Raw genomic sequence first — 43,073 nt, 5'->3', positions numbered from 1 at the left:
GGAAAGCCTCGGTCTCCTCGGCGTCGGCGCCGCCGGCGAGGCCGGAGCCGTCGGCGGCCGCATCGACCGTGCCGGCGCCGCCGAAGCCCGCGGGCGCGTCGTCGACATCGACCAGGGTGAGCGCCGTGCCGCCATCGGTGTTGCCGGCCGATCCGGCGACATCCGCCTCGATCGACAGCGACACGGTCGAGCCGGTGGGCGTGACCGCCGCGACGCTGGTGAAGGTCGCCCCGTCGGCGCGGGCGAATTGCAGGCCGGCCGGGACGGCGACCCCCGGGGCGGCCGGGAAGGTCGCCGAGCCCAGCGCGGTGTCGGCCGGGAACGGCTGCAGGTCCAGCTCGAACCCGTGCCGGATCAGCCAGAGCCGATCGGCGGTCGATGCAAACAGCTGACGCACCAGCCAGGCGCGGCGCAGTTCGAGGCCCTGGCCGACCAGCGCCAGGACCTTCGCCAGCACCGTGAACGTGTTGGCCCAGACCGAGGCGACGGCGCCGTCGATCGATTGGGTGAAGTATTTCCGTGCGGCCTGGGACAGCTCGGTGAGCGAGCGAACGCTATAGCCCGCCATCGGCCCGCCTCCAGAGGATGTCGAACTTGTCCGAGTAGGATTGCGAGCCGTCCCGGCCGTAGAGGCCGACCGAGAGGGCGACGCGGCCGTTGGCCTTGTCGACGACGGCCGAGGTCGTGATCCTGGCTGCGGCGCCCTGGCGGATCAGCGGCTTCAGCGCACGCTGTACCTCCGCCTCGATCTGAGCACCGGTCGCGTCGAGCAGCGCGCTGCGCCGGAACAGCCACAACAGGGACCCGAGCGGCGCCTCGCCGGCGGCCGCGTCGATGTCGAAGCCGTCCCCGGGCCAGCCGCGGCGATCGCCCCGATGATCGAACCGGAGCGACGCCGCGTCGGCGCGGGCGTCCGTGAACAGCAAGAGCAGCACCGCGGTGCGCAGCGGGTTGGCCGAGACGAGGCCGCCGGCGGGTCCGTCGTCGCCGCCGGTGGAGACCGCGAAATCCCCGACGATGCCGTTCCACACGATGTCGAACGGCAGCAGGCTCACGCCCGCATCCGCGAGCGGGGTCAGGGTGAGCTGCATGGGCGGGATCCTGGGGCGGCGCGCGGCCGCGTCAGAGCTTGGCGAACACCACCGAGGACGGCCCCTCCGCGGTCATCACCGGTGCGTAGGTTCCGTCCGTACCGTCGCCGCCGAGGTAGACGCGTCTGCCGCCGAGGCTGGCGGTCTCGGTCGCCTGCAGGCCGAGCGTCTTCGCGGTCATCTTCTGCGGGCGATCGGCCGCATCGTGCCAGATGCCATCGTCGCCGAGGTAGCGCGTGGCGTTGCCCTTGGCGTCGTAGAGGGTGGTGTTGCCCTCCTTCAGGTCGCGCGGGCGGTAATCCTGGTGCTCGAGCCCGAGGAAGGCGACGAGCGAACGCTCGCCCGAGCCGGCGATGCCGATCCCGTGCGAACCCTTCGGCGCGTGGGAGGCCAGACCGTGCTGGCGCACGATCTGGACCTTGTCGACCTCCTCGCCGGCGTAGCCGTAGCCGGCGCCGGTCTGCATCTCGCCAGAGTCGTCGGTCTCTTTCAGCTCGGCGCGGAACAGGTTGGTGCGGCTCACTCCTCACCCTCCCCGTCGTCATCGATGCCGCCGCCCGGGTCGAACACGCCGTCAGACTTGTCGGTCGCCTCCTTGCCGCCGGCAGCCTTCGGGTCGACGAAGGTGAGGTAGGCGACCGTGCCCTCCTGCTGGCCCTGGCGGAGGTTGGCAGTCTGAAGGGCGTAGTCCCCGTCGATGTCTTCCTCTTCGTTGACGATCGCCATCAGGCGGCCGGGCTCCCAGAGCTGACCGGCCTCGTCACGCCAGGTCGCGACCTTCACGCTGATCGTCGTGCCGAAAGAAGCGCGGCGCAGGCGCTCCCAGCGCAGGCGCTTCTTCAGTTCCTTCTTCGACCAATCCCCCTCGGGGATGATCAGTAGCGGCCGGTTGCGCTTGACGCTCGGGTCCCGCTCCGTCTCCTCTTGCCGGAGATTGTCCTTGCCGACGCCCCGCGCCCGCTGTCCCCGTGCGACGTAGTGCGAATACTTGTCGCCGCACTTGATCTTGACGTCCATCTCCTCGACCGGTGACTGACCGAGGATGAGTGCGCCGGCGTGCCGCTTCGTGCCGGCCCGGGTGATGTTGATCGAGCCGTCCGGCTGCCCCGAGAGCATCAAGCCCAGCCGGCGCGCCTCGCGCTCGACCGTCTGGAAGATCGTGTCGTGCGGCTGGCGCTGGACCTTGGGGATCTTGGTCAGCTGCTGGTCGGTCTTGAAGCCGCACCGGACCTCGTCGAGTTCCTTGGCGATCTCCAGGAGGGTCTTGTTCTCGAACCGCCCGGTCTTATGCTTGACCGGATGGCAGTCGACGGCGTCGGCGGATTTCGATTTGCCGTCGACCGTGACCTGCTTGGTCTTTGCGTACTTGGCGCCGTAGCCACCGATGTGGCCGGAACAGAGCAGATCGCCGCGGCCCGGTCGCGCCCGACCGCCGACCGCGGAGGTGCGGATCTCGATCTCCTTGCCGTGACGCAGGCGCTTGGCCGCGTCGCTCCAAGAGGGGTTCGTCGCCCCGAGGCTGAACGAGATCTCGGCCGACTCCTGCGAGCGGTCGAGGGACACGTCCTGCCAGCCGATCAGCACCTGACCGTCGACCGTGAGGGTGACGATCTCCTCGACGAAGGGCATCAGCGCTTACCCGGCGAGACGGCCTCGATCGTGGCCGGCATGTGGAATGGGGTCCCGACGGCGTTGCGGTCCATCAGCTCGCCGGCGCGTTCCGGATCGCCGTAGAGCGACCAGGCGAGCGAGGCGGCCGGGAACGACGCCGCGGCGTCGACGCGGATCACAGGTTGGAGCGAGGCGGCCTCCTGGACGAGGTAGGCCGACGTCTCGCGCGCGGCGGTATCGAGGATGGCGAGGACGTCCTGACCGAGGGCGGCCGCGACCCGGTCGGCGGCGCCGTCGTAGGCGGCGCGGATCCGCACGCGCGCGGCGCTGGCGGACTGCCGATCGGCGAACCCGGTGCGGGCCTCCGCGACGAAAGCCTCGCCGAGGCAGGCCATCTCGACGGCGACGCACAGGGCCCGGGCGAGGCTGTAGCTCCGGGTCAAGGCCGGCGAAGCCGAGGATGGCGCGCACCCTTGCGTCGCCGCGGCCGCCGCGTACAGGCCGGCTGCGGCGTCCGCCGCCTCCCCGGCGCGGGCCACCGCCTGGACGGTCCCCACGAGGCTCGCGGCGATCGCCGCCACATCGACCGGACCCAGCACCCGGGGCGCGGAGATCCAGCCGATCCGGCGGCAGGCCGAGCTCGCCGCCTGCGCCTCGGCCGTCGGGATCGGCAGCGCGCGCGCGAGGTCGGCGACGACGTCGGCCAGGCGCGACGCCGCGGCGGCCGCCCCCGCAATCGCCGAGGACGGGGGCGAGGCCATGGCGTCTCCGCGGTCGGTCAGAAGGGCGGGAGGAACCCGGCGATCTCGTCGGGCACGTAGGCGCCGATCGCCTCGGATACGGCGTCGGCGAGGCCATCGAGGGCCGAGGCGGCGATCCGGTCGCCGAGATCCAGGAGGCCGAAGCTCCCGGCCCCATCGAAGCCGCCCCCCGCGCCGTCGTCGCCGGAGGCCTCGATGAACTCCAGGTCGATCTCGACGTAGCCGAGCCGGTCCTTCTTGTGCGACGGGGCGCAGCCCGTGCACCGAACCTCCTGCGGCCCGAAGAACGGCAGGACGAGGGTGAACTCGCCCTCGGTCGAGCAGGCCTCGACGAGGGCCTGGACGTCGCTATCGGCGCGGTCGTTGGCGATGTACGCCTTGATCCGGAATTCCCGGGGCAGCCGCCCCATGTCCTCCGTGTCGTGTGTCTCGGCCTTCGAGTATTCGTGGGTGACGACGCGGCGCCCGGTTTTCGGGATCGCCTCGTCGTCGACGTGGAACGGCACCCCCGCGAAGGAGGCGCCGCGCAGGGTTGCGATCCAGTCGCGCATGGCGGTTTCCTGCTACTGCGCGCCTGGTGTCGTCGCCGCCCCCGGCATGGACACGGCGCCCGGCCGCGCACCCGACGAGGTGAGCGGCATCTTGGCCGTCTGGCTCGCGACGGCCCCGGCGATCTTGGCCGTGAGCATGTCGCTGTTGAGCTCGACGATGATGCGCTGCGGTTGCAGCGTGACCGTCGCCTCGCCGGTCACCGGTGGCATTTCCGTCACCTTGGCGGTGATCTGGTCCGGCTTGACCGTGGCCTCCAGCGGCTTACCGCCGTTGGCTTGCGTCGCCGAGGCGCTGGCCGCCCTGTCCAGGGTGTTGCGCAAGGCGTCGGCCTGCCCGGAACGATCCGCGCTGGCCGGCATCGAGACCACCTCGACCGGGAGCGTCTTCCCCCCGGATCCGAAGCCCGGCAATCCTTGCGATGTCACCTCCGGACCCCGGAGCAGGTCGCCCCAGAACCCACGCGACCGCTCGACCGTGGTCGGAAAGCCCGCGGCCGCGTCCGCTCCGCCGGGCAACGTCTTGGGCGCGCCCGGCGCGTTGCTGCCATCGGGAGCACGGTCGGTCTTCGGCAGCGAGACCACCTCGACCGGTACCGTACCGCCGCCGAACTCACGAGGGCGCTCGGGCGGGAGCGGGACCGCACGCGGCGCGACGGGGCCTTGCGTCTCCGGCAGAGGATCGCCGGGCATCCGCATCGCACCCAAACCGAAATTCGGGAGCGCGACGCTGGTCTTCTTGCGCCCCCACAGGAAGTCGTGGATCAGGCCGCCCGATCCTTCGACCGTCGTGGCTGCCGGACCCGTGGCATCGGCGCCCGGCAGCATCTCGCGCTTGGGCAGCGTGGTGAAGGACCCGTAGCCCAGGCGCTTGGCCGCCTCGGCATCCGCGTGCATCTGCTCGCGATACCGCATGAGGTCGCCGATACCGCCGGTGGCACCCGAGATCCCCGCATCGAGGTAGGCGCCGCCGACGGCGCCCCCGAGGATCACGCCGCCGGTCACGAGGCCGCCGGCGGTGATGCCGGCGCCGGCGGCCCCAGCGCCCGCAGTCTTGGCTGCTTCGCCGGCCGCTCCGCCCAGAGCGCCACCCGCGCCGAGCTTCAGCGCGGCCGCGTCGAGGGCTGCCGCCGACGCAGTGAGTGCGGTCGCCGCCGGCGCCAGGCCGAAGCCGCTGGTGAGCAGCCCCAAGCTCTTGATGCCGACGAAGGCCGTGCCGAAGGCCGCGATGACGCTTGCGACCCGCACCACCCCGTTGTCCAGCTCCGCGAACGACTGCGTGAGGTGGCCGATCTTGTCGGTGATCCAGGTCAGGGCGCCGCCGTTGCCATCGTTGTCCCAGGCGCGGCCGAGTTTCGTCTCCACGTTGGTGATAGCGCCGTCCAGGCGGCGCTTGGCGCCATCGAAGCCGGCATTGCGCTCGGAGGAAACCTTGTCGGAGTATCCGTCGGCGTGATGGAGCAGCTCCTCAAGCATATGCTTGAAGGTCTCTGGGTCGCCCAGCGCGTTGGCGATGCGGGCGCCCTGCTTCGAGCCGAAGATGGCGTTGGCGAGCGCCGGGTTCTTCGGGATCGCCGTCATCAGATCGGCGACCAAGCGATCGGTGTCGACCCCCTTCATGCTCTTGTCGCGGAACCGGTTGGCCAAGCCCGCGATGCTCTTCTTAGACTTGGCATCGTCGCCGTCGAGGTTCTCTGACAGTAGGTTCATCACCGCCGGCGTGAACTTCGACGGGTCGGCGATCATCTTCTTGTCGGTGAAGATCTTGTTGAGCGCGCCCTGTGTCGCCTTGTCGAGCTGAACGCCGTAGGTCGCCGCGACAGTCTTGGTGAAAGCCGCCGTGTCGATCTTGTCCGGCATCTTTTGGTAGTTCTTGTAGTCCATGCCATTGGCGAGCATGGCTTCCTTCGCCCCGCGCGTCGGCGACATGGCGTTGGCGACGAGCGCGCGGAACGCGACGCCGGCCTCGTCGCCGCCCATGTTCGCCTTTTTCGAGATGCCGGCGAACGCGAGCAGGGTCTCCTCGGACAGGCCGGCCATGCGGGCCGGGGTCGCGCCGTACTTGTAGGTCTGGCTGATGTCCTCAGGGGTCATGCCCGAGATCTTCGCAGCTTTGACCTGGACATCTGCGGTGCGCTTGGCCGACGCCTTGGCCGCGTCGAGGGTTGAGATGTCTTTCTTGAACCCGAAGATCGCGCCTTCCATCTGCTTGACCGCGTCGGGTAGGCGCAGATCCAGCGATTGCCCGAGCGCGGCGGCCGGCTCCATCAGGCCCATGACCTGATCCTTCTTCAGGCCGCGCGCGGCGAGCTCGCGCTGGGCCTCAAGGACTTGGACGTCGTTGTAGCGGGTGCTGCCGCCCATGTGCACGGCCTGGTCGACGAGCGGCTTCTGCTCCTCATCCGTCAGGCCCATCACCGCCTTGCCGAACCGACGCTCGTTATCGAACTCCTGGTAGGTGTGCAGCGAGTGGCCGCCGAAATGCTCGGCCTTGTGTACGGCGGTGAGGCCGACGATGCCGGCGGCGCCCTTCCACGCGTCTTTGCGCGCCTGGCGGCGCTCGGCTTGAGCCAGGGTCGCCTCGTGCCGCTCCTGCGCCTGCTGGGCGCGCGCGGCGCGCGCCGGCGCACTCATCCCATCGGTCAGATAGCGGTCCTGTGCGATCTTCGCGTGCTGACGGCTGCCGGCGGCGCCCATGCCTGCCGCGAACCCGCTTTCGGCCTTGAGCAGCTGCTCCTGCCGTCGCATCGCGCCGTTCGCGCCCTCGATCGCGGCCTTCAGGCGGTTTTCCTCGGCCACGAGCTTGCCGATCGCCAGGCCCGATCCCCCCAGTTCGGCCGCGACACCCTTCAGGGCAGCAGCCTGCGCCTCGTAGGTCGAAGCGGAGGCCTTCACGGCGCGCTGCGCGCTCACGAACTGACGCTCCAGGTCGGAGACCTGCTTGCGCGCGGTCGCCATCTCCTGGGCGACCGCGCCGCCCTTCGAGAAGGAGCGCACGCCGTCGAACTGAGCCGCCGCCTTGCGGGCGTTGTCCAGCTCCTTGGCGACGCGCGCGACTTCGAGCTGCGTCCCGCGGTACGCGGCCCGCGCCTGTCCGAACGAGGATTGCACCGCCCGAAAGTTGTCGACGCTCTTCAGGCTGGACTGCGCGGCGTTCGCCTCCTTGCCGAGGCGCGCGATCTCGGAGGCGACCTTCGCGCTCTTGCCCGCTTCCTTGAACTTACGGGCGATGGTGTCGAGCACCTTGCCGGTGCGATCTTCCGCGCTGATGACCGCCTTGGCTTCGATGATCCTGGCCATGATCAGCGATGCCCTCTGCGTGCGGCCTCCCGCTTACGCTTCTCCGCCCGGGCGACCGCCCGGCCGTACCAGTGGATGATCTGCGTCGGCGTCAGCCGGCCGACGGCGTCGAGGGGCTGGTTGAGCTCGAAGACGATGTCGTCGGCGAGGTCTCCGAGGGTGCGCTGGCCGCGGCGGGCGCCCGGAAAAAACCCATGACCGCCTTGCGCACCTCGCGGGCCACCGTCCAGTTGCCCGGGCCGAGCTGCGACAGCAGCAGCGGGTCCTTCGGCGTGACCATACAGGCCTGCGCGTAGGCCCAGATCACCTCGGGCTTCTCAATGGTGAACAGCGCGCCGTCCTCGCTCTCGCCGATCGAGTAGGGCTCGCCGCCGCACGAGACGTACTCGTCGTAGGTCGGCTGGCGCAGCACGATCTCGGCGATCGGCCCGCCATGGCTGGCGATCGGCTCGGGGAGAGGGATGCGGACGGTCTTGGACACGGGCGGCACCTGTGTTTGCATGCGCTCCGGACGTGGGGGGAGTCGGATGCTGCGGTTGGGGATTGCGGCCGCGCTGATCGGCTGTGCGGGCGCGGCGAGGGCGGCGATGCCGGGCGAGCTCCAGACGGAGATGATCGCGTGCGAGAGCCGGGATCTGATGGTCCGGGCGCTGGAGCTGATCGACCAGAAGGACAACCGCGCCGCCGACGAGCTCTGGCGCCGCGGCCGTGTCGCCGGGACCTGCCGCGTCTTCGACAAGGGCGACAAGATCGTCCTGGAGACGCGCGAGATGACCTCGGGCCTGTCGAAGATCCGCAGGCTGGGCGACCCGAACGCCTACTGGATCGTCAACTTCGCGATCGACCCGAGGCGGTAGCGCTCGGATCAGGTGACCTGGTAGTTCGCCGAGGCGCACTCGATCTTCAGGCCGGAGACCTCGCCGGACTCGGTGTCGATCGACGGGTCGCCCGACCACGATGCGTCGGTGAACAGGTGCGTGTGCTTCGCGTCGGTCTCGACGAAAGTGACGTTGAGATCGAGGAGCATCATGTCCTCGTCCCAGACCAGGCCGACGCCGCGGTCGAAGGTCAGCTCCAGCGAGGGGAGCTTGGGCTTCACCATCGACGACTTCGTACCGTCCTGATTGGCCACGTTCTCGCGCGTGGCGCCGGCGGGGTTGATCGTCGCCTTGGCGCGCCCGCTGAAGGTCTGGCCGTTGATGTCGAGCGTGAACCGCCCGCCCTTGTTGCCGGACATGGCTGTGGTCTCCGGAGCGCGCTCACGGGCGCGGCGCTGTGACAGGGATGGGGATGAGTGCCGCCGGGCCCGCGGACGGCCTCAGGGCGCGTCCGCGGGCGTCGCGCGCTACTGGAGCGCGGCGTTGCCGTCGGTCAGCTCGGGGAAGATCGTGATGTTGGCCGCGAACACGGTGAACTGGTTCGAGACGTCGGTCGGCAGGTAGGCGTTGACCCGGTTCGGATCGCTCGACCGCTCGACGATGAGGTACTTGGCGAACAGCTCGACCTTCTCGACCAGGCACGCCACGTTGCAGAGCTGCGTGTAGGCGTGGATCAGCGTCGAGCGGATCTGGCTCGGGGTGACCACGCCCTGCGTCCCGTTCGGATTGATGTCCTTGAGGACGGACCGCGGGTAGGTCGAGGTGACGATCAGGCGGAGGTAGCGCTTGACGTAGGCGGCGATCGCCATCGTCTCCACGCCCAGGAACGTGATGTCGGCCGAGCCGTAGGCGTTGAACTGGTAGGTCGTCAGGATCCGGTCGATCGCCACCGTGCCGTCGGCGTTCACGTTCAGCGCCGAGAGGCCGTTGTGGTACAGGCTGTCGCGGTCGGCGAGTGCCCAGCGGTCGGACAGAGACTTCGGCGGGCGCAGGCCGGTCACCACGATCGTCTGCAGCGGCCGGGCGATCTCCACCGCCTCGGTGAGCGCGCGCCCGAGGTTCTTCGAGAACGCGGTCAGGCCACCGACACCGGCCACGATCGACCACAGCGGATGCGGGTAGTTCAGGCACGCGAGGATCGAGGTGTGGCGGTCGTTGCGCGCCGCGCCCAGGGTCGTCAGCGTCGACAGGTTGCCGTTGAGCGCGGTCAGGTAGTGCCCGTCGAGGCCGACCGTCGGGGCCCAGCGGCCCGAGCCGGAGTCGGACAGGAAGTCGCGCGCCGCGTTGAGCTGGGCGAGCGAGGCGTACGGCCCGCCGATCCAGTCGAACTGCGTGGAGGCGAACGCGGCCAGCGCAGCCGCCATGTCGACCTCGCCGGTGCCCCCGGACATAGGGGTGATCGCCACGGTCAGGCCGGGGATCTCCAGCTCGTCGCCGTCGAGACCGGTCTCGATGCGGACGCCGTTGTACTCGGTGCCGACGTGGTTGCCCGTCAGCGTCACGGTCCCGGTGGCCACGGTCGCCGCGACCGGGGCGCCCATCCGGCGGTTGAAGCGGGTGTAGCCGGCGTTGATCTTGGCCGCGAGGTTGGCGGCGACGGTCGCGGCGGTGTCGTTCAGCGCGACCGGGACCGAGTAGCGCTCGCCGGCGACGTAGCGCACGAGCGTGCCCGACTGGGTCGCGGTGCCGGTGATGGCGATCGAGCCGGTGGCGGCCACACCGCCCACGGGATCGCCGACGTTCATCACCCACAGCTCGCCGGTCGGGTTACCGGCGCGCGCCCAGGCAATCATGTCGGCGAGCATCGAGCCCTTGCCGGCCAGGTAATTCGGGTCGGCCGAGCCGATGTTCTGCGGCTTCAGTGCGGCCAGCGGCGAGCTCGCCAGCGCCCGGCCCATCAGGATCTGGCGCGACAGGCCCGAATAGGGCGGCACGCCGGCATTCACCTCGGCGTAGAACAGCGGCACCCGGATATCGCCGGGCATGTTGTTGAAGGCGACGGCCATGTCCGGGCTCGCTCCAAAGAAAAAGGCCGCCCGGAGGGACGGCCTGGATGCGGGAGGGGTGAGGGGTCGAGGCCGCGGGCGGCCTCAGGGGTCAGGCGTCCGGGTGCGCCTCGTGCGCGTCGGCGGTGGGCAGGGAGGCTTCGGCTGCGGCGGCCGGCTCGTCCGGCGCCTCGGCCACCGTGATCTCCTCGCGCGCGGCCATGCCGGCCCAGTACGGGGTCCAGCTGACCGCACGCCCCTCGGGCGGCAGGAAGCCGCCGCGCTCGGGATCGGGGATCGAGGCCTGGGCCAGGACGGGGGCGACGTGCTTGCGCATCGGGGGCCTCATTGCGGGGCGTTGGCGGCGATCGCGATGGTGCGACCGGCGGCGATGTCGGCGGCGCGGTCCGGCGCGTCCTTCGCGTCGAGGACCTGCGGGGCCAGGATCATGTTGGCGCCGGAGAAGGGCGCGGGCTCGGACGGCGCCGGGAGCGGCGAGAGACGTCTCACGAGGAGGTCGCAGGTCGAGCGCACGGAGCCGTCCGGGTCGCTGGCCGCGGCGATCGTGCGCAGGGGCTCCGGCAACAGCGCGTACGGGCCGGTCGGCACAGCGAACGGATCCGCGTCCTCGGGCGTGAACAGCTCGATGCGCAGCGTCACGAGGTGGACGGCGAACTTCTCGCCGGTCTGATCCGTGGCGAACCGCGAGCAGGCCACGGTCGGCACCCGCTTGATCACCGCCCCGCGCAGCAGCTGCGCAGACCCGGTTTCGCCGCGGGTTAGGATGTCGATCGCACGCTCCTCGAGGAGGTCGAGCTCCGCTTCCAGTTCCCGGTCGGTAGCGGCGTAGCCGATCGCCTCGAACGGATCTTGTCCCTCCACACTCACCTGCGCGACCGCGTTCATCGCGATCTCCAGGACCAGGTCGCAGGAGAGCCCGAACGGAGCGCCACCATTCTGGTGAGACCAGGCCTCGCCCTTCGTCTCCTCGGAGGTGAGGAGGATCGTTGGGACCGGCTCGCGGTGGTCGAAATTCGCGATGCGGGAGTCGTAGACGCGCCCCTGGACCATCGCGTCGATCACGGGGTCGCTGTTGAGCGCCTCGATCGCCTGAAGGCGCAGCGCCGTGCGCATCAGGCTCATCGGGGCTGATCCTGGCGACGCTCGCCCTCGGCGAGATAGATCCAAGCACGGACCGGCGCTTCCGGCAGATACGCCTGGACGGTGAAGATGGCGCCGGTCTTGAGACGCCGGATGATGTCGCCGACCTGCGGTCGCTGCGGCAGCGCCGCCTCAGGCACGTCGATCATCGGCCGCTCGGCAGCGATGCCGTGCGAGGCGCTGTCCGCCATGCGCCGGCCGTGGGCATGCAGGGTCGCGCCGGCGTCGACGAACGTCCCCGTGAACGGCAGCGCCGGCCGCGCCGAGCTCGACACCGCGCGGGCGTTGACATCTCCCCGCCCCGGCCGGCTCGGCAGATCGGGCGGCGCCTGCGGTTCGAGGATGAAGTCCTCGCTGAAGGCGGCATCGAGCTCACCCTGCCGCGCGAGCCACTCGTCCTCGAACGGCATGGGACCGGCCTCAGGCGGGCTGCTTGTCGGTCTTGGCCGGCGCGGCCTTCTCGGTTTCGGCCGGCTTGTATTCCTCGGCCATCTTGGCCGCGATCAGGGCGTCGGCCTCGTCGCCGTCGAGTTCGACCGGCGTGCCGGGCGGCACGGCCTTCACCACGTACTTGCCGCCGGCGACGGCACCGTTGGCGTCGATCTTGAACGGCTCGTGGCCCTTGCCGGGCAGGTGCAGCGTGACGTTCGCGACGATGGTCTTGGTCGCCATGGGGCGCCTCCGAATTCGAATGAGGGGTCAGGCCGGCGAATGGGCCGGCGGGCGGCACGGCGCCCGGCGAGACGGGCCGGCGGGAGCCGGCCCGTGAGCGATCAGGCGACGGTCGCGGCCAGCGAGGCGTTGATCCAGCCGAACAGCGGCAGCGGCGCGGAGGCCATGTTCTGCAGCGTGGTGGCGGGCTCCTCGACGTCCCAAACCTTGGGGAAGCGCGGCATGGCTTTAAAGCCGGCCCGACGATCACGCACGGCGCCGTAGGTCTTGATGCCCTGGAGCGCGTCGATGTTGGCCAGGATCACCGTGTTGTTCGGCATGAACTGCTGGATCACGCCGTTGTCGTCCTCGTAGAGCTCCTGGTACTGCCAGAAGTCGAACTCGGGCAGCGAGCCGAGGAACGCGACCTCCTGGCCGACCGCGCCGCCGGTGGTCTTGCCGGCGAGGTCGATGTTACCGGCGGTCTGCCGGTACGAGTTCATCACCTTCGTGACGGTCGCCGAGTTGATCAGCATGTCGCCGGCGAGCGGGTCGAGCAGCACAGTGCGCGGCTTGAAGCCGGACACCCGCTGGACCTGGGTCGACCAGGCGCGGATGTTCTGGAGCGGATCGACGCCGGTCTGGCCCCAACGCAGGGCGCCGGTCAGCGCCACGGTCAAGCTGGGATCGCGGCCCATGCTGAGCGTCTTGGACGGATACTTCGGCCCCTGACACACCACGGAGCCGGAGAGCAGAAGCTGCAGCGCCATCCAGATCTCGGTCCGGGTGATCGCGTCGTCCTGCAGCAGCATGTTGTCGAGGATTGTCAGGTCGAAGCGCTGCTCCGGGGTCAGCTCGCCGAGCAGGCGCTCGCCGACGCGGCGCTTGAGCGCCTTGAACGGCTCGACCACGTGCTTCGGGCGCACGGTGGGCGGCGTGAAGCTCTTGGTGGCGTAGCCGCGCGAGGGCAGGATCTGGCCCTCGACGGTGTCGGAGACGAACGCGGCCAGGCGCCGGGCACGCTGCACCTGGTCGAAGAACACCTCTTCGGTGTCGAACTGCTGGAAGAACTTGAAGAACGTGTCCAGGATGAACCGGCTCGGGCGGTCGAGGACGCCGAAGGCGCCGAGCAGCTGGGCGGTGGAGTTGACGTCGAGCGCCATGGTCGCGGGCTCCAAAAGAAAAGGGCCCGCGAGGGGCCCTGAGGATTGCCGGGAAGGGTGGGTGGGTTCAGCCGAGGACGCCGGCCGAGCGGACGTAGATCTTCGAGCCCGCGGCGCGCAGCGCGGCCTCCAGGGTCGCGGCGGTCCAGCTCGCGTCGAAGGTCATCTTCTCGGCGACGAACTCGCCGTCGTCGTAGCCTGAGCAGACGACGTCGGAGGCCGAGGCGTCGATCTCGAAGGCCAGAACCATCGCCGGCACTTGGCTGCCGTCGTTCGCGGTCTTGACGCTCAGGACATACTTGTCGGTCGCGGTCACCCGGCCGAGCATGGTGCCGCGCTTGAGCACGGCGCCGGAAGCGTTCGCGCCGGAAGCGACGGTGATCTGCCGATCACGCTGGCTGACGCCGCAGCGCAGCGAGGTCGGGTCGTACATGGCGTAGTCGGTCATCGCGGCGCTCCGGCTGCGGGAGGGAGGGTGAGACGGTCGGGCGGGTTCAGCGCAGGCCGAGCAGGGCCTTGGCTTCGGCCGCGCCGCGCTCGGCCGCCGACAGCTTCGACGGATCCGTGCCGCCCTCGGTGCCCAGCTCGACGCGACGCTCGCCGGCCATGTCGGCGGCGAGGTTCGGCTTCTCCGGAGCCACCGCGGCGGCCTTCGGCGCCTTGGTCAGGGCGGCGACGGCGGCCTCGGCGGGCAGATCGCTGTCGAAGGCGAAGTGCTGGGCGAGGTCTTCGCGCCCCTTCGACTCGTCGGAGCCGAGGATCGCCTTGATCCGGGTCTTGGCGGAGGCCGCGCCGGCGACCTCTCCGGCGGTACGGCCTGCGGTTTCACCTTCCGCACGGCCCTCGGCGCGAGCGGTGGCGACGGCGGCGTCGAGAGCCTCCTGCGTGATCATGGTGTCATCCTGCTGGTCGGGGGGATTGAGATCCGCCACGAAGGCGGCCACGGCATCGTCCAGGGAGCCGACGGCGTCGGCGAGCCCGTTCTTCGTCGCCTCGTCGGCGGTGAAGCACAGCGCCTCGGTGGCGCGGACCGCCTTCTCCTTGAGGCTGGGGCGGTTGCGGGAGACGGTCGCCACGAACACGTCGTAGAGCGCGTCGATCCGCGCCTGGATGCGCGCCTGCACGTCGGCGGGGAGCGCCTCGTAGCTGTTGCCGTCGACCTTGTGCTTGCCCGCGTAGATGAAGGTGACCTTCACCCCGCGCTGCTCCAGCGCGCCGGAGACGTCCGTGTGCGCGGTCACCACGCCGATCGAGCCGACGCCGCCGGTGCGTGAGACCCAGATCTTGTCCGCGACCGAGGCGACCGCGTACGCGGCAGAGTAGGCGGCCTCGTGGGCGAAGGCCCAGATCGGCTTGGCGCCTTTGGCCGCGTGCATCGCGTCGACGAGGTCGAAGCAACCGGCGACTTCGCCGCCTGGGCTGTCGCACACGAGCGCGATGCCCTTGACGGTGCCGTCTTTCATGCCGCGCTCGAAGGCGCGCCGGATGTAGACGTAGCCGGTGGCGAACCCGCCGACCGCGTAGGAGAAGTCGTGCAGCAGGACGCCCTTCACGGGGATCTGCAGCACGCCATCGACCACGACGTAGGGGCGGTAGGCGGCCTTCCACGATCCGGCCTCCGGCCAGAACCCGTCGTCGACCGACGCGCCCTCGCGCAGCATCGCCGGGCCGTGCTCGACCGCCATCACGGCGTCGAGGCAGGCCTCGAAGCGGTCCCGGCGCTCGGCAGCCACGAGCGCGGGCTCCCCGGCGAAACGGGCGAGCAACGGGTTCGGCATCAGCGCTCTTCCTTGGTGGCGTCGAGCTTCCTCGACTGCTCGTCGCGGGCGGCCCGCTGGCCGCCGGCGGGCTGTGCGCGGAGCGCGGCCTCTGGCTCGATGCCAAGGTCGCGCAGGCGCTTGCGTTCGCGGGCGATCTGCTGGACGTCCTCTTCCCAGTCGACGCCCTGCTCGGCGCCCTCGCGTTCGCGCGTGGACATCAGCGCGTCGACGCGCTCGATCGAGGCGTAGGCCTCCTTGAGCGGATCGACCCAGCCGCGTGCCGGACCGATCCACTTCGCGGCGCAGTAGGCGGCCTTCTTCGCCCGGAAATCCGGGGCGCCCTTCGGCGCCTTCACGATGCCCCGGTCGAGGGCCTCCTCCAGCCACGCGGCGTAGATCGGCTGCATGAACTGGGCGGCGAAGTGATCCTTTCGGGCTGTGAAGCCGCGCCAAACCTCCAGGAGGGCGGCGCGGGCCGACGAGTAGTTCACCTGCCCCCAGTCGTTCGAGAGCTGCTCGTAGGTCAGGCCCATCGCCGAGGCGACGTTGCGCAGCGAGGCCCGTGTGAAGTGCTCGAAGACGCTGTTGGGGTGCGTCGGGTTGGTCAGCGTGACCTTCTCGCCCGGGGCCGTAAAGTTGACCTTCACGCCGCCGAGCCGCATCGGCGCGGCCTCGTGGAAGCCGAGGCGCATCTGCTGGTAGGACGAGAGCTCCTCGCTGCTCTGCTTATCGTCCATGAGCTGCGCGAGCTGCTCGTGGTCGTAGGGGCTCTCGATGAACGCCGCCATGATGGCGTTGAGCACCGCCGCCTGCATCTCGGCTTCGTCGTAGCGGCCGAGCATCTTTAGGCGCTTCACGATCGGCGCTAGCGGCGAGGTGCCCCGCACCTGGCCGGCGCGGTCGGGCTCGAACGCGTGGACGATAATGCGGCGACCGAAGCTCGTCTGGCGCGGCACGCGCTCCCAGCGCCAGGGCTGCATGCCGATGTACAGATCGCCCGGGTGCATGACCCGAATGTGGTAGGCGATCGGCGCACCGTCGCCATCCATCTCTACGCCCTGGCGCAGGCCCGCCTGCTCCATGCCGTCGGATGGGTTCGACAGTCGGTCGGGGTCGATGATCTGCACCGCCGTGGCGAAGGGTCCGCCGCGCGGGCGCCACAGGATCGCGGCCAGCGCCTCCCCGTCCAGGACCCGGTGGCGGAAGGCGAGCGCGAGAAGGCCTCCCATTCCGCTGCGGCGACCGACGTCGCACCAGCAGTCCGGGTCGTCGACGTAGTCCTTCCAGGCCGCCTCGATGTCCGAGGCGAACTCGTCGGCTGCGTCGTAATCGACGCCGCCCTTGGCTGTGCGAAGACCGAGCGAACGGGCGTTCGGCTTGGCCGAGAGGCGCCACCCCGAGCCGACGATCGCGTCGACCTGCCGGGTGACGCCGCCCGACGCCCAACCGTCGTTGCGCGCGAGGTCGTGCACCCGCGCGATCATGGGATCGCGCTCGCCGAACAGCGCTGATGCGCCGGACGGGTTGTGGGGGCTCCACGCCTCTAAGTCGGTGTCCCGACGCGAGGCTGCCGTGAAAGAGCTCGCGAGATCGCGGCCGGTGGCACGCACGCGTGCTACGGGTTCGCCGTCCGGGCCCAGGATACGGATCGGGCTCATCCGCCGAAGACCACCCGGCGCCCGGGCGTGCGCCTCAGCGTCGCCTGTGACAGCGGCACGCCGAGCGAGGCTTCCAGTCGGCCGATGTAGGCGAGGAGCTGGGCGGGGTCTGCGGCCTTGTAGACCATCTCTCGCTCGTAGTGGCGAAGCTTCACCAGGCCGCCGCGGGTCATAAGGGTGTGATAGGCCGCACGCGCCTCGTCGAGCATCGCCTGCGTGGCCATGAGGTCATCCCGATCGGTTGAGGGCGTTGGCGAGAGCGGCGATGCCGCCGAACCGAGGTCGCACGGTCGATGAAGTCGGCCCCTGAGGGGCGCTAATCGGCACCGGCGCCGGTACCGTGGCCGGTGACTCCGCCGCCGCGATGGGCGCGGGCACGGCAGGCAACGGACATTCCCGCTCCGCCTCCAGCTTGTCCCAGCGGCGGTCGGGCATGCCGCGCAGGCCGAGCCGGTTGGCTGCGGTCTCGGCCTGGAGGTGCGTGTCCAGCGCCTCGTTCGCTTGGCCCGCGTCCTTGACCCAGCGGTAGACTACGAAACCGAAGCGTTTCACGGCCTCACGCCGCTCGGCGGTAAGCTGCTGGAAGTAAACGTCCTCAAGACCCCGCGGAAGGTGGACGAAGCCGGGCTCGACCGGGTCTATCTTCGCGAGGTTTCGGTAGAGCGCCATCTTCAGCACGGAGGAGCCGAAGTTGAAGAAACGCTTCGAATACTTGAGTGGTTTACCGGCGGCATTCCGCTCTTTCCGGACCTGCTCCAGGACTGGCGACGCGTCCCGGTTTGCACCGCGCACCATGATGACGCGCGTGGCCGGGTGCGTGCCGGCCCAGCCCCAGACATCCTCGGTCCAGGCGTTGCCGTCGATCGCGGCGAGGTCGATCCCAACCTGTCGGCCGACCGCGTTCGGCCAAGTCTGCTGCAGCAGCTCATCGAGCAGCCGACGGGTGCCAGGCTCGCTGATGTGGCCGGGCGTGACCCCATACTGGATCACCCAGCGCCGGCCACCGCGGCCGAAGGCGAGGGCCTGCCACTCGACCCGGTCGTCCTGACAGTCGATCCCGAGCGTGACGAGGAGGCCGCCCTTCGGGATCGTGCCACAGACGTAGTCCGAGGCGGCGGCCCGGTCCCGCAGGCCTTCCCAGGGAGGCGCCTCGCTCTGGGCCCGGAAAGCCTGTCCGACGGTGTCGTTCAGGAAGACCCGCTCGGCCTCGGGGTCGCCCTTGGCCCGAAACCATTCGAAGGCGATTTGAGCCCAGGATTGCAGGAAGCTGTAGGCCGACCAGACGTAGAACGAGCGGTGGATCCGCTTCATCTTCGGGTTTGCCGCGCGCCACTCGTGGCCGGCGAGCATCTGCGCCCGGTGGTGCTCCTCGATGGCGGCTCCGCAATCCGGGGCGGTGCAGATAAAGAACGCCCGATCCGGGTGCTCCTCGTCGAGGTGCGGGAGCATGTTCTCCCATTCGAGTGTCTGCATGTGCCCGCAGTGCGGGCAGGGCACGAACAGTCGCTCCTGACTGCCGGCCTCGTAGTTCTTGGTGATCCGGCAGCCCGGCATCACCAGCGGCGTCGAGATCTTGAAGATCTTGGCGAAGGTGACGCCGCGCGAGCGCGAGTCCGCCTGGACCTCGGGATCGCCGGCCGAGTTCACCTCCCACTTGGCCAGATCGTCCTGGACCTGACGCGGGATCGTCACCTGCGAGAGCGACGCAGGGGAGTTGGCGCCCGAGATCAGGATCGAGCCGAGCCCGTCAGCGCGCTCCTTGTAGAGGACTGAGTTGCCGCCCTCCCGGCTCTTCTCTGGGAAGATCGACCGGAGCGAAGTGGTCCCACGCAGCATCGGCGTGAGCTTCATCTTCGACCAGCGTTCGGCGTTGTTGTCCGTCGGGTGGACGTACATGAAATCGCAGGGATCCATGTCCATCGTGCCGCCCGTGAACACGTTGGCGAGCACGGTGCCGCCGAGCTGGGCAGACTTGGCCAGCGTGACGATCCGGCATGGATCCGCGGGCGAAAGCGCGCCCAGGATCTCGTTGAAGTACGAGAACCGATCGGGGTTGTAGCGACCGACCTCCTGGCTCTCTCGCTTGGAGAACTCGATGTTGTTGACGGCCCACGCGAGGTAATCGACCTTCGCCGGCGGCCTCAGCGCGGCGGCGATCGCGTCCCACGCCGCACGTTCGGCGTTGGCCAGCACCGTCATCGCTCAACCCGTCAGGCAGACACCTCGGCGGTCTCCGCCAAGGACTGCGCATGCTTTGCGGCGGCGCTGGCCGCCTGCTCCCGCACCTTGCGAAACTGCTCGTTCAGCGCGTGCGTGACATCGCGCGCCTCCAGTTCGAACTCGGCCGCGATCGCCGTGGCGATAGCCGGGAGCATGCCCTCGAAGATCCGCAGCATCTGACCGGAGATCTTACCCATCTCGGCGCGCATCGTGGCGCTCTCGGTGAAGCGCCCCTCGCTCGCAGCCTCTTCGGCGGCCTTGATGCGGTTGTCCCGCTCCGCTGCCTCAAGCTTGGCTTGCTTGAGCCGCCGATCGATGTCGTCCGTGGTGCCGTCGGGCGACCAACCCTCGAACGGATCGCCGCCGGGGGGGGCATCGGGGTCGGGCGGCGCCGGACGCGATCGTCGAGGGGCGTCGACGCGCGTCGCGCTGCCGTTTCCCAACGCCTGTCCGACATCACGTCGAAGATTGACCTGCTGGAGCGCGGTCTCGACCCGGATCCGGGCCGACCGGCCCTCGCCGACGAGGCCGGCGCCGCTGATCTTGCCCTCATCAATCCATTGCGTGACCCGACCAGGGGAGACGCCGGCGATCCGGGCGAACTCGCTCTTCGAAACGACCTGTTCGGGGTTCGACATGGCGCTCCCCGGCCTCGCAGGAGCCTCCGGCTTTTTAGGACGGTCCGCGCAGCGCTTTTGAGCCCGATTTTAGGAGCTAAAAAGCGATCGAGAGGCGATTTCCGAATGAAGACAGCGATTTGTCTGCCGCGTCCGGTCGATTTTAGCCCGACTTTTTAGGCTTTCCGAACGGGCTCAGACTGGCGGACCCTCGGGGTCTCCTGCCCGCAAGACCGCTCGACCCTAGGTAGGACCCGCGATAGGGGGGGTGGGTCAGCCGCCTATGATGCGCCCGAGCTCGTGTTCCAGACGTGCCGGTAGGTCCGACGCCGCCATGCTGTTGAAGGCCGCCGCCGATGCGCCCTGGACCATCTCTGTTGGAATGAAGAGACCGGAGCGGACCACCGTGAAGCGGTCCATGCCCCTGTAGCCCTTGGTGCCGTGCTGCGTCGTCGTCTTGCTACCGACCCGCTCGAACACCTGTCCGTTCCAGTTCGACTTGGTGACCCGCTTGGGCCACCAGCCCGCCTTCATGAAGGTGTGGTGCCAGATGTCCCGCTTGCCCCATGGCGCCGCACTGACACCTTGGCGCGTCTCACGAGCGCCGAAGTGCTTCAGGCGGATGTTCCCGCCGTGCGACTTGATCGTGTAGGTCAGCGTGCCTGCGCTGGCCTTGTTCTCTCGCAGCGCCTTGACGATCGTCCTGCGCTTCAGCCCCGTTTGCGGGACCAATGCTCGGACCATCTGTGTCTTGGCCTTGGCGCCCGTGTGGTTGATGGCGCGGGCGAGGGCGAGCGGCGCACCCTTGCCGGCGGCGCCGATCTGGTTACCGAGGCGGGCGAGCGCCGTGGCGTCCAGGGTGATGAACAGGCCGCCGCTCATCGCCTACCATGCGCCGGGCCATGGCCTCGACGTCCTCGATCGTGGTGCGGCCGAAGACGCCGGCGGCGGCTCGGACGCCAGAGAGATCGCCCCAGGCCGCGGCGCGCAGGCCCTGGCCGAGAGCGGCGCGGCGCTCGCCGCAGCGGCAGCCCATGTCAGCGCCGGATGATGATGGTTTCACTCATCGCGCTCACCTAGTGACGAGCAACATCACGCACTCGGACTTGCCGGCGCTGGTGCCCTTCAGGATGGTGACGAAGGGCGCCGCGCGCCGCCAGACGCTCTGCTGCGTCCTGAAGGAGATGGCTGGCGCGGCTTAAGGCCAGTGCGCTTTTGTCGATCGCGGAGACGGTGACCCGCGTCTTGGTCCCGCAGCGAGGCATGTCAGCGGCTCACGATCGGCGTGGGGCGAAACGCCTGATGCTGCATGCGGGTGTCTGCCCGCTGAGGGCGCTCGATCGACAGGTCCGTGCAGTCGTCGAGGACGAGGACGGTGACGTCCCGGACGCCGGCGTCCTTGCAAAGGCCGATCAGCTCGTCCTGCCACTTCGCGGCCGTGGCGGGCTGGAGCTTCTGCCGGGTGCGCAGCACCAGGATGTCGCCGTGCCGGACCACGAGGCGGTCGAGCTGGCGGTCGATCTCTTCGGCCAAAGGGTTCACCGGACGATGCGGGCGTGCGCGCCCTGGCGATTGACGTGGGTCACGGCGCCGTCCGTCACGAAGACGTACTCGACCTTGCCCGAATAGACCTGGTTGTTGAGCAGGTAGCTCACGTTCGAGGGCCACCAGCGCTTGCCCTTCGGCGAGGGTACGCCGTCGGCATTCAAGCTGTCGGCGATAGACTTCAGTGTCCGGCCCGCGCCGTTCTCGTCGAAGATCCGGCGCACGATCGGCGCGCGCTCGACATCGATGAGCAGGCCGCCCTTCCCATCCGACAGGTAGCCGTAGGGGATCACGCCGCCGGCGAACCCGCCGCGGCCGGCCTTCTGCATCCGACCGCCCTTGGTGCGCTCGATGATCACCGAGCGCTCCTGCTCGGCCATGGCCGAGAGGACGCCGAAGATGAGCTTGCCTGACGGCGAGCCCGTGTCGATCGCTTCGGTGACCGAGCGGATCGTGACGCCGTGGTCCGTATCGAGCTCGGCCGACGTGGTGACCGCGAGCGCGATGTTGCGGGCCAGTCGGTCGAACCGCTTGACCAAGAGGACGCTGAAGCGCCGCTCGGCGGCGAGCTGCAGGACCTGGCTGAAGCCCGGCCGCTCGGCCGGCTTCACCGTTCCGGAGACGCCGGGGTCGGCCAGGACCTGGACGAGGTCGAGGCCGACGGCCGTGGCGTAGGCGCGGATCGCCTGCTCCTGCTCGGGCAGGCTATTGCCGCGCTGGGCCTGCTCGTCGGTTGAAACCCGCAGGTATCCGACGGCGAGCGCCCGGACTTCCTCGCGTTGGGCCGTTTGGACGGCATTCCTACGGAGGGCGAGCCGGGCGCGGGCGCTACTTGTAGCCACCCGCAAACCCCTGTTTTTGCTAGTGTTTTAGAAGCGCCTCGAGGCCAATTTCTAGATCTTAAGAGGTCTAGTAATTGGCCCCGTGTTGGCTCTGCGAAACCGTCAAAGCCGGGATCAAATCCCGGTCACATCAGGCGGCGAGCGCCCGCGCCATCCCTAGCGCGAACCGCCGGTACCAGGCGCGAAACACGATCAGGCCCGCATCAGCTTCAGCCACGCATCCGCGATCGCGAACGGCAGCTGAGTGTTGGCCTCGACAAGGATCTCGGCTGAGCAGCGGTAGACGTCGAGCAGCGTCCAGAGGTCGAGGCGGTGGCGCGGCTCAGAAGGCATCGTCACCCACCAGGTCCTCGACGATCGCCTCGCGCTCGGCATCCGTGTCGGCGAGGCGATGCGCGTGCATTTCGGTGGCGCCGTCGGCTGCGGCGAGCTCGATAGCTTCAGCCATCGTGCCGCGCCAGCCCGCGCCGACGATGCGGGCGAGCCCGCCATCACCGCGGCGCACGCCGAGGATGATGGCCCCAGGCGCATCGACCTCACGAGCCTGCGTCAGCGTGTAGACGGCGACGACGTAGCGGCGACCGGACTGGCCGCGCCAGGCGGAGAGCGCGATCGCCGGCGAGTCCTTGCCGCGCAGGCGCTCCTCACGGATCGGGCGGCGCGTCATGCGGTTGCCTCGGGCCTGGTCGAGCGCGGCCGCCCAGGCGACGCGGCGGTTCGAGCTCATGGGCGACCGCCGCACACCACCTTGGTGAAGCGGCCATCGCCGAGGAGTTGGTCGCGGGCGACGCTGGCCTGACCCGTCATGAGACAGGCGAAGACGGAGGGCGTCTTGGCGGTGATGACGTCGAGCGCGGTCTCGCGCGTGCAATCGGGCTGCGCGGTGGTCGCAGCGCAGACCAGGATGAGGGCGTAGACCGTGTTCATGCGGCATGCCCCAAGCTGATGGCGGCGATCAGGACGCAGGCGGCCAGCGCGAAGTGCAGCGCGGCCAGCAGGAGGATGTCACGGAAGGCCAGCGTCGCTGACCAGTCCGGGTGATGGGCGTCCAGGCCGGCGATCGTGATCAGCAGCACGAGCGCTACCGCTATGAACGGGAGCGGCGCGAGGCTCGCGATCGGGTCGTCCATCGCTACCGCCGTGGGCCCTTGGCCGGGAAGAAGGTCTCCTGCAGGGCGACGCCCAGCAGCAGGATCAGCGCGATCTCCAGGACCTGCGCGGTCATTGGTGACAGGCAGACCGGCGGCACGAAGGGCGCGACGCGCTCCGGCAGGTCGAGGTCGAGGATGAGGCCATCCATGTCAGGGGGCCTCACCGACGGACAGCGCGCGGCCAACGTGCACCGGCCGACCGATGCAGAGCGCCGGCGCGGGATCGCGCCAGGAACGCACCTTCACCGGTTCGGCGCGGCGCAGACCGACCAGCAGGGCGATGCGCGCCAGAAGGCTCACGACCGGAAGCCCTGCAGGAAGGCGCGGCGCACCTGCACGCTATCGGCGGCGTTGCGGCACTCCTCGCCGATCACGGCGGCGATCCGCTCGTGCATCGCAGACGGGGCCTTGGCCGCGTAGGCGTCGAAGGCGTCGGCCGCGGCACGGAAGCTGGCGGCGGAGGTGCCCAGGGCCGGGGACAGCTGCTCCACGGCCTGGTCGACGAGGTCGGAGGCGCTGAGGTTCATGCGGGTCGAGCTCTCAGCCGAAGATCGAGCGGAAGAACGTGGCGTCGAACGCCAGCCGGAACTGCAGGCTGTGCGCGCGGAAGCGGATGTCGGCCGGGGCGCAGTCGCAGCGCTGGATCGCGGCACACAGGTCGAGGAGCGCAGCGCGCTGGGAGGCGGACATGGACGCTCCAAAGAAAAACCCCGCCGGAGCGGGGTTGGTGTCGAACAGCGGGTTCGATCACGGTTCCGTGATACGAATTTGAAACCCGATATGGGCAAGGTCGGGCGGCTGCGTCGGGCCGTGCAAAAGCCTCGGCGTAGCCGGCGGGTCGGGCGCCAACGCCCCTCAGCAGAGCCCGGCCCGCCGTTATTCGATCAGGCCGTTTTGGCCGTAGCCCTGAGACGTTCCCGGTGGCGCAGGACTGCGGCGGGCACCGGCGCCGGCGCCCGACGCGGCGGGCCACCGCCTTCTTGATCGGGCCAGTGCCCGGTGAGCTCGCGATAGAAGCGTCGGAGGCCGTCGCGGATCTCGTCGCGGTCTTCCATGAACGACTCGGCCGTGTGCCGATGGCTCGGCATCTTCAGCCTGTCGGCCTGGCCGCAGAGCAGCCGAAGGCGCTCGGCTATCTCGCGCTCTGTCACGGCAGCGGATCCGGCATGGCGTCGACCATATAGGGTTCGCCCGTCACGTCACACCGCCGATCTGTCAGGGGTGAAGCGGGTCGTGATCGGGCGAAAGGGGGAGGTGCGGGCCAGGGCTACAGCTTCAACCACCGCCCGAGGGCGGCTGCGGGTCTTTCGGGCGTCCTGGCTGGCCGGCTTACTGCGATGCCTTTTTCACGCGCGAGAGCGCGCCGCACCATCTCGCTCGGGCCATGCCCGGAACGACGAAGGCCCCGCACGTTTCCGCCGGGGCCTTCTAAAACTCTGCAGGGTCCGAACTACCGCAAGCCGTTCTCCCGGTCAAGCTGTTCGTTCGCTGGCCGGCCTCCAATCGCGGGGGTCGATCTTGCGGACCGGCGAGGCGCGCAGCGGAAGGGCTTTGCGTCCGGCGGCCCGGCGGTTCGTGGGCTCGATGTGACGGCGGGGGCGCAGGTTCGGCAGCGGGGCGCGGTCCTCTTCCTGCGGCTCGATCCAGGGAGCGGCGCTGGACTTCGGCGGCAGAACCTCGATGCTGGTGAGGAACTGGAGCGCGGGCACCAAGTAGGCGAGCGCCGCGTGCCAGAACGCATAGCGCAGCTGCTCTTCGACGACCTCGGCGCCCGTTCGGGTGTATTTCAGCTTGCAGAACAGGCCGGTGTCGCGGGCGTCGCCCTTCGAGGTAGCGATCTCGTCATGGCTGGCGAACCACGGCTTGCCGTCCGGGCCCTCGCCGCAGGGCGTGTTGATGGTGCGCCAGAGCGTGATCTTGCCGTTGTCCGACTTCACCGCCTCAACCTCGATGCCGCCACCAACGTCCGGTCGGCTGCCACGGATCGCGCAGGTCATGAGCCAGGCGGGGGTGGCGTGCAGCGCAGCTGAGATCAGAGCTTCAAGGTTCGCCTTCCCGCGCAGCTCGGTCTGGATCGGGTAGGCAGAGAGGTCGAGCGGGCACGCCGCCGAGCCGGCCGCGGCCAGCTGCAGGGTCTCGCCCAGAACTTGGAGGTGCGCCTCGATCGTGATCGCGTCCGGATGAGGGTCACCCATGGCCAGCGGCATGCCGGGTTCCCGCGACCAGTTGTCAATCGGTCCCCCGAATACGCCCGCACGCCACATCGCGTGCATCGCCGGCGGCATCGGCCCCCGGATCGGTTGATCGTCGCGGCGCTTGGGTAGCTCGTCCCGGATCGTCCAGCGGAGGACTTCCTCGTTTGTCATCTTGCGGCGCTTCTGCGCGCTCTGGGTGGTGCTCTGCCTCGATGCTTGCACGGTGGTCCCCAATCGTCGTGCCAACCCACACCGGTCAGCAACACCGCATTGATCCGGGTCCGGTTTTCTCAGGGTCAAGCATTATTTTTTGGCCCAATTGGGCGCGAACGATTGCCTCAGCGTTGCGAGGCTTCGCTCGCATGGCAACTGGATAGCTTTCCGCCGGCTCGACACAAACAGCAGAATACCGCCGTGGAACTTTTGGAATTGCTAAACATATCAAGTCAGCTCTGACTACGGAATGTAACCGCGATAAAATTGCGAAAGAGGAAGATGCTTATCAAGTATAGGAAGGTCGTTCGGGTGAATCCATTCTTTCCTAAAGAAAGGATATCGCCTGCCGTCGAAACATGCTCGAAGCCAATCAATCATCTGACGTACCCGCGGAACCCTGACCGTGTCGGGATGATAAGTCAGCCAAATGTCAAACTGGAAATTGACGCCGCAATCGATTGGAATGATCCCGAGCTGTAGCGAGTGAATGTACGTCGGCAGCCAACCGATGCCCATGCCGTTCGCAATGGCCAATCCATGTACGGTACTGGCATTTGAAGTGAAGGGCACGAAGGGCGCACGATCCATATCCGGGATTGCAGATTGGAAGAGAGTCGACTGACCAGTGTGCTCCGCGACTTGCAAGATTAGCCTATGATCCGCAAGTTCGCGAACGGATTGGGGACTTCCATACTTGGCGATATAATTTCGCGATGCAAATGGCATCGAGTGCAGATACCCTAGTCGGATTATCTTGAGATCGACTGCAGTTGGGCGCGTGAGCTGGATTGCAATGTCGGCCTCCATGCGCAGAACATCTGCTGAGCTTAGGCCGCAGTTCATGTCGATGCGCAACTGTGGATGTTGCTGCTGGAACTCGGCCAGCCTTGGCGTCAGCCAGACTGAACCCAGCCCCTCGGTCACAGCAATCCTGACGTCTCCGGAGACATCACTTCCAAGCGTGTCACGCGCCCTCAGAACAGAGAAAGCAGCCTCTTCCATCGCCAGCGCGCTGTCCAAGATGCGCTCACTTTCAGGTGTCGGTCGGACTCCGTCCACATGTCGCGTGAACAATGACACGCCGAGCACCGCTTCAAGCTCCTCTACGCGTCGGCGCACGGTGTTGGTTGACAGGGCAAGGCGTTCGGCAGCTGCGCGGAAACTGCCTGCGCGACGAAGCTCCAGAAACAAGCGGAGCAGTTGCCAATCCAGTTGCGCTTCAGTCCGCTCGCCCGGCAGGCGTTCCCTTACTGGAACACCGCGTTTCACCGCTGGTCGCATACAGCCCCCGCAAACAATGCAAAACATTGCGCCGCTTCAGGTAGTATTTGTACAGGCGAATTCCAGACCATGACCGCTCATCACCCTCCTACGAAGATATTCGCTAATGCTAGCCCGTCCGTCGAGGTCTATGGTCGGCACAGTTTGCATAATCTGGATGTGGCACGGACAGCGCGTCGCGTCGTGATTTTCTCGCCAAGTATGGCTGAAATTGAGAGACTTCTGGAATTGTGGAAAGCTGAAGTTGGTCCATCTTCTTCCGTGGATGCACTTCGCCGCATGATGTCCGCCAATCCTGATGTCATACGTGCGATCGCCCTGAAGAAAACGTTCGATTGGGCTAATCCGATCGCGCAAGGGTTCTTTGCTATCCTGCCGCTCTCGCTGGCGGGCCATCTCGCTCTACTCGACGGTTCTTTTGATGCCCGCGATCCAAACGAGGAACACCTTGTCGGCCAGCACGAGAAGGCGGCCGCGATCTACTTTGCCGCGATATATGCGCCAGGCCAGATGGCCGGGGGGATCGGTCTGGCCTTCGAGCAGGTCTGTGCTCCTTTGCGCCGGGACGCAGATCTGTACTCACGATTGGCCACGTTCGCCGGGCAAAACTTGATGCCCCAGCTTGGCTTCGAACCGGTCGATACGACTGCCGTCGTAAGCAACGCTACACTCTATGTATTTAGGCGGACCGTACAGGCGGTCGAGCGGCCCATCTATGATAGTTATCCGAGTCCTACATCGAAGTACGCAGTCGGTGTCGTTCGCAATTTAGAGGATTACAATAAAGTAATATCCGTTCGAAGCTCCGTTTTCGTCGGCGAGCAGATTTGCCCGTATGCAGAGGAGTTCGATGGAAACGATCTTTCAGCTACGCATCTAATTGGCTACATTGACGATGAGCCGGCCGCAACGATCCGCATCCGCCTCTTTGCGGGCTTCGCGAAGCTCGAACGTGTCGCTGTGCGGCGTGAACATCGTCGATCAGAGATCGCATTCGTCATTATTCGAGCAGCCCGGGAATTTTGCCGAATGAAGGGCTACCGGACGATCTATGGGCATGTGCAGAAGCGCTATGTAGAATTTTGGAAGCAGGTGCTCGGTGCCCGCGTGGCCGATAAGGCTCGGGAATTCACGTTCTCAGATTTTGACTATATTGAGATGATCGTTGACCTTGACGAACATCCCGACGCCATCTCGATGGCTACAGATCCATTCATTATACTGCGACCTGAGGGACGCTGGCACGAACCTGGTATCTTGGACCAATCAGCTTCTCGACCACCCTCCCGCCCCTCTTCCAAGCGGGCTTCGCCGGCTGAGCGGGCAAGCGTTCGTCCTAATGTTCGCGGCCCTGTTGCGGGCGCGTGATCATGATCTCATCGCTGAATGAGCCTACCGATGCAACGGATCCAGATCGCGAGTGTGCAATGCGCGTCGCTGAACTCGCCGCTGATCTCTTGGAAGCCGCACGAAAGCTCGGCGATACTGCCGTTATAGCGGCAGCGGAGCTGGCGGCGTACCAGGCTGCGATCGCCTTGGCTCGATCAATCCGATCGAGAGAAAGCGACGCCTGACGCACTGCGTCGCGCGCCGCTCTTCACATCTACTGCGGACGGCCTCGGCGCCTGGCGAGGATCGAATGGGCGTATCTAAGCAGTTCGGCTCGATCTGCGGGATCGACCATAGCATGCAAGATCGCTAGAAGTTCGGTCGTGTCGCGGGCTACGGCTTGAGCACTTGTTGCGCCGAAGAAATCGGCTGTCGGCCGATCGAGTAGGTCGGCGATCCGCTCAAGTTGGGCGTGCATACGCACCTCGTCATCATCACTCCCTTCGCCCATGCGGCCAGCTCTTACTTAACTGTGGTTACTCACACTATACACGGTCTCGATCACGGCGCGAAACCAACCGTGTTCAATGGCGCAAGATCAGCTTGGTGAATGCCAGCGCTCGTCAGCCAGCATGACCGTGCAGCCCGACGATAGTCGCATTAATTCCGGATGCAATCTGCGCCGCGGCCTCATCGCGCAAGCGATAAGTCGTAGCCGATTTCCAGCCCATCTCGCGGATGAGCTCCTGAAAGCTCTCCCGTTCCGCTCGGCATCGTGCCCAGGCGAGTAGTACGTCTCGCTTTCTGGTCCAGTCCGGATCGGCGATGTCGAGATACTCGTTCAACCAATTAAGCGGCCGGATCTCAGCCGCACTGCGCGTCTTCGGGTTGGTCTTGAACGCTCGCTTGAGCCATAGCAGCACGTCGCCGCTCGTCCAGGAGGGCGTGTGACCGAGGCCTACGGGGAGTGGTGGACCTTCCTGGCGGGGCAGCATCGAACGCGGTGGCGCGGCCCACATCGCCGCTGCCCGTTCCTAGCATGTTCCAATTCTCGATGCCGTTGCCACTATGCCAGCCTAAGGCTTCGTTCGATTGTAACCGTCGTGTCGATCAGAGATCGAACACTGCACCTAGCCAGATCCCGAGGCTCATGCCGGCGAGGAGCACGAGAGTGAGCCCGATGTGTCTCAACCGCATGTTCTAACCATGTCACCTCCGTCGAACACGTGGCCTTTCAAACGCCTTGTGTGCAGCCATGTCCGTATGGGAATTCGGCAGACCATCCCTCTCGGATGCATCTCCCCATTCAGGGCGACGTCGGTGGCGGCCGATACCTAGGGTGGCCCTCGGTGCGTTCGCCCCGCGCAGCCTCCCAAAACAGCTCGGCATAATACTTGAACCCGTCCGCCGTATCCCGCGGGTTGTAGGCGGTGGCGAGCACGGCGTGGAACAACTCGCTGACCAGGGTCGCCATGTCCCCGTAGAGGGCCTCGACGTCCGCGTCGATCTGGTCCGGGGCCTCGGGTTGGACCGGGTTTTTCGCCCGGTGCGCGAGGTGCTCGTGCCGCAGCTTGCGCAGGTACGCCAAAGTCGGCTCCCCCGCACCGCCCTTCGAGTACCTGTCGATGATTTCGAAAGCCTTATCGACGTGGACCTGTAGACTCCTACGTAGCCCGTCCTCGTCGCCGAACGGCCAGGTCTTTATGCGGTCAGCGACGAGGGCATCGAACACCTTCGGCGTCCGCAGTTGCCGCCCGATCTCCTCGAGCCGCAGCTCGTCTTTTCGCGATCCCCAGAGCCTCATCAGCCCGAGGTAGACCTCCCGCCGGAGTGCGATGCGGATCAGGTGGTAGGCGTGTCCGGCGAACGAGGGCAGCATCCTCGCCCGCAGGTCGGCATCGAAGGCCGCCGGTCGCCACACCTCGTGGAACTGCATTACGGTATCGAATTCATTTCCAGCGGCCCGCACTTGCCCTTTGAGTTCTTCGACGACCGTGCTCATACGACCTCCCTCAGCATTGTCACCCAACCGCTGCTGAAAAACTCAGCTATATTCCTCGTGCGATCACAGTTCCGATTTCTAGGGGCTCGCTCGTCGGAAGCTTTATTTATTGGCGTGTCATGCACCGCCGCGATCCGAGTTCGACTCCTTTCCCCTCCGCGCTTTTCAGCGGTCGCCACCCATGCGTAGTGCCTCCGCATCCTCGGCAGACAATAGCGGCCGTGCGGACGGCAGATGCCGCAGGATCGTGGCGTCACGCACGGCGCGGGCGGCCTTAGCCTCCTCGGCCTCCTTGGTTTCACCGGGGCACTTGCCGCACCAGAGTGCGGCAGTTTCGAATGCCTCGATCGCTGTTAGGATGTCAGACGGCAGCTTCGTGCTCATGTCGTCTCCCTGTTCGAAAGAGTTCCCGTCCGCCTACGCGCCGCCCTCGTCCACATCGTTTCCGTTGTACTCGACGATCGGCTGATGCTCGTCGCCGGTAGCGAAGATCACGACGTCGCCCGGGCCGATGTCCCGGCGGGCCCGGCGGTCCCAGCGTCGGTGGATGAAGCGGGGACCGCCGAAGATCCGGTAGGCGTTCCAGTAGCGATCGTCCCGGAAGCCGACGTAGTGGACGCATCGTGGGGCGGGATGCTCCGGCATGGTCTGTCAAACGCTACCGCCGGCCTACTCCGCCGCCTGCTGCACCCTGCGGCCCGGCCCGCCCAACCCGATCGCCTTCGAGATCTCCGAACGCCGCGCGCTGTAGGCCTGCGGCACGAGCGGATAGTCGGCCGGCAAGCCCCACTTCGCCCGGTAGGCCTCCGGGGTGATGCCGATCTCGGTGAGGTGTCGGCGCAGGACCTTGTAGGGGCGTCCGTCCTCGAAGCTGATGAGCGCGTCGGGCTGGATCGAGGCGCGGATCTGGGCGGGGGTGGGCCGGTGGGCCGCGTTCGCGTGCCCCAGCCCGCACAGCGCCCCGTGGAGCGTCGTGAGCAGCGTCGGCAGCTCGGAGGCCGCCACGTGGTTGTGGGCGACGTAGGCGGCCGCGAGGTCGGCCGTGCGGGTGATCAGGCGTTCGTTGGTGGTGGCCATGGGGATTTCCTCCGTGAGCTTTGGGCGATCGAGCGCCGGGGTGGATCGTCAGGCGGCCGACGCGGCCGCGGGCGGGAGCGCCGACGGGAAATTCCAGCCGTCGGCGCGGTTGAGCTCCGATCGAATCGGGGTCGGCATCGGCTTGCCGAGGTTCCGGTAATGCGCGGCCCAGGCGTCCCACTCGGGGGAACCGTCGCGGATGAACACGCGCTGGGGCGGGGCGCCGGGCCCGGACGCAGCCGGGGCGAGGGCGAGCTCGCCGTTGCGCCAGCGGCCGTCCCGGAGCCAGCGCTGCAGCGCCTTGGCCTGGCTGCGCAGCTGGGTGCAGGAGGCGGCGTAGGCCACCGCCGTGCGAATCGCGGTCTCCTGCTCGGCCGCCGTCAGATCGGCGAAGCGGGTCAGCGCTTCGGCCCGGCCGGCGGTCAGGCGGCCGCTGGCCGGGTAGGCGGTCCACAGCCGCTCGAATCTGGCGAGCGCGGCGAGATCCAGCGGCACCGCGGGCGGCACTGCCCCTCGGCAGCCCCGTTCGGCTCGTGGCCGGCGCTCGGTCGATCGCTCGGGCCGCCGTCCGGCCAAGGCCTCCCGTTCGGAGATCCGTTCCTCGATCGAGCGAGTCCCCCCGGCCACGGGGGGATTAAGGGGGGAGAATCCCTTGGTAGAATCTAGTTCTAAGTAGGCGGTCGGGTTTACCGACTCCGGTTCGACCGACTCCGGTTCAGCCGTGCACGGTTCACCGGGAGTCGGCTGATCCGACTCCGGTACGGGAGTCGGTTTTTCCGCTTCCCGTGCGCCCGGTGTTTCCGCGGCGTTCTGCTCGTCCGGGGTGAGCTCGGGCTCGTCCAGGACGACGTACTCGAACCCGCCGTAGATCCCGCGCGGCCCGCGCGGCAGCTCGTGCCGCTGGATCCAGCCGACGGCGATCAGCTCGCGCATCAGGCGCTGCATCTTCTCAGGGCCGCAGCCGAAACGGCGGCGCAGGTGCTCGGTGGAGATGTTCCAGTCGTGCGGACGCGAGCGCAGGTAGCAGAGCAGCCCGAGGGCATCGAGCTCCAGGCGTTCGTCGGCGAACACCTCGTTGCCGATGACGGTGAAGTTCTTGTTGTGGCGTCTGCGGATGATCGTCATGGGGGCGGCCTTCGTCCGGGCACAGCTTCATTCTCCAGCCGCGAAGCCTGTCCGGCTTCGGGCACGCGAAAAGCCGACGCCGGAATCGCTGGTCGCGAACGGCGGTCGGATCGTCGGGGCGGGTGGGAAGCTCGCGGCGCAGACCGAGCCGTCAGCCTCCGCCGAAAAGGACGGCGTCTGGAGGCGTGGGCTCAGGACCTGCGGAAGGCCGGTTCTCGTCCGGACCGGGCGGCATCAGACCGGGCACGAGGCGGGGACCAACTGCAGGGCGCGCGAAGCTCTCGATGGGCCGGGCGTGGAGGGCCGCGGGGCAAGGGCCAGAGGGTGATCATTGGATCAGGCCTCCGGAGCTGATGCACCGGCGCCGATGCGCGGCGGGCCGTCCGGGCCGGGATCGGGGGCGAGCGCCGCGAGGCGGTCGATCGTGTTGCGCTGGAGGTCCTCGGCCGCCAGGAGGTGATCGAGCACCCGGATGTTGTTGGCCCGGACTAGGATGGCGGTGGCGGACTGGTCGCCGGCGAGGCGAGCGTTCTTGTCGGCGATCTCCTGGCGGAGCTGGGGCAACAGCTCCTCAAGCTTCCAGCCGGTCGGGTTGTCCTTCGCCATCAGCACCGGGACGGTGGGCATGCTCATCAATGACCTCGGGCGGGTTGGCGCACAGGCGCGGAGAGGCCGCCGGACGGCGGCTGGAAGCGATTCAGAGTCCGAGTCTGGCGGGAGTCGGGGCCGCTCCGCGGCCTGCTCCCGGGCGCCACGCTAGGCGTCCGGTCCGGGCGATGCCGGCGGCATCGGCGGGGGTTCGCCGGCTACGCCGAGCTGATCGCGGCGCGGGCATTCGAAGTCGCACCACTCCGAACCTGCATTCATGCAGGTGCCGTCGCCGGTCTGGCCGCAATCGTCGGCCGCATCCCAGTCGTCCGGCTCATCGTACCAGTCGTCGTCCTCGGGATAATCGAGGTCGTGCTCGTCCATCTCGCGCCGGGCTGCAGCTGCCACGCGATCGCTGCACGCCTTGCAAACCCGGTAGACCGGGCCGCTCATGCCCTCTTCGTGGTCCCGGGCCCACGCGAGGTCGGTCGCTTCGCGCTTGCACCAATCGCAGGTGCCGGTGTGCGCTTCCTCGGTGGCCTCGTAAGCGCGATCCGCGTCCAGGCATTCCTGGCACATGAAGATCGTCTCGTAGCCAAAGCTGTCCGTCTCGCCCTGGACGTTGGCGACGGCTGGCCGGTCAGGGTGTTGCTCGCACATCGCGCCATCGGGCAGCGGGTGACGGCGTCCGGGCAGGCCGCTCATGGCCCGAGTATCCACATCGTGGCCAGCAGCGTGCCGGCGACGGCAAACCGGCCGACGTGCAGGACCGCGAGCTGCGGGACGGGGATGCCGCTCCGGACGCGCCGGTGCAGCGCTTCGGATTCGACGGCGGCGATCGCCATGAGGACGGTGGCCGCGATCATTCGGCGGCCTCGCTCATCGCGGCCGGGGCCGCGTACAGATTCGCGAAATCGGGCCGGGCGAGCCGCTGGAACGCCTCGCCGTAGGGCGGGTAGCTGCACGCGCGCACCAGGTCGTAAAAGCCCTCGGGCTTCACGCTGTTGGCCCCAACCGGCCAGTCGTGGTCGGTGCGGGTCGAACGCCCGGCCGCGCGGGTGCGCAGCTCGCCGCGCACAGCGAAGATCACGTGCTCGGTGGTGTTCCGGAAGTAGCGGCCGAAGCCGAGGTCCGGCTTCGTCCAGGTGTGCACCGTCTTGTGCTGGAAGCCCCACCCGGCGAGCAGGCCGAAGGCCAGCTGCAGGGTGTTGTTCGTCGCCCAGAGATAGAGGTGGGCGTTCTCATCCGCCCACGATTCGACCGGCACCGCGGCGATCTCGGCGATCGGCATGGTGGCGTAGTCGTGCCCGCAGGATTCGGAGATGTTATCCTCCTGCCAGGGTGGGTCGAGGACCAAGGTGCGGAAGCGGCCGACGACGGGAGCGAGGTCCAGAATCCGGATCTCGTCGCGCAGGCGCAGGAGCTTGGTGTGCGGGCCGTTGACCTTGCCGGTCCGGTCCATCTCCTCGAGGAGCCGTCCGAACCGGTCTGGGTCGGCCTCGGCCGCTTCGCATACGTCCCGGATCTTCTCGAGCTGCCGGCCGGAGATGTCGAAATGGGCCGCGATCCGATCGAACGTCCGATCCTCAAAGGCCCGCGAAATTTTCGCGGGCCTTGCCCCCGGTTTGACCGGCTTGAGCGGTCTGACGCGGCCGCCCCGGGTCGCCGCCGCCAGCATCCGTTCGTGCGCCGCCGCCCGCTCTCGCTCCAGGAGCGACAGGGCCATGGTGTAGACCTCGCTCGGACGGAACAGCTTCTCGACGCGACGCATCAACGAGCCCTGGAGGGGTGGCGGATTACGAGTGGAGGCGGCGCGCGGCATGGCGCGCCTGGACGTCATGCCGGGGCGGACCCGGAGAACAGGTCGGCGGCCGACGGCGCGAGCGCGGCGATCGCGGCCGGCGGGATCTCGGGCATGGCGGCAGGCGCGACGTAGCCGGCCTCGGTGGGCAGGCGCAGTTCGGGCGGGACGCAGGGCGTGCAGTACCAGACGTCGCCCGGGTAGCCGCGGCAGGCGTGCCTGGTGCTGCCGCAGTTCCGGCAGACATGCGGGGCGGGCCAGAATCCGCGGCGGACGCCGAGGTCGATCGTCGGGGCGGCCATCAGATGAATCCCCGCCGCAGCGGCACGCGCAACGCTTTCTCTGCCGCCCGCCCCTCACGGTGCGCCTGCCAGCGCAGGGCCACGATCAGCGCCACGTCGATCGGCACCGTGATCACGGCGGCGAGGCTCGGGTGCACCATGATCCCCGTGACCAGCAGGACGGCGATCAGGAGCCAGAACGAGGGGGAGCGGGCGGCCATCGGGTCAGTCCTGCGGATTCGCGATGGCCTGGATCTGCGGCTTGGCGGCCGTGAAGGCGCGCAGCAGGCCGTCATAGGCGCGCTCGTTGGCGTTCACCCACGGGATCGCGGTGACGAACAGGGCGTCGACCGCGATGGTGTCGAGCGCCTTGGTGCCGAACACCAGGCCGCCGGGCTGGATTCGCGGCCACGTGCCGGCCGGGATCTCGCCGTAGCCGTAGACCGCCTGGCCCCGGGCGTCCTTGGCCGAGCCGACCATCTCCCGGTCGTCGGAACGCACCAGCACCACCCGGTCGCCCTGGGCCTGGGCGTCGTTCTTGATGAAGGACGCGTTGAGCGCCCCGACCCAGAGCGCGCACTGGACCTGGCTGCCGTCGGCGACCGCCGAGAGGGCGCGCACGCCCGAGCGGGTGTCGACGCCCACGGGCCCGAAGCGCTTCTTGTCGGCGAGCGCGAATGCGTCCCAGGTGGTGCGGCCGCCCGAGCCATCCGGGCCCACCGCGATGGTGTTGGCCTTCCCCAGATCCGTGATCTTCCCGACGCCGGCGGCGCGGTTGCACAACAGGTGGACCTGCTCCTGGTAGAGCACGCCGGCGCGCTCGATGGTGGAGAGCGCGGCCGCGTTCTTCGAGCTGTAGACCAGCAGGGCGTCGGACTGGACGAAAGCGCCGTCGCACTGCCCGGCCGACAGCTTGTCGAGGTTGTCCAGCGACCCTTGCGTCGGGACGACCTCGATCTTCAGGCTACCGGCCTTGCTCTTCAGCATATGGCCGGCCCGGAAGTAGTTGCCGGATTCGGAGCCAGTGCACAGGCGGAAGGTCGGGGGCTCGGCCGCATAGGCGGACGCGGAACTGGCGAGGACGAGGGCGAGGGCGGCGAGCTGGGCGCGCATACGGGTCTCAGGCTCCGGGTGGGGGGTGAAGGTCGGTGTGCTGGCCGCGGGACCACAGGCGCGGGTCCCATTCGCGGGCGCGGTCCTCACAGGCCGCGGCCACCGTGAGGATCGGCGTCGCGACCGAGCCGACGAGCAGGAACGGCAGGGACAGCCAGCGCAGCACCGTCGCGGCGGCGCGCAGCAGATGCCAACGGAGGTTCAACGCGCGCCTCCGTTCATGACGAAGGCAAGCTTCTTCCGGATCGCGGCGGCCTCGGCTTCCAGGCGCTCTTGCTCTTCCTGACGGGCGAGCTCTGCAATCCATGAGTCGGCGTCCTCGCCGAGTACGCCGTCCACGAAGGTCATCCGGTACCGCCGGATGAGGGCGAGCATCGCAGCGCCGTTCGGAACGGAGCCCAGTTCGAGCCACTTCCGCACGGTTTCAGCGGAGACGCCGATCTCGCTGGCTACGTAGAGCGCCGTCTTTTTCGGGTGCTTGCTACGTAAGTACGAAGCAACCCGTTCTCCTAAAGTTCTACCGTCACAAGGTGCGATCCTACCGTTGCTTCGGTCAGACTTTCCCATTGCAGTCCTCGATGCTGTGGGCATCGAGGTTGATCGGCCGATAGGTCCGGTCGGAAACAGCGAGGCGGTCATCGATCGTCCCTCGCGAGGAGGTCGGCAGAACGATGGAGATGATCACGCGCCGGAGCCGGGAAGCTGTTGGGCGCGTGAGGACAAGCGAGGGTGGTCGGCAACATGCCGGCCGCCCTCTCGCTGTTACGGTCGGCGTGCCAACGCAGGGCGAGGTCCGACCAGATGAACAGACCGACCGCGATCGGCAGCGGCACGATCCAAGCGAGCCAGGCGGACGCGGTCCCGGTGGCGATCTGCACCACCAGCAAGACGGCCCAGCCGAGATCCAGGGCGCCGAGGACGAAGCCGATGGCTGCGAGGCCCGCCGACATCAGACGCCTCCCGCAAAGGGGCCGGAGCCCGCAGGCCCCGGCCAAGTGCAAGGGAGGAAACGCCCACCAGGGGCAGGGGTACGGACAGCACAGAACGTGCCGGCCGAAAGGGGGAGGGGCCGGTGAACGCGCAACATCTACGCGTCCTCCGGAATGCCGGGCGTTGGGATCGCGCGCGGCGGCGCCAAGGTCGTCTGAACCTTCTTGCCGTTTGGCAAGATGGCGACCTGGTGCTGGTGCGTGGGCAGGGCCACGCCCACGGCTGCGGCGAGGTTCAACGTCAGCTGCTCGGCCGACGGGACCTGCTCGCCCGGGAGCTTCGTCCGGATATGCCAGAGGCCGAGGATGAAGCCGGCGCCGCGCACGAGCTGCTCGGCGGACAGGGGGAACGCCGACGGCGACGGGATGTGGTGGCCGGCCGTGGTGGTTGGGCTGCCGCAGTAGGGGCAGCAGTTGCGGGAGGCGGTCATGCAGCCTCCGGAGCGGCGGGGGCGAAGCGCTTGGCCCTGCGCTCGCTGGATTGCTCGGCCCAGTCTCGCAGCCCGACCTCGCCGCCGGTCGCTTCTTGGATGCGAACGATCGTCGGGGCGTCCGGCTCGCGCTCGCCGTACTTCCACTTCTTCACGGCGTGCGCGCTGCACTCGCCGAGGCGTTCGGCGAACGCATCGTCGTCGATCCCCTTTTCGCGCATGTAGTCGAGCAACCGCATGCCCCAGTTAATTCCCCGAAACGGGGATGCACGTCAAGCGGAGTCTGTCCCAACTTGGGGAGCGACGAAAAATCGAGGATCGGCGATTGTCCCCGCTATGGGGAAAGACGTTCGGCCGCGGAACAATCTGAAACGCCTCCGTGAGGCATCCGGCATGACGCAGGAGCAGGCCGCGGTCGCGTTTGGCCTGTCTAAGGGCGGCTACATCAAGATCGAAGACGGCGACCGAGGCCTAAAAGCTGAGCGCATCGCCAAGGCCGCCGAGATCTTCAAGGTTCAGCCCGCCGACATCATGGGGGAGTTGGGAGGCGCTACTTCGGATCCGTCGCCGTCGTTCGAGGATGCACTTCTTGAACGCGCCCGAGTAGCCACTGCCGAAAGCGGAGCGGATCTCCTACCTGTCATCGGCGAAGTGGCCGCCGGTCGTTGGCTAGAGATCGACGACTTTGTGGATGAGCCGGCCTTCGACCCGGTTCCGGTTCGCCCCGACCCACGCTGGCCCGCCGAGCATCAGTACGGGCTGCTCGTGAGGGGCGAGTCGATCAATCGCTTCGCGGTGGACGGCGATGTGTTGGTCTGCGTCACCGCCATCCCGACCCGCTACCGGCCGAAGGACGGCGACCTGGTCATCGTCGAGCTGCGCCGCAACGCAGGCCTGCTGCGCCAACGCACGGCCAAGCGGTACCTGCGGACGGAGACGCACGTCGAGCTCTGGCCCGACTCGGATCACGAGCGCTGGCAGAAGCCGATCATCATCCCGAAGGGGCTCACGCCGCTGGAGTTCTTCCTGGAGGAGGAGGGCGGCGGGATCGAGGCTGAAATCGTCGCCTTCGTCACCAGCGCGGTTCGGCAGGTGCAACGGTGGAGGCGGCCGTGATGCCTAGCACGGGATTACGACGGTCGACGCAGGTTGGAGCGTCCGCGTTCGCCCTCTTCTGTGCGGCCCCAGCGTTCGCATGGGACGTCGGGATCCCGGCCGTGGAGGTGGGGCCGCGCGTGACCGCAGGCTCCGCACGGATCGGCGAGCGCGTGGACTGGGGCGCCGGTACCTGCGGCGAGCCGAAGTATCTGAAAGGCACGTGCGTTTGGGAGCTCGGCCAGCAGCTCTCGCTGACAGCCAACACGATCGGCTCGCAATCCGCCTCGACCATGATCGTCAGCCGCTGGTCCCACTTCGATCTGCGGGATGCCACGACGCGAAGGGTGTTCGAGCAGACTTGCCGTGCGCTGGTGGCGGCGCTGCGGCCGGACTGGCCTGCGGCGAAGGTCGGCAAGTTCACCGCGTCGCTGATCGGCCCCGCGCGAAAGGATCACGAGGTGACGGACCAGGCGATCGCCTTCGCTTTCTACACCTGGCCCGAAACGCTCACCTGCGAGGTGCAGCCGGCGTCATGACCCATCCCGTCGTCTCCAATCCCGAAAGAGCTCAGGGCAAGCTGCTTAGGCAAATGGAAGCGAAGTTATTCGGATTTGAGAGGGAGCGAGCGACGCAAGTCAACTTCGCTCTAATCAAAATGCATATCGGCGAATTGTGGTGGATGTAAAATGGCGATCGCTAAAGCTAAGGCCAATCCGACCAAAGCGTTTTTTGTGCACATGATAACCCGCGACATAAATTTATCCGACTGCATACTGGATTTGATCGACAACTCGATAGATGCCGCACGAACAAAAAGTGCATTTACAGCTCCCAGCTTGGATGCCACACCAGATTATAAGCCCTACAGCATCGAAATAAGTATAAGTAAAGATGAATTTCAGATAAAAGATAATTGCGGTGGGCTTTCACTTAGCGACGCGACTGATTACGCCTTCACGTTTGGGCGACGTGATGATGACGAGGCCGACCCATTTACGATTGGTGTGTATGGAATTGGGATGAAGCGAGCCATGTTCAAACTTGGCAAGCGTATTCTCATTCGCAGTACGCACGAAGGCGACCCGTCATTCAAAGCCGTGATCGACGTCGACACTTGGGCCACACGGGAAAGCAAAGACTGGGATTTCGACCTTGAGGCCGATGAAACTATGCCCAGCCCCGGTCTCTCAATATTTGTCAAAGATTTATATAGCGGCATATCGGACGAGTTTGGAAACCCAGCTTTTCTGAATGAGCTAGCGATGACTATAAAGCGCGATTATTCCCGCTTCATCAATTTTGGCTTATCAGTGAAATTGAATGGCGATGTTTTGACGGCGTCAAATCTTCAATTTCTAGAAGGCGAGGGCATTTCCCCGGTCCGGGAAACTCTGGATATTGACGGTGTCACTGTAGAGATACTGGCAGGAATGGCAGCCAAGCCCACAGAGGGGAACGAACCATCCGACCAAGATCCTTACGAAAATAGATACGGCTGGTATGTATTGTGCAACGATAGAGTCGTTGTTGCGGCAGATAAGTCAGAAGAAACCGGATGGGGTGTGAATGGCGTTCCTAGATGGCATCCGCAATATGCCGGCTTTCTCGGCATCCTCTTCTTCTCGTCAAACAATGCAGTCAATCTACCTTTAACCACCACAAAAAGACGCGTCGACCAAAGCTCCAAGATCTATCGTCAAGCACTAGTCGAAGCAAAGCCCATGACGAGAAAGTGGATAGAGTATACAAACGCGCGAAAAATCTCGATCGACGAAGCGCGTAGATTGGAAAATGCTGCCACGGCTAGCTATGCATTTCGCTCAAATATCGGTAAAAATTTTACGTTGCCTACACTGCCCGAGGGGCGAGTCATCAAAGAGCGTAATATCGCATATCGAATGGAGGAAAGCAGAATAAAAAAACTTGCCGAAGCATTTGGATATGCCGGCATGACCGCAAAAGATGTGGGCATACAGTCGTTCGAATTCGCAGAAAAAGAAATGGTATCCTAGTATGCCAAGCTTCGATACGGTCAACTATAGCATAAGAACGAACAAGGCCATTCAGAGGTCGATTATATTCGACAGTCTTGGCGTTGCTTCTAAATACCTTCCTTTGAACGAGCACGTCTATATCGGATTTGGATCGATATGGTTCACTGATTTTATTATAGCCCATAAGCAGCTTGGTATTCAGAATATGCTTTCTATTGAAAGCAATCCGATTGGCGTCAGCCGTGCGAGGTTCAATAGCCCCTTTAGAACCATACGCGTTGAGGAAGGGCACTCGAGTGTGGTCCTGCCAAAAATATTGAATGAAAATTGGTATCCAGGGCGGCCTTGGATCGCGTGGCTGGATTACGATTATGGGCCTGATGACACCGTCAGAGACGACATCGATTTTATAGCCAGCCGGGCACCCGCAAATTCAATTTTGCTTTTGACGGTAAACGTTGGACCAAAATATTTAGGAAATTCTCCACGCCAGCGCGAAGACAACCTACGTAGGACATTTGGTACATCCGTAGCGCACGACGCTGGCAGAGCCCAGTTTGATCAAGAAAGTTACATAAAGACAACGAGTCGGACTCTGACGAATTATGCTCAGGCTAGCGTCGTTGCGGCCGGACGACCACTGACGTTTGTGCCCTGTTTTGATGTTGCCTACAGGGATGGGACCCCGATGCTTACCGTTGGCGGAGCAATTGCAAATCAAGTTGTTCAGCAACACTTGGCGACATTGTCGCAACATAGAACTTGGCCGGGGCGAGCACCAAACCTCATTGAAGTTCCGCCCCTCTCTATTAAAGAAGCCTCTGCTATGCAGAGCCTTCTGCCATTAGGCGCAGCAATACCACGCAGGGATATACAGAGCCTCGGTTTCGATCTTGATGACAAACAGATTGCCGCATTTTGTGATCATTATACACGATATCCGTCATTTATGCAGGTGATATCGTAATGTCGGCGATCGACAGGTTTGCCGAGGGATGGTATGCCCAAGCTCCCGACTTCGGAACGCCCTAAGCAAATGCGTGTCGTAGATTTATTTTGCGGCTGCGGCGGCCTAAGCCTCGGCGCTCACATGGCCGGAATGGAAGTTGCCCTATCTGTTGACAGAGATGGCGTGTTAACGAGTTCCTATGAAGCGAATTTCCCTAGAGCACATCTGCTCCAGGCTGACGTCGCAACTTTGTCGGGTTCCGACCTTCTCCGTTATGCCGGTGGCTCCATTGATGGAATCATAGGCGGCCCGCCCTGCCAGGGGTTTAGCGAAATTGGTTTGGCGGCGCCGGACGACCCACGGCGCGCGTTGCTTGGGCATTTCTTTCGATTGGTCTCGGAGGTCCGGCCGCGGTTCTTTTTGATGGAGAACGTCCGCGGTTTGGTCTTTGAGAAGAACCGCTCTGAATTAGAAGCGGCCCTTGCTCGGGTTCGTGAGCAATACACTCTTTTGGGCCCCACGAAGCTTGACGCCGCCGCTTTCGGCGCAGCAACGACGCGACCGCGGGTTTTTGTGGTTGGGTACGATCACCAGTTTATGGATCCCTTTTCAATCGACGACGTCAGAGCTTTTGGCAGGCCGCCGGCAAATGTCCTCGACGCGATCGGAGATTTGCAGGATGCCGTGACTGACGGCGTCTGTTTCAACGGGTTCGATTGGTGGCGCTATTCATCGCACGTCCCACCCTCTCTCTACGCCCGACGCCTTAGAGGCACACGCCGACTTTTCACCGGGCACCGACGTGTTCCCCACGCTCCCGCAATCGTTGAGCGTTTTGCAGCAGTGCCGCCCGGCGGAAGAGATCGGATCGGCCGCCACATCCGCCTCGACTGGAATAAGCAATGTCCGACCTTGCGTGCCGGTACCGGGCCAGATCGAGGATCGTTTCAGGCGGTCCGACCGCTTCATCCATCAGAGCCACGCGTGATCACCGTGCGCGAAGCGGCTCGCCTCCAAGGCTTCCCAGACCGCTTTCAATTTCACCCGACCGCGTGGCACAGCTTCCGCATGATTGGGAATAGTGTCTCACCGATTATCGCCGAGCGTGTGCTCAAGGCTATCCGCCTGCGCGCTGAAGCAGTGCCGTTGGCTGCGGAGTAACGTGGTTGACCGGTTAACAACGGAGGCTCGCTCCCGCCTGATGGCGGCGGTGAAGGGGCGCAACACAACCCCGGAGATGGCGGTGCGACGCCTTGCCCATGCGCTGGGCTACCGCTTCCGCTTGTGTCGCAAGGATCTGCCCGGCAGCCCAGACCTCGTCTTCTCATCACGGAGCAAGGTGATCTTCGTCCACGGCTGTTTCTGGCACCGGCATCCCGGCTGCCGCAAGGCGTCGACGCCTTCCACCCGCGTGGATTTCTGGCAAGCCAAGTTCGACCGTAACGTCGAGCGTGACCTGCGCAATGGGGTCCGGCTGATGGCTGCTGGCTGGGATGTTCTGGAAATCTGGGAATGCCAGACGCGGGATAGGGAGCGGCTCGCGGCGACACTGCAGGATTTTCTCGGGGCGCCCGGTATTCAAAACGGCAGCTGATCCGCCACCCCCGCCGGCACCGTCCCGAAGATCGCCAGCGTGACTGGCTCTCCGCCATCGTCGTAGTC

The 43,073-nt window shown here is 66.6% G+C and carries 63 protein-coding genes (1 of these 63 cut by a window edge); 9 read left to right on the top strand and 54 right to left on the bottom strand.

The features are described from left to right. The 8 genes from MKL20_RS27420 to MKL20_RS27385 form a co-directional block, all read right to left on the bottom strand. Positions 1 to 568 (bottom strand): baseplate J/gp47 family protein (locus MKL20_RS27420; protein WP_244039308.1); only part of this gene is annotated, 568 nt, incomplete at its 3' end. After that, positions 555 to 1,091, bottom strand: a complete 537-nt coding sequence (locus MKL20_RS27415; protein ID WP_244039307.1) for a phage GP46 family protein — start codon at positions 1,089 to 1,091, stop codon at positions 555 to 557. The genes MKL20_RS27420 and MKL20_RS27415, both read right to left, overlap by 14 nt. Positions 1,092 to 1,122: 31 nt before the next feature. Continuing rightward, entirely contained in the window at positions 1,123 to 1,614 is a 492-nt protein-coding gene (locus tag MKL20_RS27410) for a phage baseplate assembly protein (RefSeq protein ID WP_244039306.1), read from the bottom strand. Further along, the gene (locus MKL20_RS27405; RefSeq protein WP_244039305.1) at positions 1,611 to 2,720 is read right to left on the bottom strand and encodes a phage baseplate assembly protein; all 1,110 of its coding nucleotides are present in this window, start codon (positions 2,718 to 2,720) and stop codon (positions 1,611 to 1,613) included. The genes MKL20_RS27410 and MKL20_RS27405 overlap by 4 nt, the downstream gene beginning before the upstream one ends. Next, a complete protein-coding gene (locus MKL20_RS27400) occupies positions 2,720 to 3,463 on the bottom strand; it encodes a hypothetical protein (RefSeq protein WP_244039304.1) in 744 nt (247 codons plus the stop codon). Before MKL20_RS27400 ends, MKL20_RS27405 begins: the two co-directional genes overlap by 1 nt. A 17-nt stretch (positions 3,464 to 3,480) precedes the next feature. Then, a complete protein-coding gene (locus tag MKL20_RS27395; protein ID WP_244039303.1) occupies positions 3,481 to 4,014 on the bottom strand; it encodes a DNA circularization N-terminal domain-containing protein in 534 nt (177 codons plus the stop codon). Positions 4,015 to 4,026: 12 nt separating this feature from the next. Continuing rightward, positions 4,027 to 7,311 carry a phage tail tape measure protein gene (locus MKL20_RS27390; protein ID WP_244039302.1) on the bottom strand — a complete coding sequence of 1,095 codons (3,285 nt, stop codon included), beginning with the start codon at positions 7,309 to 7,311 and terminating at the stop codon, positions 4,027 to 4,029. 91 nt (positions 7,312 to 7,402) lie between these two features. Further along, the gene (locus MKL20_RS27385) at positions 7,403 to 7,792 is read right to left on the bottom strand and encodes a hypothetical protein (RefSeq protein WP_244039301.1); all 390 of its coding nucleotides are present in this window, start codon (positions 7,790 to 7,792) and stop codon (positions 7,403 to 7,405) included. 46 nt (positions 7,793 to 7,838) lie between these two features. Here MKL20_RS27385 and MKL20_RS27380 point away from each other — a divergent pair, with 46 nt between their 5' ends. Further along, the gene (locus MKL20_RS27380; RefSeq protein WP_244039300.1) at positions 7,839 to 8,168 is read left to right on the top strand and encodes a hypothetical protein; all 330 of its coding nucleotides are present in this window, start codon (positions 7,839 to 7,841) and stop codon (positions 8,166 to 8,168) included. An 8-nt stretch (positions 8,169 to 8,176) separates the two neighbouring features. On the opposite strand, the gene MKL20_RS27375 is transcribed toward MKL20_RS27380, so the two are convergent. From MKL20_RS27375 to MKL20_RS27310, 14 genes are all read right to left on the bottom strand, one after another. Continuing rightward, entirely contained in the window at positions 8,177 to 8,548 is a 372-nt protein-coding gene (locus MKL20_RS27375) for a phage tail tube protein (protein WP_244039299.1), read from the bottom strand. A gap of 108 nt (positions 8,549 to 8,656) precedes the next feature. Beyond that, positions 8,657 to 10,195 (bottom strand): hypothetical protein, encoded by a 1,539-nt coding sequence (locus tag MKL20_RS27370; RefSeq protein WP_244039298.1) that lies wholly within the window; start codon positions 10,193 to 10,195, stop codon positions 8,657 to 8,659. A 91-nt stretch (positions 10,196 to 10,286) separates the two neighbouring features. After that, positions 10,287 to 10,511 carry a DUF2635 domain-containing protein gene (locus MKL20_RS27365; protein WP_244039297.1) on the bottom strand — a complete coding sequence of 75 codons (225 nt, stop codon included), beginning with the start codon at positions 10,509 to 10,511 and terminating at the stop codon, positions 10,287 to 10,289. Positions 10,512 to 10,519: 8 nt separating this feature from the next. After that, positions 10,520 to 11,317 (bottom strand): hypothetical protein, encoded by a 798-nt coding sequence (locus MKL20_RS27360; protein WP_244039296.1) that lies wholly within the window; start codon positions 11,315 to 11,317, stop codon positions 10,520 to 10,522. Next, positions 11,314 to 11,745, bottom strand: coding sequence for a hypothetical protein (locus MKL20_RS27355; protein ID WP_244039295.1), 432 nt, complete (start codon positions 11,743 to 11,745; stop codon positions 11,314 to 11,316). Before MKL20_RS27355 ends, MKL20_RS27360 begins: the two co-directional genes overlap by 4 nt. Before the next feature lie 10 nt (positions 11,746 to 11,755). Next, positions 11,756 to 12,007, bottom strand: coding sequence for a hypothetical protein (locus MKL20_RS27350; protein ID WP_244039294.1), 252 nt, complete (start codon positions 12,005 to 12,007; stop codon positions 11,756 to 11,758). A gap of 101 nt (positions 12,008 to 12,108) precedes the next feature. Further along, the gene (locus MKL20_RS27345) at positions 12,109 to 13,149 is read right to left on the bottom strand and encodes a major capsid protein (RefSeq protein ID WP_244039293.1); all 1,041 of its coding nucleotides are present in this window, start codon (positions 13,147 to 13,149) and stop codon (positions 12,109 to 12,111) included. Positions 13,150 to 13,216: 67 nt separating this feature from the next. Continuing rightward, positions 13,217 to 13,597 (bottom strand): head decoration protein, encoded by a 381-nt coding sequence (locus MKL20_RS27340; protein ID WP_244039292.1) that lies wholly within the window; start codon positions 13,595 to 13,597, stop codon positions 13,217 to 13,219. Positions 13,598 to 13,643: 46 nt separating this feature from the next. Continuing rightward, positions 13,644 to 14,927: a S49 family peptidase gene (locus MKL20_RS27335; RefSeq protein ID WP_244039291.1), complete on the bottom strand. Its 1,284-nt coding sequence runs from the start codon at positions 14,925 to 14,927 to the stop codon at positions 13,644 to 13,646. Beyond that, positions 14,927 to 16,567 carry a phage portal protein gene (locus tag MKL20_RS27330; protein WP_244039290.1) on the bottom strand — a complete coding sequence of 547 codons (1,641 nt, stop codon included), beginning with the start codon at positions 16,565 to 16,567 and terminating at the stop codon, positions 14,927 to 14,929. Before MKL20_RS27330 ends, MKL20_RS27335 begins: the two co-directional genes overlap by 1 nt. Next, a complete protein-coding gene (locus MKL20_RS27325) occupies positions 16,564 to 16,791 on the bottom strand; it encodes a gpW family protein (protein ID WP_244039289.1) in 228 nt (75 codons plus the stop codon). Before MKL20_RS27325 ends, MKL20_RS27330 begins: the two co-directional genes overlap by 4 nt. Before the next feature lie 4 nt (positions 16,792 to 16,795). After that, entirely contained in the window at positions 16,796 to 18,766 is a 1,971-nt protein-coding gene (locus MKL20_RS27320; protein ID WP_244039288.1) for a phage terminase large subunit family protein, read from the bottom strand. 11 nt (positions 18,767 to 18,777) lie between these two features. Next, complete coding sequence (locus tag MKL20_RS27315) at positions 18,778 to 19,425, bottom strand: hypothetical protein (RefSeq protein WP_244039287.1); 648 nt, start codon at positions 19,423 to 19,425, stop codon at positions 18,778 to 18,780. 252 nt (positions 19,426 to 19,677) lie between these two features. Continuing rightward, positions 19,678 to 20,286 (bottom strand): phage tail protein, encoded by a 609-nt coding sequence (locus tag MKL20_RS27310; RefSeq protein ID WP_244039286.1) that lies wholly within the window; start codon positions 20,284 to 20,286, stop codon positions 19,678 to 19,680. Between MKL20_RS27310 and MKL20_RS27305 the strand changes: the two genes are divergently transcribed. Next, on the top strand, positions 20,267 to 20,455 hold the full coding sequence (locus MKL20_RS27305; protein ID WP_244039285.1) for a hypothetical protein: 189 nt from the start codon (positions 20,267 to 20,269) through the stop codon (positions 20,453 to 20,455). The two genes, MKL20_RS27310 and MKL20_RS27305, sit on opposite strands and share 20 nt — an antisense overlap. A gap of 215 nt (positions 20,456 to 20,670) precedes the next feature. Here the strand turns inward: MKL20_RS27305 and MKL20_RS27300 are convergent, their stop codons facing one another. The 13 genes from MKL20_RS27300 to MKL20_RS27240 form a co-directional block, all read right to left on the bottom strand. Next, positions 20,671 to 20,937: a hypothetical protein gene (locus MKL20_RS27300; protein ID WP_244039284.1), complete on the bottom strand. Its 267-nt coding sequence runs from the start codon at positions 20,935 to 20,937 to the stop codon at positions 20,671 to 20,673. A 5-nt stretch (positions 20,938 to 20,942) separates the two neighbouring features. Next, positions 20,943 to 21,791, bottom strand: a complete 849-nt coding sequence (locus tag MKL20_RS27295; RefSeq protein ID WP_244039283.1) for a recombinase family protein — start codon at positions 21,789 to 21,791, stop codon at positions 20,943 to 20,945. 192 nt (positions 21,792 to 21,983) lie between these two features. Then, complete coding sequence (locus MKL20_RS27290) at positions 21,984 to 22,130, bottom strand: hypothetical protein (protein ID WP_244039322.1); 147 nt, start codon at positions 22,128 to 22,130, stop codon at positions 21,984 to 21,986. After that, positions 22,114 to 22,518 (bottom strand): hypothetical protein, encoded by a 405-nt coding sequence (locus MKL20_RS27285; RefSeq protein WP_244039282.1) that lies wholly within the window; start codon positions 22,516 to 22,518, stop codon positions 22,114 to 22,116. The genes MKL20_RS27290 and MKL20_RS27285 overlap by 17 nt, the downstream gene beginning before the upstream one ends. Continuing rightward, positions 22,515 to 22,718 carry a hypothetical protein gene (locus MKL20_RS27280; RefSeq protein ID WP_244039281.1) on the bottom strand — a complete coding sequence of 68 codons (204 nt, stop codon included), beginning with the start codon at positions 22,716 to 22,718 and terminating at the stop codon, positions 22,515 to 22,517. The genes MKL20_RS27285 and MKL20_RS27280 overlap by 4 nt, the downstream gene beginning before the upstream one ends. Then, entirely contained in the window at positions 22,715 to 22,921 is a 207-nt protein-coding gene (locus MKL20_RS27275) for a hypothetical protein (RefSeq protein ID WP_244039280.1), read from the bottom strand. Before MKL20_RS27275 ends, MKL20_RS27280 begins: the two co-directional genes overlap by 4 nt. Before the next feature lie 2 nt (positions 22,922 to 22,923). Next, a complete protein-coding gene (locus tag MKL20_RS27270) occupies positions 22,924 to 23,091 on the bottom strand; it encodes a hypothetical protein (RefSeq protein WP_244039279.1) in 168 nt (55 codons plus the stop codon). A 1-nt stretch (position 23,092) separates the two neighbouring features. Beyond that, the gene (locus tag MKL20_RS27265; protein WP_244039278.1) at positions 23,093 to 23,242 is read right to left on the bottom strand and encodes a hypothetical protein; all 150 of its coding nucleotides are present in this window, start codon (positions 23,240 to 23,242) and stop codon (positions 23,093 to 23,095) included. Then, the gene (locus MKL20_RS27260; RefSeq protein ID WP_244039277.1) at positions 23,239 to 23,469 is read right to left on the bottom strand and encodes a hypothetical protein; all 231 of its coding nucleotides are present in this window, start codon (positions 23,467 to 23,469) and stop codon (positions 23,239 to 23,241) included. The genes MKL20_RS27265 and MKL20_RS27260 overlap by 4 nt, the downstream gene beginning before the upstream one ends. 13 nt (positions 23,470 to 23,482) lie before the next feature. Further along, positions 23,483 to 23,632: a hypothetical protein gene (locus tag MKL20_RS27255; RefSeq protein ID WP_243963063.1), complete on the bottom strand. Its 150-nt coding sequence runs from the start codon at positions 23,630 to 23,632 to the stop codon at positions 23,483 to 23,485. A 194-nt stretch (positions 23,633 to 23,826) separates the two neighbouring features. Continuing rightward, the gene (locus MKL20_RS27250) at positions 23,827 to 24,093 is read right to left on the bottom strand and encodes a hypothetical protein (protein WP_243963062.1); all 267 of its coding nucleotides are present in this window, start codon (positions 24,091 to 24,093) and stop codon (positions 23,827 to 23,829) included. 321 nt (positions 24,094 to 24,414) lie between these two features. Beyond that, positions 24,415 to 25,437: a hypothetical protein gene (locus MKL20_RS27245; protein ID WP_244039276.1), complete on the bottom strand. Its 1,023-nt coding sequence runs from the start codon at positions 25,435 to 25,437 to the stop codon at positions 24,415 to 24,417. A 156-nt stretch (positions 25,438 to 25,593) separates the two neighbouring features. Next, positions 25,594 to 26,622 carry a LysR family transcriptional regulator gene (locus tag MKL20_RS27240; protein WP_244039275.1) on the bottom strand — a complete coding sequence of 343 codons (1,029 nt, stop codon included), beginning with the start codon at positions 26,620 to 26,622 and terminating at the stop codon, positions 25,594 to 25,596. 81 nt (positions 26,623 to 26,703) lie between these two features. On the opposite strand from MKL20_RS27240, the gene MKL20_RS27235 reads away from it, so the two are divergent. After that, positions 26,704 to 28,002, top strand: coding sequence for a GNAT family N-acetyltransferase (locus MKL20_RS27235; RefSeq protein WP_244039274.1), 1,299 nt, complete (start codon positions 26,704 to 26,706; stop codon positions 28,000 to 28,002). Between the two features lie 584 nt (positions 28,003 to 28,586). Here MKL20_RS27235 and MKL20_RS27230 read toward each other — a convergent pair. The 18 genes from MKL20_RS27230 to MKL20_RS27145 form a co-directional block, all read right to left on the bottom strand. Further along, the gene (locus tag MKL20_RS27230; protein WP_244039273.1) at positions 28,587 to 28,886 is read right to left on the bottom strand and encodes a hypothetical protein; all 300 of its coding nucleotides are present in this window, start codon (positions 28,884 to 28,886) and stop codon (positions 28,587 to 28,589) included. A 383-nt stretch (positions 28,887 to 29,269) separates the two neighbouring features. Further along, positions 29,270 to 29,965, bottom strand: coding sequence for a hypothetical protein (locus MKL20_RS27225; protein ID WP_244039272.1), 696 nt, complete (start codon positions 29,963 to 29,965; stop codon positions 29,270 to 29,272). Positions 29,966 to 30,130: 165 nt separating this feature from the next. Then, positions 30,131 to 30,349 (bottom strand): hypothetical protein, encoded by a 219-nt coding sequence (locus MKL20_RS27220; RefSeq protein WP_244039271.1) that lies wholly within the window; start codon positions 30,347 to 30,349, stop codon positions 30,131 to 30,133. 33 nt (positions 30,350 to 30,382) lie between these two features. Further along, the gene (locus MKL20_RS27215; protein ID WP_244039270.1) at positions 30,383 to 30,610 is read right to left on the bottom strand and encodes a hypothetical protein; all 228 of its coding nucleotides are present in this window, start codon (positions 30,608 to 30,610) and stop codon (positions 30,383 to 30,385) included. Between the two features lie 24 nt (positions 30,611 to 30,634). Then, positions 30,635 to 31,042 (bottom strand): MucR family transcriptional regulator, encoded by a 408-nt coding sequence (locus tag MKL20_RS27210; protein WP_244039269.1) that lies wholly within the window; start codon positions 31,040 to 31,042, stop codon positions 30,635 to 30,637. Between the two features lie 48 nt (positions 31,043 to 31,090). Next, complete coding sequence (locus MKL20_RS27205) at positions 31,091 to 32,167, bottom strand: helix-turn-helix domain-containing protein (protein WP_244039268.1); 1,077 nt, start codon at positions 32,165 to 32,167, stop codon at positions 31,091 to 31,093. 336 nt (positions 32,168 to 32,503) lie between these two features. Continuing rightward, entirely contained in the window at positions 32,504 to 32,800 is a 297-nt protein-coding gene (locus MKL20_RS27200; protein ID WP_244039267.1) for a hypothetical protein, read from the bottom strand. A 123-nt stretch (positions 32,801 to 32,923) separates the two neighbouring features. After that, positions 32,924 to 33,460, bottom strand: coding sequence for a hypothetical protein (locus MKL20_RS27195; protein WP_244039266.1), 537 nt, complete (start codon positions 33,458 to 33,460; stop codon positions 32,924 to 32,926). Then, the gene (locus MKL20_RS27190) at positions 33,457 to 33,621 is read right to left on the bottom strand and encodes a hypothetical protein (protein ID WP_244039265.1); all 165 of its coding nucleotides are present in this window, start codon (positions 33,619 to 33,621) and stop codon (positions 33,457 to 33,459) included. Before MKL20_RS27190 ends, MKL20_RS27195 begins: the two co-directional genes overlap by 4 nt. After that, on the bottom strand, positions 33,618 to 34,526 hold the full coding sequence (locus MKL20_RS27185; protein ID WP_244039264.1) for an MT-A70 family methyltransferase: 909 nt from the start codon (positions 34,524 to 34,526) through the stop codon (positions 33,618 to 33,620). The genes MKL20_RS27190 and MKL20_RS27185 overlap by 4 nt, the downstream gene beginning before the upstream one ends. A 65-nt stretch (positions 34,527 to 34,591) precedes the next feature. Beyond that, positions 34,592 to 34,858 (bottom strand): hypothetical protein, encoded by a 267-nt coding sequence (locus MKL20_RS27180; protein WP_244039263.1) that lies wholly within the window; start codon positions 34,856 to 34,858, stop codon positions 34,592 to 34,594. Then, positions 34,858 to 35,058 (bottom strand): hypothetical protein, encoded by a 201-nt coding sequence (locus MKL20_RS27175; RefSeq protein ID WP_244039262.1) that lies wholly within the window; start codon positions 35,056 to 35,058, stop codon positions 34,858 to 34,860. Before MKL20_RS27175 ends, MKL20_RS27180 begins: the two co-directional genes overlap by 1 nt. 4 nt (positions 35,059 to 35,062) lie before the next feature. Then, positions 35,063 to 35,950, bottom strand: coding sequence for a TAXI family TRAP transporter solute-binding subunit (locus MKL20_RS27170; protein WP_244039261.1), 888 nt, complete (start codon positions 35,948 to 35,950; stop codon positions 35,063 to 35,065). A 7-nt stretch (positions 35,951 to 35,957) separates the two neighbouring features. Continuing rightward, complete coding sequence (locus MKL20_RS27165) at positions 35,958 to 36,155, bottom strand: hypothetical protein (protein WP_244039260.1); 198 nt, start codon at positions 36,153 to 36,155, stop codon at positions 35,958 to 35,960. After that, complete coding sequence (locus tag MKL20_RS27160; RefSeq protein ID WP_244039259.1) at positions 36,152 to 36,589, bottom strand: hypothetical protein; 438 nt, start codon at positions 36,587 to 36,589, stop codon at positions 36,152 to 36,154. Before MKL20_RS27160 ends, MKL20_RS27165 begins: the two co-directional genes overlap by 4 nt. Then, positions 36,586 to 36,900, bottom strand: coding sequence for a hypothetical protein (locus MKL20_RS27155; protein WP_244039258.1), 315 nt, complete (start codon positions 36,898 to 36,900; stop codon positions 36,586 to 36,588). Before MKL20_RS27155 ends, MKL20_RS27160 begins: the two co-directional genes overlap by 4 nt. A 137-nt stretch (positions 36,901 to 37,037) precedes the next feature. Beyond that, positions 37,038 to 37,370: a hypothetical protein gene (locus MKL20_RS27150; RefSeq protein ID WP_244039257.1), complete on the bottom strand. Its 333-nt coding sequence runs from the start codon at positions 37,368 to 37,370 to the stop codon at positions 37,038 to 37,040. Continuing rightward, the gene (locus MKL20_RS27145; protein WP_244039256.1) at positions 37,367 to 37,609 is read right to left on the bottom strand and encodes a helix-turn-helix domain-containing protein; all 243 of its coding nucleotides are present in this window, start codon (positions 37,607 to 37,609) and stop codon (positions 37,367 to 37,369) included. Before MKL20_RS27145 ends, MKL20_RS27150 begins: the two co-directional genes overlap by 4 nt. Here MKL20_RS27145 and MKL20_RS27140 point away from each other — a divergent pair. From MKL20_RS27140 to MKL20_RS27115, 6 genes are all read left to right on the top strand, one after another. Beyond that, complete coding sequence (locus MKL20_RS27140; RefSeq protein WP_313902755.1) at positions 37,608 to 38,486, top strand: XRE family transcriptional regulator; 879 nt, start codon at positions 37,608 to 37,610, stop codon at positions 38,484 to 38,486. The two genes, MKL20_RS27145 and MKL20_RS27140, sit on opposite strands and share 2 nt — an antisense overlap. A gap of 119 nt (positions 38,487 to 38,605) precedes the next feature. Beyond that, positions 38,606 to 39,004: a hypothetical protein gene (locus tag MKL20_RS27135; RefSeq protein ID WP_244039254.1), complete on the top strand. Its 399-nt coding sequence runs from the start codon at positions 38,606 to 38,608 to the stop codon at positions 39,002 to 39,004. Positions 39,005 to 39,154: 150 nt separating this feature from the next. After that, positions 39,155 to 40,480, top strand: coding sequence for an ATP-binding protein (locus tag MKL20_RS27130; RefSeq protein ID WP_244039253.1), 1,326 nt, complete (start codon positions 39,155 to 39,157; stop codon positions 40,478 to 40,480). A 1-nt stretch (position 40,481) separates the two neighbouring features. After that, on the top strand, positions 40,482 to 41,429 hold the full coding sequence (locus tag MKL20_RS27125) for an O-methyltransferase (RefSeq protein WP_244039252.1): 948 nt from the start codon (positions 40,482 to 40,484) through the stop codon (positions 41,427 to 41,429). A gap of 33 nt (positions 41,430 to 41,462) precedes the next feature. Further along, positions 41,463 to 42,572, top strand: a complete 1,110-nt coding sequence (locus MKL20_RS27120; protein WP_244039251.1) for a DNA cytosine methyltransferase — start codon at positions 41,463 to 41,465, stop codon at positions 42,570 to 42,572. Between the two features lies 1 nt (position 42,573). Continuing rightward, positions 42,574 to 43,005, top strand: coding sequence for a very short patch repair endonuclease (locus tag MKL20_RS27115; protein WP_409568205.1), 432 nt, complete (start codon positions 42,574 to 42,576; stop codon positions 43,003 to 43,005). Here MKL20_RS27115 and MKL20_RS27110 read toward each other — a convergent pair. Then, a protein-coding gene (locus tag MKL20_RS27110; RefSeq protein WP_244039249.1) for a hypothetical protein crosses the window boundary here: on the bottom strand, positions 42,990 to 43,073 show its 3' end. The gene runs 183 nt beyond the window's last position; only the last 84 of its 267 coding nucleotides appear in the window; its start codon lies beyond the right edge, outside the window; the stop codon is at positions 42,990 to 42,992. The two genes, MKL20_RS27115 and MKL20_RS27110, sit on opposite strands and share 16 nt — an antisense overlap.

Origin of the sequence: Methylobacterium sp. E-066 (assembly GCF_022829635.1) — a bacterium.
Classification (GTDB): domain Bacteria; phylum Pseudomonadota; class Alphaproteobacteria; order Rhizobiales; family Beijerinckiaceae; genus Methylobacterium.
This window is presented reverse-complemented; position numbering and strand designations above follow the sequence as displayed.

Coding starts and splice junctions, on each gene's coding strand:
- MKL20_RS27275 (WP_244039280.1), bottom strand. CDS start 22,921: ATGGACGACCCGATCGCGAGCCTCGCGCCGCTCCCGTTCATAGCGGTA.
- MKL20_RS27145 (WP_244039256.1), bottom strand. CDS start 37,609: ATGCGGTTGCTCGACTACATGCGCGAAAAGGGGATCGACGACGATGCG.
- MKL20_RS27375 (WP_244039299.1), bottom strand. CDS start 8,548: ATGTCCGGCAACAAGGGCGGGCGGTTCACGCTCGACATCAACGGCCAG.
- MKL20_RS27390 (WP_244039302.1), bottom strand. CDS start 7,311: ATGGCCAGGATCATCGAAGCCAAGGCGGTCATCAGCGCGGAAGATCGC.
- MKL20_RS27260 (WP_244039277.1), bottom strand. CDS start 23,469: ATGAACCTCAGCGCCTCCGACCTCGTCGACCAGGCCGTGGAGCAGCTG.
- MKL20_RS27180 (WP_244039263.1), bottom strand. CDS start 34,858: ATGGCCGCCCCGACGATCGACCTCGGCGTCCGCCGCGGATTCTGGCCC.
- MKL20_RS27175 (WP_244039262.1), bottom strand. CDS start 35,058: ATGGCCGCCCGCTCCCCCTCGTTCTGGCTCCTGATCGCCGTCCTGCTG.
- MKL20_RS27150 (WP_244039257.1), bottom strand. CDS start 37,370: ATGACCGCCTCCCGCAACTGCTGCCCCTACTGCGGCAGCCCAACCACC.
- MKL20_RS27285 (WP_244039282.1), bottom strand. CDS start 22,518: ATGAGCTCGAACCGCCGCGTCGCCTGGGCGGCCGCGCTCGACCAGGCC.
- MKL20_RS27360 (WP_244039296.1), bottom strand. CDS start 11,317: ATGAGCCTGATGCGCACGGCGCTGCGCCTTCAGGCGATCGAGGCGCTC.
- MKL20_RS27195 (WP_244039266.1), bottom strand. CDS start 33,460: ATGAGCGGCCTGCCCGGACGCCGTCACCCGCTGCCCGATGGCGCGATG.
- MKL20_RS27310 (WP_244039286.1), bottom strand. CDS start 20,286: ATGAGCGGCGGCCTGTTCATCACCCTGGACGCCACGGCGCTCGCCCGC.
- MKL20_RS27395 (WP_244039303.1), bottom strand. CDS start 4,014: ATGCGCGACTGGATCGCAACCCTGCGCGGCGCCTCCTTCGCGGGGGTG.
- MKL20_RS27405 (WP_244039305.1), bottom strand. CDS start 2,720: ATGCCCTTCGTCGAGGAGATCGTCACCCTCACGGTCGACGGTCAGGTG.
- MKL20_RS27270 (WP_244039279.1), bottom strand. CDS start 23,091: ATGGATGGCCTCATCCTCGACCTCGACCTGCCGGAGCGCGTCGCGCCC.
- MKL20_RS27315 (WP_244039287.1), bottom strand. CDS start 19,425: ATGTCGAACCCCGAACAGGTCGTTTCGAAGAGCGAGTTCGCCCGGATC.
- MKL20_RS27225 (WP_244039272.1), bottom strand. CDS start 29,965: ATGAGCACGGTCGTCGAAGAACTCAAAGGGCAAGTGCGGGCCGCTGGA.
- MKL20_RS27400 (WP_244039304.1), bottom strand. CDS start 3,463: ATGGCCTCGCCCCCGTCCTCGGCGATTGCGGGGGCGGCCGCCGCGGCG.
- MKL20_RS27255 (WP_243963063.1), bottom strand. CDS start 23,632: ATGTCCGCCTCCCAGCGCGCTGCGCTCCTCGACCTGTGTGCCGCGATC.
- MKL20_RS27215 (WP_244039270.1), bottom strand. CDS start 30,610: ATGCCGGAGCATCCCGCCCCACGATGCGTCCACTACGTCGGCTTCCGG.
- MKL20_RS27380 (WP_244039300.1), top strand. CDS start 7,839: ATGCTGCGGTTGGGGATTGCGGCCGCGCTGATCGGCTGTGCGGGCGCG.
- MKL20_RS27340 (WP_244039292.1), bottom strand. CDS start 13,597: ATGACCGACTACGCCATGTACGACCCGACCTCGCTGCGCTGCGGCGTC.
- MKL20_RS27205 (WP_244039268.1), bottom strand. CDS start 32,167: ATGACGATCATCCGCAGACGCCACAACAAGAACTTCACCGTCATCGGC.
- MKL20_RS27170 (WP_244039261.1), bottom strand. CDS start 35,950: ATGCGCGCCCAGCTCGCCGCCCTCGCCCTCGTCCTCGCCAGTTCCGCG.
- MKL20_RS27330 (WP_244039290.1), bottom strand. CDS start 16,567: ATGAGCCCGATCCGTATCCTGGGCCCGGACGGCGAACCCGTAGCACGC.
- MKL20_RS27200 (WP_244039267.1), bottom strand. CDS start 32,800: ATGAGCATGCCCACCGTCCCGGTGCTGATGGCGAAGGACAACCCGACC.
- MKL20_RS27365 (WP_244039297.1), bottom strand. CDS start 10,511: ATGCGCAAGCACGTCGCCCCCGTCCTGGCCCAGGCCTCGATCCCCGAT.
- MKL20_RS27320 (WP_244039288.1), bottom strand. CDS start 18,766: ATGACGGTGCTGGCCAACGCCGAACGTGCGGCGTGGGACGCGATCGCC.
- MKL20_RS27220 (WP_244039271.1), bottom strand. CDS start 30,349: ATGAGCACGAAGCTGCCGTCTGACATCCTAACAGCGATCGAGGCATTC.
- MKL20_RS27305 (WP_244039285.1), top strand. CDS start 20,267: ATGAACAGGCCGCCGCTCATCGCCTACCATGCGCCGGGCCATGGCCTC.
- MKL20_RS27235 (WP_244039274.1), top strand. CDS start 26,704: ATGACCGCTCATCACCCTCCTACGAAGATATTCGCTAATGCTAGCCCG.
- MKL20_RS27190 (WP_244039265.1), bottom strand. CDS start 33,621: ATGATCGCGGCCACCGTCCTCATGGCGATCGCCGCCGTCGAATCCGAA.
- MKL20_RS27130 (WP_244039253.1), top strand. CDS start 39,155: ATGGCGATCGCTAAAGCTAAGGCCAATCCGACCAAAGCGTTTTTTGTG.
- MKL20_RS27125 (WP_244039252.1), top strand. CDS start 40,482: ATGCCAAGCTTCGATACGGTCAACTATAGCATAAGAACGAACAAGGCC.
- MKL20_RS27350 (WP_244039294.1), bottom strand. CDS start 12,007: ATGGCGACCAAGACCATCGTCGCGAACGTCACGCTGCACCTGCCCGGC.
- MKL20_RS27370 (WP_244039298.1), bottom strand. CDS start 10,195: ATGGCCGTCGCCTTCAACAACATGCCCGGCGATATCCGGGTGCCGCTG.
- MKL20_RS27160 (WP_244039259.1), bottom strand. CDS start 36,589: ATGACCGCCTCGCTGTTTCCGACCGGACCTATCGGCCGATCAACCTCG.
- MKL20_RS27355 (WP_244039295.1), bottom strand. CDS start 11,745: ATGCCGTTCGAGGACGAGTGGCTCGCGCGGCAGGGTGAGCTCGATGCC.
- MKL20_RS27185 (WP_244039264.1), bottom strand. CDS start 34,526: ATGCGTCGCGTCGAGAAGCTGTTCCGTCCGAGCGAGGTCTACACCATG.
- MKL20_RS27120 (WP_244039251.1), top strand. CDS start 41,463: ATGCCCAAGCTCCCGACTTCGGAACGCCCTAAGCAAATGCGTGTCGTA.
- MKL20_RS27140 (WP_313902755.1), top strand. CDS start 37,608: ATGCCCCAGTTAATTCCCCGAAACGGGGATGCACGTCAAGCGGAGTCT.
- MKL20_RS27210 (WP_244039269.1), bottom strand. CDS start 31,042: ATGGCCACCACCAACGAACGCCTGATCACCCGCACGGCCGACCTCGCG.
- MKL20_RS27155 (WP_244039258.1), bottom strand. CDS start 36,900: ATGTCGGCGGGCCTCGCAGCCATCGGCTTCGTCCTCGGCGCCCTGGAT.
- MKL20_RS27335 (WP_244039291.1), bottom strand. CDS start 14,927: ATGCCGAACCCGTTGCTCGCCCGTTTCGCCGGGGAGCCCGCGCTCGTG.
- MKL20_RS27325 (WP_244039289.1), bottom strand. CDS start 16,791: ATGGCCACGCAGGCGATGCTCGACGAGGCGCGTGCGGCCTATCACACC.
- MKL20_RS27280 (WP_244039281.1), bottom strand. CDS start 22,718: ATGAACACGGTCTACGCCCTCATCCTGGTCTGCGCTGCGACCACCGCG.
- MKL20_RS27415 (WP_244039307.1), bottom strand. CDS start 1,091: ATGCAGCTCACCCTGACCCCGCTCGCGGATGCGGGCGTGAGCCTGCTG.
- MKL20_RS27345 (WP_244039293.1), bottom strand. CDS start 13,149: ATGGCGCTCGACGTCAACTCCACCGCCCAGCTGCTCGGCGCCTTCGGC.